This is a genomic window from Blastopirellula marina (genome assembly GCF_002967715.1).
Taxonomy (GTDB): domain Bacteria; phylum Planctomycetota; class Planctomycetia; order Pirellulales; family Pirellulaceae; genus Bremerella; species Bremerella marina_B.
This window is the reverse complement of sequence record NZ_PUIA01000035.1, coordinates 114,814-172,484: the sequence shown is the minus strand read 5'-3', so window position 1 is coordinate 172,484 and position 57,671 is coordinate 114,814. Positions and strand designations below refer to the sequence as shown.

The following is a 57,671-nucleotide window of genomic DNA, read 5'->3' as shown; positions in this document are numbered from 1 at the left end:
GGTACTTCTTGGAAGAATTCCAACTCGGGCGAGTCGACGATGCGGCTACGTGACGTCTTGCCATCTTGCTCGGTCGTCAGGGGCGTGTCGTACCAATACATGAACTGCCACGGCGAATAGGTGCATACGGCCTTGGCCAGTTGCTGGCCGTGCGACCACAACTGATCGACTCGTGGATCGAAATAGCAAATGGTATGATCCGCCGCGCCGGCCAGGTTGCGGGTAAACAGCGTGGTGAGGGCCAGGCTGGTCGAAGGTTTCGCTTCGTCACCGCAGACCCCTTCTTGCGTCATCAAGTTGGGGTAGGTACGCGAGTAACCGACAGGACGGTACTCGTCGTGAATGTCGACCATCAACTGATGCTCGGCCGCTTTGCGAACGGCCTCGTGTAGCCAAGAGGTCCACTTCTGCGAACCGGTATTCACAAAGCCATACTTCACGCCGGCGATCCCCCAGCTTTTATAAAGGGGCAGGATCTCGTCGAGTTGTTTCTCGAGAGCTCGGCGATTGACATAGACGATAATGCCGATACCGCGCTCGTCGGCGTACTTGATCATCTCTTGCAGATCGAGCGGCCCGGCCGAGCGTTTCGGGTCGAGGGTTACCGTCGTGGCGTCCGAGGCATCGTCGTACTCGTAGCCATACCAGCCGGCATCGAATTCAACGTACTGAAAGTTGTTCGCAGCGGCGAAATCGACAGCGGCTTTGGCACCGTCGTTAGTCAGGCTGATTTCACGAAGAACCTTGCCAGGCTTGATCCACGAAGTGTCTGCGATGGCGCACGGCATGTTCAAATTAAGGATCAGGTCGTTATTCAACAGCAAGTCGCCTGGCGTGTTGCCCACTAAGATCACTCGCCAAGGGGTAGTCAGTGTGGTGTCGGAGGTGACTTCCCCTTGCAACTGACTGACAACGGTCGGCTTATCTCTGGGAACCGATTTCAGTCGCATCATGGGATAGTCGATCGCAGCGGCCTCGGCGATGGCCGCGTAGCGGTAAGGGCCCAACTGAATTGTGAGGGGACGCTCGACGTTGGCTCCCAGATCCGCCAGGCGAACCTTGTCGTACTCGCCTTGGGCGGATGTGGTTCGCCATGCCCAGGGATCGCCTGGGAAGCAGAACTCGCTGCGTTCCTGGATCGGCTTCAGCGGCTTGCTACTACCAATCAGCGTACGAAAGGCGACCCCTTGGTCGTAGCAGCGTACCTCGAAGTAGAACGAACACTTGGCTTCGGTGTCTTGGCATTGAAACGTTTGAAAGTTGAAGTTGTCGACGATCTCGGACCGCTCACCATACACGGGCTTCCATGTCTCGCGGTAGCTTGATGGATGGGGGGTTCGCACCAAGTTCAAATGGTCGCCGATGACCACGTTGTCGCTGCCCACAAACGTGACCGTACTGTCATCGACCAAAACGTCGCCGTCCAGCTTCACGCGGTAATTCAACCGGGTCTTCAAGTCGACCTCTTTCACGTCGACTTGAACTTCGATCCGCCCGTTGGGCGACTTTAGAGATTCGGCCATCGCCGTGGCGCACACGCAGGCCACCAGCAGAATGGAGGTAAGGGTCGTGCTAAAGACTCGCGAGATCGACGGCGGCTGCTGCGGTGTCGATTGGCAAGAGTATGTCATGGAGGTGTTCCCAATAGCGGCGAGATCGAAACGGAGGAACCGTTCAGCATAGTTGAAAAAAGGTAGCGCTGCGCCAGGGGGGGACTCGCGCTGCCAGGCAACAGCCGGGGTTATGTGACAAGGATCTTCGGGAATGCCGTTGTCATATCCGCGAAAGAGAGACTGGGAAGGACTGCTTAAAAACGTTTTCGCGTCAGTTCAAGTGACACCCGTGTAACTTGAACTGACGTGCCTTGAGCGATGTCTGCCATGCCGTGAGCGTTATCTGCCATGCTTTCTGGCGATGGCCTCTAAGTCTCGGAAAAAAGCGGAATTAACTACGCATAAACATCCATTTAGGATTGGAACGATTATTGCGGAGATCGTTGATCTCATTTACAACGCAGTGAACTATCAGAGCTAGCCGTTAGGCACCCAGGCCTCTTCTGAAGAGCCAAGGCACCTCGCGATTGCAACGCTTGGAAATGATCGCGTTCCACGTGTTACTTTTTCGAAGATTCCTTGAAGATGCCTACTGTGTCACGTTCACGTCGTTTGGGTTTTACGCTCGTCGAATTGCTTGTGGTGATCGCCATTATTGGCATTCTGATCGCCTTACTCTTGCCGGCCGTACAACAAGCCCGTGAAGCTGCGCGGCGCATGCAGTGCTCGAACAACTTGCGGCAGATCGGCCTGGCCTGCCATAACTATCACGATACGTTTCGCACCTTCGCCCCTGGCCGATTGGTGTACAACGGATTTGACTCGTCCGGTAACAGCACGAAGGTCGTGACAGGATTCCTGGCGATGATCATGCCGTTTGTCGAACAAGGCAACCTCTCTGACATCTACAACCAGTCGTACGGCTTCGATGACCCTGCCAACCGCAACGCGGTCAACACACCGATCGATATCTACCTGTGCCCCAGCGCCCCGGGTGGTGATCGTAAGATGCCACTTTACGCTGGCTGGAACATGGGATGGACGACCGACCCGTCGGCACTGGATCCCAACGTGACCGGCGTTGCTACCGACTACCAAGGGATTCGCGGAATGCATGTGCTCGATAGCTCTGGGAATCACACCGACGTTCCGGGTCGGGAAGTCGGCATCCTGAACGAAACTGGGGCCGATTTCGCTGATATCGTCGACGGCACCAGCAATACGATCTTGCTCTTTGAAATGGCCGGCAAGCCAGTCCACTGGAACATGAGCAAAGCAATTGCAAGTGACCAATGCTCAGTTTTACGGCTATGGACCCTGGTCAGGGAACAACGGCGTGATGCTTTACAACTGGGAAGCCGATGGTAGCGCAAAGGGGTGCGACGGCTGCACGAGCTATATCAACATCGACAACGAGTCGGCACCGTACGGTTTCCATCCTGGGGTGATTAACGTCGTGCTTGCCGACGGATCGACACGCACCATTCCGGAAACTGTCGAAACGCAGACATTTCTGAACCTTTGTTTCAAGGCCGACGGCAACGTCGTGGGGGATTTTTAAGACGCCTGGCCTGTGGCCTGTTCCCTCACATCACGCACCGAGGAGTCGCTGGACATGTTTCGTCAACAGCACGATCGCCTGATCGACTGGATCGTCGCCACTGCCTGCCTGCTATTGGTGGTGGCGATCGGCGCGCCGTGTCTGGTCAGGGCCACCGAACAGTCCCGGGCGACCGTTTGCCAGCAGCACTTGGGCGTGATTGGTAAGGCCTGCCTGGCGTTTGCGGATGCCCACCAAGATTCGTTGCCTAGTAACGGTCGTGAGCCACATCGCGGTTGGAACACGTTGATCCTTCCCTTCATGGATCAGGCCGCACTGTACGACCAGTACGAACTAAGTCGCGAGTGGTGGGACCCGGAAAACCGCCCAGTTGCCGCAACCCAGTTGCCGCAACTGGTTTGCCCTTCGGCTCCACACGGCGATCGCGTCGTGCGTCTGTTAGACCCCGATGGGAAGGAGTTTGAGACCGCGGCAACGGACTACGTCGCTTCCTCGGGGGCCTATCTGCTGACGAACGTGCAGGAACGGCTTTATCGCGGAGCGATGGCTTCGCCGGGAAGGTATTACGGCGGATCGAAAGTAACCGCCGGCCATTCGATCAAGCGAAGCGACATCACCGATGGTCGAGCGAACACGTTCTTGGTCGTTGAAATGGCCGACAAGCCCAACGAGTGGCGCAGCGGCAAGCTGCATGCTCATAAGACCGACGACAAAGAACACCGCCCCCTGGTCGAAGGCTTCAGCTTTGGCCAATGGATCGCGCCGAACTGGAATCATCTACGTTCGTATGACAAGGACGGCCGAGACCAGTTCGGTGACTGCGCGGTTAACTGTTCTAACGGCGGCTCGATTTATGGGTTCCACCCGCAGAAAGCCAACGCGTTGATGGCCGACGGAAGTGTGGCCGCCCTGCGAGCAGGTTTGGAACAGGAAGTGATGGTCGCCCTGGTCAGCATCGCGGATGGAGAGTTTATTTCAGCCGAAGACTATCAGGCAAACGAGTGATTCATGAAGTGCGTTTCCCTGATTAGTTTACTCGTGCTGATGTCGCCAGGCGGGTCGGTACTGGCTGATCAGCCCGATAGCGTGGTGCCGATTGTCAATGCACGCTTGGCGGGCTTGCTGGAATCGAACGTCAACCAATCGACTGATCGCTCGGCGTTTCTGCGTCGGGTCTCGTTAGACTTGATCGGGCGAATACCCACTTCCGCCGAAGCACGCGAGTTTGCCGCGAGTTCGTCGGAACAGTCTCGCGACGAAGTCATACGACGCCTCGGAGATAGTCCGGCGGCCTCGAAACGCCTGGCAACGTTCGTACGTACGTTGTGGTTCCCGCAGACATCGGTGTCGCCTTACGAGTACCTGGCAACCGATACCGAGGCCTGGATCGCTGATCAGTTGAATCAAGGTCGGCCACTCAATGAAATTGCCCGAGAAATGATTTCGGTGTCGTATGCCCCAGAAAAGAGCGAGGCGCGTGAGGTCTCGCCGAATCGATTGACGACCCCTAAGACGTTGATCGAAGCCAACGACCATCGACCAGAGCGAATGGCCGCAAACGCCACGGGGGCGTTCTTAGGGGTGGATCTAAGCTGTGCCCAGTGCCACGACCACCCGTTCGATTCGTACAGCCAACAGCAGTTCTGGCAGACGGCAGCGTTCTTCGTTGCCAAGAGCCGATTCGAGGATGATCGCAAGTGGTATGAGCTAGAGATTGAAATTCCCGATGCCGGCAAGTCAGTTCCCCCTGCCCTGTTTGTCGAAGACTCACCCTCGCAAAACAATCCCAGAGACGGGCAACTGACCTCGGGACGCGAATTCTTTGCACGCTGGGTGAGCCAGGCCGATAACCCCTTCTTTGCGCGGTGGACCGTCAATCAGTTGTGGGCCGAATACTTTGGACAACCGCTGGTGACGACGCAGCCTGATCAGGTTGCTCATCCGGTTCGCCAGCAGGCACTCGATATCTTGGCGGATGGTTTTGTCGAGCATCACTTCGATTTGAGGTGGCTGGCCAAGGCCATTGTCTCGACCGATGCGTATCAAATGCAATATAACGGCGCGACGGTCGGTGCTTCCGATCCTTATCCTTACAGGATAACTCGCGGGCTGACTGGTCCTCAGTTGTATGAAAGCCTGAACATTGCCGCGGGTAAGCCTCCGATTCACAGCGACCTCGACTCGGCTGAGCAGTTGCATGACCGTCAGGCCTTTTACCAGTTGTTTCCGGCATACCGCAGCGTCGACGTCGAACGTTCTGCCACCCAAGCACTATCGCTTATGAATGGCGAGAAGATCGCCCAACTCAGCGATCCCAGCTCGAACCCGTTGGTTCAAGGGTTGGCGACCGCCCCGTTTCTTTCAGAAAAAGACTGCATCGAGAGCATGTACTGGTCTACCCTGAGTCGTCCTCCCAGTCAGCGTGAATGGGATACGCTACGGACGGCCGGCTTTCTGGAAGACGACCTGGCCCGACGTGACAAGCGACTGGGAGACCTGTTTTGGGTACTGGTCAACTCGGTCGAGTTCAGCACCAATCATTGACGGCAGGCAACTGCGATTCATTCAAGGGGAACGACTGTGCTGCAAGGAATTAGCCGACGCTTGTTCGGAATGTCGCTGGCCGCTGCTTCATCTTCCGCGATGCTAGGAGGAAGTTGGCTGCGAAGCTTGTCCGCTTCGGAAACAGCGACCAATGCGAAAGTGAAACGCGTGATTCTGCTGTGGCTTCACGGCGGGCCGGCAACGATCGACCTGTGGGATCTGAAGAAGCAGCACGAAAACGGCGGTCCGTTTCAAGAGATCGCCACCAGGTCTGCAGGCCTGAAAATATCGGAGCACTTTCCCCAACTGGCGAATTGGGCGCAGCACTGCGCAGTCGTGCGTTCGATGACATCGCGCGAAGGAGACCATAGCCGCGCGGTGCATCTTGCCCGCACCGGTTACATTCCCCAGGCAGGCATCGATTTTCCCGATCTGGGGGCGCTGGTGGCCCAGGAGCAATCGCTTCCCGAGGCAACGCTCCCGGGCTTCATCAGCATCGCCCCACCGCAGCGCCCGGCGATTGCCAGTCGAGGGTTTCTCGATACGGCAGCGTCGCCGCTGGTCGTAGGCGAGATGGCGAAAAGTATCGATGATTTGGTTGTGCGCGATTTAGAGCAGCGGTTGTCCAGCGATCTTTCGCGTCGTGTTGATTTACTGAGCCGGATGAACGACCAGTTTCTGCAACAGGGGGACGATCGCCAGGTGATGGAGTTTGCCTCGGCAACGCAGCGCGCCTTGCGCATGATGCACCCAGACGTGGTCGCGGCGTTTGATCTCACGAACGAATCGGACTCGGTGCGCGATCGATATGGGCGTACGATTTTCGGACAAGGCTGTTTGCTGGCTCGACGTCTGGCTGAACGCGACGTGCCGTTCGTCGAGGTTTCGCTTGGAGGCTGGGATACGCATTACGATAACTTCGGGCGGGTAGCAGGCCTTTCCTCGCAACTCGACAGTGGTTTTGCTTCGCTGATTCAAGACCTGAGCGAGCGCGGAATGCTGGACGAGACCCTCATTCTTTGCCAAGGCGAATTCGGCCGCACGCCGAAGATCAACCCCAACTCTGGCCGCGATCACTGGCCCAAGGCCTGGGCGGTGATGATGGCCGGCGGGCCGAACTGCCACGGCCAGGTCGTCGGCAGCACCTGTCGCGATGGAACGGTGGTCGAAAGCAAGCCGTATCAGGTGCCAGATTTGATTGCGACCGTTTGTGCGAACATGGGGATCGACCCGATGAAGCAGAACGATTCCAACGTCAATCGGCCGATCCGCATCGCGGACCCGACGGCCAGCGTGATCGAGGAATTGGTCGGATGAAAGAGGTCTACCTCTGGATGGGATTGACGCTCGTCACGATGCTGTCAGGTATCGTGGCTGCACAGGAACCCGCGGACTCTACAGTGTTTGAAGTGCATACAGGCGACCACGCCGAAGTGTGGGCTTTGACGATTCAGGCCGATGGAAAGCCGGTGGCGCAGCGCGGAAGCGCAGCGATCTCTGCCCTGTTCGACTTCTACGATCTCAATCGCGACCAGCGACTCGATGAAAAGGAAACCGAAACGGTTGCTTCTCCCGCTGGGCTGCGGCAACTCCCCTTGGGGCGTCTGCTGCCGACTATGGTGAAGCTTCCCGCTGGCATCGATCAAGACGAAGACGGCCAGGTCTCTCTGGAAGAGTTTCAAGTATTCTACGAGGCATTCACCCAGGCCGGGCTATGGTTGACCTGCGATGTGACTCCTCGCAATGCCGAGATGAATGCTGCTCTCTTGCGTGCGTTAGCAATCGAACCAGGCGACAAGGTAGATCAACCGCAGATCGCGCAAAGCATGACGCGGCTGGGGAAGCTGGATACCAATTCGGATGAACTGATCAGCCCCGGCGAAATCTTGACGGGCCACGTCTACCCGGGAATTACACCAACGCGCTTGATCTCCGGCAGCAGTTCGGCAATGCATTCGCTTGGGATGTTCAAAACATGGACAGGTACACCCATGAAATGCGATCACCATTGGTCGATCGATCTTTCCGCAGACGGTGTAAAGCTATTGGATGCCGGTAACAAACGAGATGGTCGCGATGTGCCCCAGGCCGATGCGCTGACTTCTTTCTCGACGACCGCATCGGCCCGGCTGCATGTCGCCGCCGCGGATAGTTCGCGGGCCGAGTCAGCGTTGGCCGATCTGGTCCAGCAGTTCGCAGGGAGCGCCGGCGATGATAATCAACTAAAGCTGAGTGAGGTCGCTGGTATGCAGAATCAGGTCGATCTGGAAAACCTCATTCCGCTGGCCGATAGAAATCGAGATGGCGTGCTGACCGCTGACGAGTTCGCCCAGTGGCAGGAAGTTGCCCGAGCGTACATTCGCTCGGTGGTGGTAGTGACCATCCTCGATTTCGAGCAGAATCTTTTTACGGCACTCGACGAAAACTTCGACGGTTCTCTTTCCGCCCAGGAACTGAACAATGCCTGGAATGTGCTTCAGTCGGCTGACGTCATTCAGGATGATCGGCTGCTACCGGACCGACTACCGCGCCAGTTGCGGGTGGTGATTTCGCAGGGGCCATGCCAACAACTGCTCGACCAAGGGGCCACTGAGGGGCCCCCCTGGTTTCAGGCCATGGACCGCAATCGTGACGGACGGATCTCGCGCGACGAATTTCCTGCCTCAACCGAAAAGTTTGTCAGCATGGATAAAGACGGCGATGGCTTCCTGTCGCTGGAAGACGTCACGTTGCCGTAGAAAGCAGCCATTGAATTGCCTGCAACAGCGTTCGCGATTTGCGATTCTATGCCCCTCTACTCGGATAACAGCCGTGAAAAACTGACAGAGTTTGCTGCCGGGTGATTGAGCTCGCTTGAGATTGGCAACGACGGCTGCGATCGCTGCTCTTTCACTAAGTTGCCCTGAATGCGTAGTGCAAACTACTTAACGCGATCGCCAAATTGTTAAGCTGGCGTAAACGCTGACAGGTTGAATCGGATTGCGACACGCAGGAATCTTCGTACAATCGCATCGATCAGGAAGGATTTCGCTAAGCATCAGCACCTTAGAGCTTGGACCCGATGGAGTCGACATTTCCCGTATTCGATCCAGCATCACCTCAGGCAGAATCGATACGTGATCTCTTTGTCCACGTGCTGTTGATCAGTGCGGGCATCTTCGCCATCGTCTCGGGGCTGATCTGCGTTGCCCTGTATCGATTTCGCGTTACTGAAAAACTGCCCGTGCAAGATTTCGGCAGCCATAAGCGGGAAATTGCCTGGATGGCGGGGCCCGTGATCATCGTCGTATGGATCGCGGCGATCAGTATCAAGCTGATTCTGACCATCAACGCCTTGCCCACCCAGTACGTGAAGGGGGCAACGGCTGAGCAGGATGGTGTCGACATCGTCGTTACCGGGCACCAGTGGTGGTGGGAAATCGAATATCCGGCGTCCGGTATTGTCACGGCCAACGAGATCCACATACCCACCGGTAAGAAACTACGCGTCGCGCTGCGCTCGGAAGACGTGATTCACTGTTTCTGGGTGGCCCAACTAACACGCAAGATGGACGCGATACCCGGGCACGAGAACTTCGTCTGGCTGGAGGCCGACAAGCCAGGAACGTACCAGGGACGCTGTGCCGAGTACTGCGGCACGCAGCACGCCTGGATGAACTTCCTGGTTATCGCCCACGATCCCGACGACTTCGCAGCCTGGCAGCAGCGTGAAAAACAAACGTCCACTCCGCCAACCGAGAAGCTGGCATCCGACGGCGCGGCCTTGTTCATGAAGCTGACCTGTTCGCAGTGCCATGCCGTTGCAGGAACCGATGCCAAAGAAGACTTCGCACCCGACCTGACGCACCTGGCCAGTCGAGCCCAGCTTGGCGCTGGCGTGATCAAAAATACGCCGGATAACCTGCGCACGTGGCTGGCCAACCCTCAGGCCGTGAAGCCTGGCTGCAAGATGCCGAACTTCAAACTCAAAGACGAGCAACTCGATCAATTGGTTGCCTACCTGGAGACCCTCCGTTGAGCATGCCGCTGGTCGAAACGAAGGAAACCGAAGTCGAGCAGGCCTCGAAACTGGGCCCCTTGCTCGCTTGGGTCAGTTCGGTCGATCACAAGCAGATCGGCATTATGTACATCTGCACGGCAACCATCTTCCTGGCGATTGGTGGCCTGGAAGCCCTGCTGATCCGGTTTCAATTGCTGGTTCCCAAGAACGACTTTCTTTCGCCAGACTTCTTCAACCAGATGTTCACCATGCATGGGACCACAATGGTCTTTCTGGTAGGCATGCCGGTACTGGTTGGCTTCGCGAATTATTTCGTCCCGCTGATGATCGGGGCCCGCGATGTCGCCTTTCCGCGGCTCAACGCGATGAGCTTCTGGCTGCTGCCAATGGGGGGCATTCTGCTGTACTTCAGCTTCTTGACCGGCGCGGCCCCTAGTGCCGGTTGGTTCAGTTACGCACCTCTTTCGACACGGCCATACAATTTAATGGTCGCGCAAGACTACTGGATCATTGGCCTGCTTTGCTTGGGCGTGGGAAGCGTGGCCGCGGCGATCAACATCATCGTGACGGTGCTGACCCTGCGCGCACCGGGGATGAGCCTGCAGCGGGTACCGCTGTTCGTCTGGATGAGCCTGATGACCGCCATTCTGACGGTGCTGGCCCTGCCGGCCTTGAACGCGGCGCTGGCCATGCTGCTGATCGATCGCTTTCTGGGGGCGGCATTCTTTCAGCCAGAGCGAGGGGGCTCGGCCGTGCTGTGGCAACACTTCTTCTGGGTGTTCGGTCACCCGGAGGTTTACATTCTCATCCTGCCGGCGTTCGGGATGATCTCGGAAGTGATTCCGGTCTTCTCGCGCAAGCCGATCTATGGCTATGCGTTCGTGGCCGGTTCAAGCGCGGTGATCGTCCTGCTGAGCTACGGCGTATGGGCTCATCACATGTTCGCCGTGGGACTGGGCATGGGGGCCGATATCTTCTTCGCCGTCGGAACGCTGCTGATCGCGCTGCCTACCGGCGTGAAGATCTTCAACTGGACCGCTACGCTGTGGGGCGGATCGATTCACTTAACCGTGGCGATGCAGTTCGCGGTTGCCTTCCTGCTGGAGTTCGTCATCGGGGGGCTCACCGGCGTGATGTTCGCCGCCGTGCCGATCGACTGGCAATTGACCGATACCTACTTCGTGGTGGGGCACTTCCATTACGTGCTGATCGGCGGAACCGTGTTCGGGCTCTTCTCGGCGACTTACTACTGGTTCCCGAAGATGACCGGGCGAATGCTCAGCGAACGCCTGGGACGCTGGCAATTGTGGCTGTGGGTGTTTGGCCTCAACGCAACCTTCATGTCGCAGCATTTGCTCGGCGTGATGGGCATGCCGCGGCGCGTGTATACCTACGACAACAACCCCGGCTGGATGCTGTTGAACATGATAGCCACCGCCGGTGCCGTTGCCATGGCAACTGGCACGCTGGTACTGCTGTGGAACATCGCGACCAGTCTGCGCAGTGGTCAGTTGGCGGGGAACAACCCGTGGAATGGCTTCACGCTGGAATGGGCAACGACCTCGCCGCCGCCGGCTGAAAACTTCGAGACCATCCCCGAGGTGAGAAGCCGTCGACCGGTATGGGACCTGGATCAACCGGAACATGCTGACTGGAAATCAGAGAAGACCCCCAACGATAACGGCCGTCGCCCCGATAAGGCGATGGTGTGTGCCTGGACGTTCATCGTCTCGGAAGCGGTTTTCTTCCTGCTGCTGTTGGTATCGTACGTTGTCTTCAATTCCGGGGAAGTCGCTGGGCCAACCTCGGCTACCGCGCTCGATGCTACCCGCACTGGGGCGTTCACCGTCTGCTTGCTGCTCAGCAGTGTCACGTTCTGGTTTGCCGAGCGTGCTTTGAAAGCGAACAAGCTGAAACACTTCCGTGGCTGGCTCGGCCTGACGATTGGCTTGGGCACGGTGTTCATGCTCGGCCAGGCCTGGGAGTATTACGGCCTGATCCAAAGCGACATCACGGTCGACTTGAATCTCTTCGCAGCGACCTTCTTCACCGTGACCGGGTTTCATGGGCTGCACGTGACGGCCGGCCTTATCGCGCTTGCGATTCTTTTGGCCCTGGCGATGAGTGGTTCGTTCAATAGCCGACGCACCAAGGTGTTCGGGGCGGTCGGTGTTTACTGGCACTTTGTCGACGTGGTGTGGATTGTCGTCTTCCTGATTGTGTACATGGGGTATCTGCAATGATCTCCTTTCTCACGAGTCAGTCGCTGTGGAACCTCTCCTCGCCGGTGTGGCTGGTCGCGGTACCGCTACTGCTCGCGGCGATCGTGTGGCGTAAGAAGCTCGCCGGTGCCAACTGGTGGTGGTTTGCTGTCGCTATGGCTGTGCTGGTGTTGGCGTTTGTTTCGCCCATTGGCGTGCTCGCAGGCGGCTACCTGTTCAGTGCTCATATGGTGCAGCATCTCTTGTTGTTGTTGATCGTGCCCCTGGCCCTAATGCTCTTTCTGCCGCAGCACTGGCTAGAGTCACTGCTCGACCGACCAGGCCTGGCGAAGTTGAACACGTTGCTCTCTACGCCGGTGTTGGGCTGGGTCGCCGGTCTCGGGGCGATGTGGCTGTGGCATGTCCCTTCGCTATGTAGTGCGGCAACGCAAAGCGATCTGCTCAGTATCGTTCGCAGTGCCACGTTCCTGGCCGCTGGCCTGGCGTTCTGGTGGCCCATCTATTCGCCGGTGGCGCGTTATCGTCTGGATCCATTGTTGGCCGTGATCTATCTCTTCTCGGCCTGTGCCGGGTGCACGCTGTTGGGGATCTACATCACGTTCACGCCGGTATCGGTCTGCCCTGCGTTTGCCAATCCGGTCGATCGGATTGGCATCCTCACGTCGTTGTATCAAGCAGGCTTCACGCCGATGGTCGATCAACAACTGGGCGGGCTGCTGATGTGGGTGCCGCCCTGTTCGCTGTATATCTGTGCGATCCTCAGCGTGCTGTGCCGCTGGTATGCGTTGGAAGAACAGCCGTCCGCCGAGAAGTTGCCGGAGGCTTCCCTATGAACGAAAGCGAAGCCGCCAAATCGCACGAGCCCCCTGCTCCGCAGCCCACCTATGCCCCGGCGGTTATGGCCCTGGGCATCATGATGCTGCTGTGGGGCGTCACCACCATGTGGATCATGTCGGTTGCCGGACTGGGCGTGATGGTATGGGCACTGTGGATGTGGATCAGCGATATCCGTCTTGATTGGAAGAAGGAAAACAGCGGTGAGTGATTGTCCCGAAGTAAATAGCCCAACGTCCGATGAAGATCGACGCGGCTTTCTGACGAAGCTGTGCCTGGGACTGTCGGCGCTGATCGGCGCGATGATCACCTTGCCAGGCGTCGGCTTCGTGCTGGCCCCGGTCTTTGCCCGACCGAAGCAAACCTGGCGGAAGCTGGGGAAGCTCGACGAGTATGAAGTTGGCAAGACGGTCAGCGTCGAGTTCAAAGATACGATCGACCAGCCCTGGGCTGGCGTCACGGCCATGAGTGGTGCCTGGCTGCGGCGGGTATCGGATGAAGAGTTCATCGCGTTCTCGATCAACTGCCGGCATCTCGGCTGCCCGGTGAACTGGGTGGAAGATGCCTCGCTGTTCATGTGCCCATGCCACGGTGGTGTGTATTACGAAGATGGCGAAGTCGCGGCCGGCCCGCCGCCAGAGCCGCTGGCTCGCTACACCGTGCGCGTCAAAGACGGCTTCGTCGAGATCGAGACGTCCGCAGTTCCCTTGACCACCAACGACCAGGTATGACGATGCTGGGCAAGATTTGGAACTGGATCGACGATCGTAGCGGTTTCTCGGATGTCGTCATGCCGATGCTCGAGCATATCGTCCCACGCGATGCCCGCTGGTGGTACGTCTTCGGCAGTGCGACCCTCTGCGCGTTCATCGTCCAGGTGCTCACCGGCGTCGCGCTGGCGATGGTCTATGTGCCTGGTGGCGATGCCGCCTACGAAAGTCTGGTGTACATCACCAACGACGCCACTCTGGGCTACCTGGTACGAGGAATGCATTACTACGGCGCGACCGCCATGGTAATGCTGGCCGTCATTCACATGACGCAGGTCTACTTGCATGCATCGTACAAGTACCCGCGCGAGATGAACTGGATGAGCGGCGTCGTGCTGCTATTCGTCGTGCTGGGGATGGCCTTCACCGGGCAGCTTCTGCGGTGGGATGCCAACGGTGTGTGGTCGGTGATGGTCGCCGCCGAGATGGCGGCCCGTGTGCCGTTTGTTGGTGGGTACATCTCGCAGTTTTTGATGGGGGGCGAAACGGTCGGCGGTTCGACCCTCAGCCGCTTCTTCGCCATTCATGTCTTCATTTTGCCAGGGCTGATCTTCGCCGGCGTTGGCTTGCACTTGTGGCTCATCCTGCGGCATGGCATCTCCGAAATGCCCAAGGCCGACCAGCCGGTCGTGCCGGAAACTTACAAACAGGAGTACGAAGGCCGCCTCGAAAAGACAGGCGTTCCGTTCTGGCCAATTGCCGCGTGGCGCGATGTCGTCTTTTCGGCAATCATGGTGGCCGTGATCGTCGGGTGTGCGATCTTTGTCGGCCCCCCTGCCCTCGGCCCAGCCCCCAACCCAGCTAACATTCACGCCAACCCCATGCCCGATTGGTACTTCTGGTGGTACTTCGCCGTCCTCTCGATGCTGCCGCCGGAACTCGAAACGTATGTGATCCTCGGCATGCCTGTTCTCGGGGCGATTGGTCTGTTCGTCGTGCCGATGCTTTCCAATCGTGGACACCGGGCACCCTCGAAGCGTCCCTGGGCGGTCGCCGTGGTGATTTTCGGGGCAACGGCCTTTGTGGTCCTCACGATCTACGGCTATCAGAAACCGTGGTCGCCCGACTTCGATGTTAAGCCGCTGCCGCCGGAAGTGGTACGCTCGGACGATCCCAACATCCAGCACGGGGCGGTTCTGCTGCGCGATAAGGGGTGTCTCTATTGCCACAACGTCGACGGCTTCGGCGGGTATCGAGGGCCGGAACTGTCGGTTATCGGCAATCGCCTGGACCGGGGAGAACTGGTCATCCGTATCAACAACGGCGGCTATAACATGCCCTCGTTTGCCTCTTCGCTGACGGCCGAAGAACTGAGGCAGATGGTCGACTTCCTGCTGACCCGGACCGACCATCCCAAGCAAACACCAGGCGAAGATCCGTCAAACTAGCCACCGCCAAGAGCATACCGGAAGACGGATCGAGACGTCGATTTGCCATTAAATTGACGAAGTTTCGGTTTTCTTCTTACAATGGGCGAGACTCATTCCTCTCTTTTCAACTTGCCTGCTCGCTCGCCCGATCCTTCGATGGGTTCTCCTATGAAACGCCCCCTGCGTGGTCCGCAAATCGTCGCGATTCTGCTTCTTTCGTGGCTCGGCACGCGCGCCCACGCCGAAGACGCCCCAAGCACCGCGCAGCAGCAGGCCCATCGGTTTGAGACCCAGGTTGCCCCGCTCCTTTCGCAGCACTGCCTGGAATGTCACGCGGCCGGCAAGACCGAAGGGGGACTGAATCTCTCGCGAAAGGAGTCGGCCCTACGCGGTGGCGATTCCGGTAAGGTCATCCAAGCAGGCAGTCCCAACGATAGTCTGCTGTGGACCTACATCGAGTCCGGCGAGATGCCCCCCAAGCGTGCGCCCCTTTCCGCCGAAGAAAAGAAGATCATCCAAGCCTGGATCGAAGAGGGCGCGGTATGGACGCGCGAGGTCATCGACCCTGGTTCGCACCTGGAAAAGCAATCGGCCGAAGTCTGGGTGCAGCGGTTGACCGTGGCCGAATATATCACCACCGTCCGCGAGGTCACTGGCGTCGACATTTCAGCCGATGCCAAGCGGCTCATGCCGCCAGACGTGCGGGCCGACGGGTTCTCGAACACCGCTTACAGCCAAACGGTCGACTTGAGTCACGTTCAAGCCTATGCCGAGTTGGCTCAGCGGATCGTACAGAAGATGGACTGTGGCGAGTTCGCCGCTCGCTTTACCGACTGTCGTTCGTTCGACGATGCCTGTCTTAGCGAACTAATCGAGCGGATGGGCCAGCGCGTCCTGCGAGGTCCGCTCCAGCCGTGGGAGGTCGCAGCGTACAAGCAAATCGCCCAGGCAGTTCAGCACGAGAAAGGGACGCACGACGAAGCGGTTGCTTACCTACTGGAAGGAATGCTTCAGTCGCCGCGGTTTGTCTATCGCATCGAACAGCCGCGCAGCGAACAACCGTCGCCGTACGAACTGGCTTCGCGGCTTAGTTATATTCTGTGGGGCGCTCCGCCGGATGAAGACCTGATTCGCCTGGCCGAAGCCGACAAGCTGCGCGGCAAGCAGCTGGATGCAGCGGTCCAGCGGATGCTGGGCGACCCTCGCGCAAGGGCACGATCGTCGCAGTTCGTCCAGCAGTGGCTCGAGCTCGAACGACTCGATTCGCTGCGACCCAACGAAAAACTCTACCCCAAGTGGAGCACGGCCCTGGCCAGCGATATGCGGGACGAGACGTTGGCTTTCTTCGAGGAAGTTGCCTGGCAGCAGAATCGTCCGCTGGCCGATCTGTTAAATGCCCAGGTGACGGTCGTCTCGCCGCGGCTGGCCAGCTTCTACGGTTTGAAGCCATCGCAGGGGCAACCACTGAAAGGGGCTCAGCAGTCAGCCGGAGGATCGAGCGGTGTGATTGCGTTCTACGACTTCCGTGAAGCAGGCGGCGACATCGTACACGATCGAACCCGCAACGATTCTCCCTTGAACCTGACAATTCAATCGCCGGAGTCAGTTCGCTGGACCTCCGACGGGCTCGTCGTGCACAAGTCGGCCCGCATCGTCACCACGCAGCCGCCGCATCCGCTGATAGAGTCGCTGCGAAAGACGGGCGAGATCACCATCGAGGCCTGGATCACGCCGCACGACCTGCAGCAAAGTGGTCCTGCCCGGATCGTGACTTTCTCGCGCGATCCGAGCAACCGCAACTTCACCTTGGGGCAAGACAAACAGAAGTACGATGCCCGGCTAAGAACGAAAAAAACCGACAGCAACGGTATGCCATCGGTCAGCACGAAAGATGGCCAGGCGAAGACTAAGCGGACGCACATTGTCTACACGAAAGATAAACAAGGCCTTGCGCGGCTGTATGTCGATGGCAAGCTGGCCGGCGAGCGGAAGGGTTTGGGGGACTTCTCGAACTGGGATGAAGACATGGCCTTTGCTCTGGCCAACGAATTCACCGGCGATCGTCCGTGGCTCGGCACGTTGCACTCGGTAGCGATCTACGACCGAGCCCTCTCCGCCGATGAAGTGATTGTGCAGTACGAGCCGACTCGCAAATACGATCTGGCAAGTTATCCCCAGCGCGGCGGCATCCTCACGCAAGGAAGCACGCTTACGCTCGGTGGCGATAACGCTTCGATGGTCAGTCGCGGGCTCTTCGTGCTGCACGAACTGCTATATAGCCACGTCGGTGCTCCTCCCCCGTGTGTCGATACGAGCCCTGTGCCGGCTAAGAAGGGGCTCACACAGCGCGGTATCGCGATGGAACGAATCAACAATAACGCGTGCGGTGGGTGTCACTCTCGGTTTGAACCACTCGCGTTCGGGCTCGAAAAGTTCGATGGCATCGGAGCGTTCTCCGAGAAAGATCGTTTCGGAAATCCACTGCGCGACGATGGTGAGATCCTGCTGCCGGGATCTGACAAACCGATCAAGTACGAGTCGTCTCAGCAGTTGATGGAGATCCTCGCGTCGAGCGACCGCGTACGCATGGGCATCACGCGGAAATTGATTCAATTCGCGATCTCGCGTCCACTGGCAAACAGCGATCAGGCCGCGGTCGAACAAATTCACCAGCAGGCTCAAGCCAGCGGCGGTACCTACCAGGCCGTCATGCAGGCCATCGTCCTGAGCGACCTGGTTCAGAAGTTTCCGACACAAGAAACATCACGCTAACGATCCCCTTTCCTTTTAGGTATTTCCGATGAAACGAACTCGCCTGAATCGTCGAACACTGCTGCAAGGACTGGGGACGGTGGCCATCGGGTTGCCGCTCTTGGAAGAGATGACCGTCACGCCGGTGCTAGGGGGGGCCAAGGCCGAAGTACCGGTGCGGGCATTCAACGTCTTCTTTGGATTAGGGATACCGGCACCACTGCAGAACGAAGGTTTCGACGGCGTGCTCGAGCCGCTCAAGCCCCTGCGCGACAAGCTGCTGATTATGAAGAACGTCGATCATGTTCGCTGCGATATGCCTGGCATCAACGCGCATTACGATGGTGCCTCGGCGGCGTTCACTGCGATGCCAGCGGAAGGAACGGCCAAAGCAGGCGGGCCTTCGATCGATCAGCTGGTTCGCCAGCATTATCATCCTGAAGGTCTGCCCCCGGGGATGATATCGACCCTGATCGCCGGCACGTTCTTTCGCCGCAGCCGCGTCGTACGATACACGCATAGCTTCAAAGACGACGGCACGCCGGCGGCTGCCATGCAAGAGAAACCAAGCGACCTGTTCAGCCGCATCTTCGGCGAAGTCCCCAGCGACTCGCTCGATCCGCGTCGTCAGCGATTGTCGCGCAGCGTCCTCGATAGCGTCGTGCAGCAGGCTCAATACTACACGGGGCAAAACTCGCCACTGGGGAAGGTCTCGCGCTCGCGTCTGCAAGACCATCTCGACCGTGTGCGCGAGTATGAACAACGCACCATCGAGTTCGAGAAGAAAGCACAGCAGCAGCAACAGGAACTGCCAGTGCCGCCGAAATCGAAACTGTTGCACGGCAACGAGGCCGACCCCAGCGGGCAAGGGATCGATATCACGCTGGAAGAGCTGACGACTGAATGGCGACTGATGGCCGATCTGTACGCGCTGGCGATTGCGATGGATCGTTGCCGCTTCGGTTCGATTACCTTCCTGGCCGCCGGCGAACGCATTCGCCTGACCGGCGATTACGAGTACAACGGCGAGAAGCGGTTCGTCTTCAACGATGCCAAGCAGCTCAAGGCCAGTGGCGACAAAGGGTGCAGCCACGAATGGTGGCATCAGTTCAACGAGAAGAAGTCGAACGAGCAGCTTCGGGCCCACGCCCACATGAAGATGCGCGAGGTCGCCTACTTCCTCCAGCGGCTCGACGAGCAGGACGCCATGGAGGCCAACGGCAAGACCATTCTAGAGAACTCCCTGTTCACGATCAGCACCGAGTCAGGCGATGGCCGTCATAACGATGTGCAGCGAGAACTATCGGGTGTCTTCCATGCCGTGACCGGGGCCAACGGACGCTTCAAGACCGGCGAAATGATCGACGTCAAAGCCGAGGGGCTCGATGCCTACAACGAGCTACTCCGCGGCATGGGCGTGCAGCGAACTCTGGGGCCTGAGAAGCGCGATACGAAGTCGGTCGATCACATTCGAGCATAGTTTTCCAGCGATCCCGCGTCGGCTCTTTTCCAAAGGGGGAAGTGATCTTACCACTTCCATTTCAGGTGGACACTTAGGCAGCTAAAGGTTTACGTGAAGTATTTTACCGACTTTCTTGTCGAGTTTTTCCTTGATCTCCATCAAGTTGATACGCTCTTCTGGGGGGATCATCTTGTCTCGTCGTCGGTCCCCTCATATGGGCGGAAGCCTGTCGCGAAGCGGCATCTAGGAAACGGTATCGTTTCCATAATACGGGCTTTATTGGCCCCCCGACTCACCTAGCCCAGCCCGTGGAGTTCTTCCCTGGGGAGGCTTGGTAAGGATTGCCACGATACGCCAGCGACGACCGCTCTGACGTGATGAAAGAATCTGCCAAGGATCTTGGAGGATCGTTCTCTCGACCCCATCCTCTGGTTGCCTAGAATTGGCAATCCATCCAAGAGGACAATGCTACCAACGACACCAAACATTCGACTGGCTTTATGGAAATTCTTCGACGTAACCATTCACTGGCGTTGGCCACCCTTGTGTGTGGTATGGCCGCGATTGCTTTCGCAGGCTGTTCCCGAGCAACCCAAACCCCTGGCGAGCGACCTCCCCCGACGGTGACCGTTTCGCAGCCGATCACTAAGAAGATCGTCGAATGGGACGCCTACACCGGGCGTCTCGAGCCAATCGAGTTCGTCGAGATCCGGGCACGCGTGAGTGGTTACCTAGAGTCGATCCACTTCGACGAAGGGCAGATCGTCAAGCAAGGGGATCTGCTGTTCGTGATCGATCAGCGTCCGTTCATTGCGGCGCTCAACGGGGCGAAAGCTTCGCTGGGGCAAGCCCAGGCTCAGATGGCCCAGGCCCGAGCCCAGCTCGACGAAGCACGTGCCCAGAAGAAGCAAGCCGAAGCCGAGTTGAACCTGGCCGATGCCCGCGTCAAGCGCACGCGAACTCTTCGCATGTCGAACGCGGTCGCCCAGGATGAACTCGATCAGCGCGAAGCGGAGTTCACCCAGGCCGAAGCGGACATCACCGCTTCTGATGCCGGCATTGGCCTTGCCGAAGCAGGCGTGGCAACGGCCCAGTCGGCCATTCACTCGGCCGAAGCGGCCGTTGAGACTGCCGAACTCGAACTCAACTACACCAAGATTTACGCTCCGGTTACGGGACGTATCAGTAGCGAATACGTCACCGAAGGGAACCTGGTCAGTGGTGGTGCGGCGACTTCGACTTTGCTGACGACCATCACCTCGGTGAATCCGATCTACTGCATGTTCGACGTCAACGAACAGCAGGCCCTGAAATACATTCGCCTGGCCCTGGAAGGGAAACGCGAAAGCTCGCGTTCAGCCAAGAACCCGGTTTTCCTGGGCTTGGCCGACGAAAAAGGCTTTCCGCACATGGGGCACATGGAATTCGTCGATAACCGTTTCGATTCCAGCACGGCCAGCATTCGTGTGCGTTGCATCTTCCGCAACGATAACGAAGTCCTCGTCCCAGGCATGTTCGGCCGCGTTCGCCTGCCAGGCAGTGCTGCCTACCAGGCCGTGCTGATACCTGATTCGGCGATTGGTACCGACCAATCTTCGCAGTACGTCTACATCGTGGTCGATGGAAAGATCGAACGCCGTAGCGTCGAGGTGGGCCCCCTGGTCGATGGCTTGCGTGTCATTCGTAGCGGGCTCGATGGCAGCGAGTCGCTGGTGATCAAAGGGATTCTTCTGGTGCGTCCTGAAATGGCGGTGAATGTCGAGACCGGCGCGATCGAGATGCGCGAAGACGGACTGCCGGATGACTACACGCCGCTGCCGAAGGATCAATGGATTTCTCCAGGGCTCAGCTCGATTTCCATTCTTAAGAACAGCACGCAAACGGCGGTCGGTGCGACCGAGGAGGCGATCCGATGAAGTTTCCTCACTTCTTTATCGAACGCCCGATCTTCGCGTCGGTGCTGTCGTTCCTCATTGTGCTGGTGGGCGGCATTACTTACTTCACCTTGCCGGTTTCACAGTACCCGGACGTCGCTCCACCGACGATCGTGGTGCGGGCCAGTTACCCAGGTGCCACGCCGCAGGTGATCGCCGACACGGTGGCCACGCCGATCGAACAGGAAATGAACGGCGTGGACGACATGCTGTACATGGAGTCGTCGTCGAGTGCCGACGGTACCATGCAGCTGACGGTGACTTTCAAGCTGGGCACCGACCTGGACGACGCCCAGGTGTTGGTACAAAACCGGGTGGCCATTGCCGAACCGCGCCTGCCAGAGGCCGTTCGCCAGATTGGTGTGACCACCAGCAAGCAGATTCCCGACATGCTGATGGTTGTGCATTTGGAATCGCCGGACGGTAGCCGCGATCAGCTCTATATCAGTAACTTCGCATTCCTCCGCATTCGCGACGCCCTGATGCGGCTGGATGGGGTGGGCGATATTCGTATCGCCGGTGGTAACGAATACGCGATGCGGGTGTGGCTCGATATCGAGCGCATGACCCACCTCGATTTGACACCAGGGGACGTGATCGGTGCGATTCGTGGGCAGAACGCCCAGGTCGCGGCTGGCGTGATCGGTCAACCGCCGAACGATGGAACCGGCGCGTTTCAATTGAACGTCACGACCGAGGGGCGACTGAAAGATACCGAAGAGTTCGGCAATATCATTATCAAGCGAGGCGAAGATGGCCGCGTAACGCGGCTGAGTGACGTGGCCCGCCTGGAACTGGGTGCTCAGGATTATTCACGCTTGAGCTACCTCGATGGCAATCCGGCAGTGGCGGTGCTGATTTATCAGCGGCCTGGTACCAACGCGGTTGATACGGCTAAGGAAGTCAAAGATACGATGGCCAAGCTGGCGGCCGACTTCCCCCAGGGGATCGGTTACCAGATCGCCTACAACCCGACCGACTTTGTGGAAGAGTCGATTGCCGAAGTGTTTGATACGCTGCTGATCACCACGTTGCTGGTGGTGTTCACCGTGTTTATCTTTCTGCATGGCTGGCGGCCAACGATCATTCCCGTGATCGCGATTCCCATTTCGCTTATCGGCACGTTCGCCGTCATGCAGACGATGGGGGTGACGCTCAACACGCTGTCGCTGTTTGGCCTGGTGCTGGCCATTGGTATCGTGGTGGACGACGCGATCGTGGTGGTCGAAAACGTCGAACGCCTGATTGCCGAGGGGATGTCACCGCGTGAAGCGACCCATAAAGCGATGGACGAGGTGGGCTCGGCCCTGATCGCCACCACGCTGGTGCTGATCGCCGTGTTCGTGCCGACCATTTTCATCCCCAGCATCAGCGGGCGGTTCTATCAGCAGTTTGCCATCACGATTGCCATTTCGACAGCGTTCTCGACGTTCGTTTCGCTGACCCTCAGCCCGGCCATGTGTGCATTACTGCTGCGGCCCAAGAATGCCCAGCGGAACTGGATGGGGAGAGTGGTCGATGTGCTGTTCGGTTGGTTCTTCAAGCTGTTCAACAAAACGTTCGACATCACGAGCAACATTTATGCTGGCATCATTTCGCGCATCGTGCGCGTGTCGGCCTTGGTGCTGCTGTTTTACGCGGGGCTGTTGGTTGCCACTTACTACAGCTTTGGCATGGTTCCTAACGGCTTCATTCCACAGCAGGATCAAGGATATCTGATCGTGGCGATCCAACTGCCAGACGGGGCGGCTCTTTCGCGAACCGACCTGGTGACGAAGGAAGTTACCAAAATTGGCGGCACGATCGACGGCGTGGCCCACTCGGTTGGTATTGCCGGTCTGTCTGGCTCGACCTTCTCGATCAGCCCCAGCGCCGCTGTGACGTTCTTTCCCTTGGAAGACGCCAAAGAGCGGAGTGCTCGCGGCCGCGGTGTCGATGTGATCGTGGCGGAGATGCGGCAGAAACTGGCCGGGATTAACGAAGCTCAGATCTTCGTGATTCCCCCGCCGCCGGTCCGTGGTATTGGTCGTGGCGGCGGTTATAAGATGTACGTTCAAGACCAAGGGGGTGCCGGCCTGGATGCCCTGGCCCAGGTCACCAATCAGATTGCCGCCGAGGCCAACAAGCAGCCAGGACTGGTTCAGGTTTACTCGAACTACCGGTTGAGCGTTCCGCAGATCAAAGCCAACGTCGACCGTACCAAGGCCGAGATGCTCGACATTCCGGTGAACGATGTCTTCACGGCCCTGCAGGTTTACCTTGGTTCGGTATACGTGAACGACTTCAATATGTTGGGTCGTACCTATCGTGTCACGGCCCAGGCCGAACCAGAGTTCCGCGACGAGCCGAGCGACATCTTGCAGCTGCGCACCCGAAGTACACGCGGTGCCAGCGTGCCGTTGGCTTCGATTGTCGATGTCGAGCGGGTGGTTGGCCCTGATCGCCTGGTGCGGTTTAACTTGTACCCGGCGGCCGATCTCAACGGCGACACCGTTCCCGGTTTTAGCTCGGGGCAGTCGCTCGATACGATGGAGCGGCTGGCCAACGAGAACCTTCCGCCTGGCTTCGGCTATGCATGGACCGACATCGCATTTCAGGAACGTTCGGCAGGCAATACGATTGTCTTCCTGTTCCCGCTGGCGGTGCTGTTCGTGTTCCTGACGCTGGCCGCCCAGTACGAAAGCTGGCTACTGCCGCTGGCGATCATTTTGATTGTGCCGCTGTGCTTGCTGTTTGCCATCATGGGTATCTGGTACCGCGGGATGGACAACAACATCCTCACGCAGATCGGTTTCATCGTGCTGGTGGGCCTGGCGTGTAAGAATGCGATTTTGATTGTCGAGTTCGCCAAAGCGGAAGAAGACGCCGGCAAGAACCGCTTTGAAGCCGCTGTCGAAGCCTGCCGTCTGCGACTTCGCCCGATCTTGATGACCGCGTTCTCGTTTATCCTCGGGGTGATTCCGCTGCTGATCGCCACGGGGGCCGGTTTCGAGATGCGACGCGTGCTCGGAACGGCCGTGTTTGCCGGAATGCTGGGGGTGACCATCTTCGGGTTGTTCCTCACGCCGGTCTTCTACGTGGTGCTGAGGAAATTCGCCAGGCAGAAGCCAGCCCCGGCAAGCGAAGCAACTTCCAATTAGTGCTGAAAAGCACACGAAAAGAAAAAGGGATGCCGACATGGGTTGGCATCCCTTTTTTTGTTCGAAGATGGTTTGAGAGTCGCTGACCCCTTACGGCGAAGACATATGCTTCGCGATGTAGGCTGCTTCTCCCATGCGTTCGATCAGATCGAGTTGCAGTTCCAGCCAGGCCATGTGCCCTTCTTCGTCAAGGACAATCTGCTCGAACAACTGCCGCGAACCGATATCGGAATCGGCGGAAGCTTGTTGCGAGGCCTTCGTGTAGAACTCGATAGCTTCCTTCTCGTCTTCCATGTCGGTTTTGAACATCGACTGAAGCGATTCCGCACGGACCGGCGTTTTGTCGAACGTCAGTCGCGGTTCCCCTTTGAGGAACAGAATACGATTAAGGTACAAGTCCGAGTGTCCTAGCTCTTCCTGCATTTCTTCCCGCATCTTTTTGGCCAACAGGTCCAGGCCCCAATCATCCAGCACGGCGGCATGCAGCTGATATTGATGGCTGGCTGTCAGCTCCATCGACAGGGCCTTTTGCAGGTTTTCGATCGACTTCTCTCTCGACATGGTCTTCTCCCAGAGGCGCGACTTATGTGGTTGTTGGATCAGCCGACCGCTTGTGCCTTGCTGATCCTTTCATTGTACCGCGATCGCGCCTCGGCGTGTGACCGCCATGGGCGTTTTAGACCCAAGCCGGCTCCCAGCCCTTGGCGTACGACTTGGTCAACCATGGCTCGGCTGCGGTGAAATTGGGGATCTTCATTTCCTGGGCATCCCACTTCAAAGCTTGGCCTGGAAAGCGAATTCCGACGGTGCCCAGAAGGACAGTTTCGGTCAGCGGGCCAGAGTAGTCGAAGGTCGAGGTCGTTTCCCCTTCGCCGCGGGCAGCATCTGCCCACTGCACGTAATGATCAACGCCGGGAAATTCTTCGATCGCCGTTTCGGTTTCGGCACCATTCATGAAGAGCTTCGGCATCGCCACGTGGGGAATGACCAGCGTTCCCTTTTCCCCAATCAGTACCGAACCGGCACCAGGAAGCGAGTACGACTTCGGCAGATGAGCCGTCACCTCGGCGGGCGGACGTACGCCAGCGGCATCGTACCAGGTCACGTTCAACGTATCCCCAGCGGTGTACTTGGTGCCTGGGAAGACATAGCGCACGGTAGCGCTTTCGGTCCATGTTTCAGGCTTCAGCGGTGGTGCCTCGGCGGTTAACTCCAACGGCGACGTCAGCAAGAGGGATTTGAAGACCGGGTCGAGGATATGGCAACCGAAGTCACCTAGCTGCCCGGTGCCGTAGTCTTGCCAGCCGCGCCAGTTGAACGGATGGTAAATGCCGGCCTTGTAAGGGCGACGCGGCGCGACCCCTTGCCACAAGTCCCAGGCCACCGTTTCCGGTACCGCATCTTCACCAGCAGGGCGATCGATGTTGCGGGGCCAGCTAGGCTGACCCGATTGCCACGAGTGAACTTCTTTCACTTTACCGATCTTGCCGGAATGCACTAGCGCGACCGCGGTACGATACGCCGCGTGCGACTGGATTTGATTGCCCATCTGCGTGACAACTTTGTTCCGCTGGGCGGCCTCTTTCATTTGCCGTGCTTCAAACACGGTATGCGTCAGCGGCTTCTGGCAGAAGACATGCTTGCCCAGCTGCATGGCCGCCAGCGAGACCGGGGCATGCATGAAGTCAGGCGTCGAGACAATCACGCCGTCGACACTGCCAGCGTTATCCAACAGCTTGCGCCAGTCGGCGTAGGTTTTGGCGGCGGGGTATTTTTCGGCGGCGCGGCCCAGGTGTTGGGCGGAACTGTCAATATTGCACAGTGCGGTGACTTCAACGGCAGGACTCGCGGCGACACCGACCAGGTCGCTCCAGCCCTTGCCACCGGTCCCGACACTGCCCACGCGAAGACGCTCGTTCGCACCGAGCACACGCGAATAGCTGACCGCCGGTAAGGCAACCGCGGCACCGGCGACAGCAAGAGACTTGATAACTTGACGACGACTAATATGCCCAGACATGGAAAGCCTCACAAAGCGCTGGTAGGTAGGAAATGGTGGGAGGGAGCACCAAGTCTTACGAATCAGCGAGGCCGCGTCAATCTTTTTCAGAAAGAAAAAACGCCTCTAGCGGCATGGGATGATGTGTCGCGACATCATCGGCACTCAGGCAATGGCGGGCACAACGGGGTAAATCGTCGAGTCGATTAGTATTCGTCAGGAACCAAAGCCGGGTCGATCGTCAGTTGTTGGCCATCTGGCAGGTTCACAACGCGGTCTTCTTGCCACTGCGGCAGATGCTCTTCGACGTAACGCATCGCCCTAACCAGGGCTTTCTCGTCCTTCTTGTCGAACGAATTATCGACACCGTTGAGTAGCGTTAAAACCTGTACGCTGCCGGTATCCGCTCCGTAAGCACGTACCGCGCTGAGCATTACCTGCACGCATAATAGTCCCTGGCGATCGTACAGATAACGAAACGCTTCTTCATTGCTCTTGAACACGATGAGTTCCTCCGTCGAGACGAGTGCCTGGTTGATTTACCGCCTGGCAGGCCAGAAGCCGCATAAAAGCCTGCGACTTCGATTCAACTCAAACGTATGTCGAAAATCGGATTGGTGCGCACGAAATGCCCTCGGCTTCACACGATCGGTACGCGGTGATCGTGCCGTGCGTTCCGGTTATGACGATACGCTCGATCGTGCCGATTTACGATGCCGCCGGCTGAAAGAACGGGGCCAGGCTCTCGTTCACCGTGCTCAGACGCTGGGCTGAATAACGCAGCTGTGCCTGTTCTTCTTCACTCAACGCGATGCTCAGCACCTGGGCGATCCCCTCTTGGCCAATCACCGCCGGTAGCGACAGACAGACATCCTCGATGCCGTAATACCCATCGACCAGCGTCGAGACCGGCATCGTGTGGTGCGAATTGTCTTTGATTGCCTGCAAGATCATCGCCGCCGCACTAGCCACCGCGAAGTTGGTGTAACCCTTGGCCAGAAAGACCTCGGGGGCGACGCTTAGCGTCTTCTCGAATGCCCGCTTCACTTCCGGATCTTTTCCCATGTACCAGCCGCCGGCATACACCGCGCTAAGGACCGGGAACTGCGATTCGCCATGTTCACCCAGCACGTAAGCACGTATGTCGTCCGAGTGAATTTCGTAGTGGGCCGAAAGGAGCGAACGGAACCGGGCACTATCGATCAGGGTGCCTGTTCCCAGCACGCGATGTCGGTCGAAGCCCGACAGCTTGAGCGTCGCGTACGTCAGCACATCGACCGGATTGGTAACCACCAGCAAGATCGCATCGGGGCTCAGTTCGGCGATCTTCGGTACCACCTGCTGAAAGAGCTGGGCGTTGGGCCGTGCCGTAGCGATACGGTCGATGGCACTTCCCCCCTGCTCTGCCGACTGTGCCAGTGCCAGAACGACGACCTGCGAGCCCCGCGTGGCTTCGATATCTCCGGCCTGCACGCGCACGCGACTGGGACCCAGCGCCGCGGCATGCTGCAGATCGAGGGCTTCCCCCCGAATCCGCTCGGCACTGCGGCTCACCAGAACCAGCTCGGTCGCCAGCCCTTTGAGGACGATCGAGTACCCCAGCGTGACACCAACCTTGCCGACACCAACAATCGAAACCTTCATGGGTGCTCCTTTCTTTCCGGCGCAAACCTTCAATCTGGCGGACCTGCCAGGCTTGCTCAAGAGGTAGGATGTCTCAATTAACGCACTCGGCCGAGAAACCGGCAGAAACTTTCCCCGGCATCGTTGCCGCTGCCAGGCTTTTCCCTGTTTGCAAATGCATTGCAAGTACGATAAGATAGATACCGGTAATCAACCCCACTCTGGCCGTAAGTACTCATGGCACGCAAGCGAAAATCTGGATTCTCGATGGAAGCCGCGAAGACCCTTCTTCGGGGTGCCAATCTCCGCTGTACGGCGGCTCGAATTGCGGTCGTTCAGACGCTGGCCGATCATCAAACGCCGCTAAGCCCCAATGAAGTCGCCGACGAACTCTCAGAGTTCGGGTTCGACAAATCGACCATCTACCGGTCGTTGACCGAACTGGATGAATCAGGCATCGTGGCCCGGCTCGACCTGGGAGACGCGGTCCGACGCTTCGAACTGCTGCCGTCCGGGTCGGAAGGGCGTTCCGAGCATCCCCACTTCATGTGCATCGACTGCGGCAAGGTGATGTGCCTGTCGGGGTTTCACATCGAACTGGTCCCCGACAATCCCAAGCAGAAGCCCCCCGGCAAGCTGGAAGAAGTGCTGATCAAAGGGCACTGCGACGCGTGTCTTTAAATGCCATTCAGGCAGTATGAAACCGCGTCGAAAAAACGTAGTAGGGAATTCGCTCGCAAGTGGCTAGACTAAGGGCGACAGATGCTTTTCTGAACTCTGCCCAGGTGCGCTATGGACTACTACGACTACTTCCGGGTGAAGCCCGGCAGCAAACTCGATCTCAATAAGTTTGATCCCGTCTGTAAAGATCTTCACGACGATAGCGATCTGGCGGAAGCGGAAATGCAGCGTCTGCGCGACCGACTGCGCGAGCTGCAATATTCGATGTATGCCGAACGCAAACGATCGGTCCTGATTGTCCTGCAAGGGCGTGACGCCGCCGGCAAAGACGGGACCATTCGGCATGTGTTTCGCGCGATGAATCCGCAAGGGTGCCGCGTGTTCAGCTTCAAAGTGCCCAGCAAAGAAGAAGCCGAACACGATTTCCTGTGGCGGCATCATAGAGTGACGCCAGGCCTCGGGCATATCGCCGTCTTCAATCGATCGCACTACGAAGAAGTCCTCGTCCAACGCGTGCACAACATGGTCCCCAAAGAGGTCTGGAAGAAGCGCTACGACGAAATCAATAACTTCGAACAGATGCTGGCCAACAACAGTACCCACATCCTGAAGTTCTATCTGCACATCGACCCGGAAGAACAGCTCGAGCGTTTCAAGAAGCGACTGGAGTCGCCCCACAAGTACTGGAAGATCAGCGACGCCGACTACTCGGAACGCCCCTACTGGGACGACTACACCAAAGCGTACGAAGACGCCCTCACCAAGTGCAGCACCGACTACGCCCCTTGGTTCACGATTCCCTCGAATCGCAAGTGGTTCCGCAACTACGTGGTCCTCAAAATCTTGATAGCCGCCTTCGAGTCGTTCCATATCAGTATGCCCGAAACCACCGTCGACCTGGACGCGATCCGCCGGCTGTATCACCAGGAGAAGAAAAAAGAGAATGGTGGGTAACCACCCCGGGGGAGACGGTGCTTTCCCAGCCTTCTGGTGACTTTTTCCTAGACGTTTTCTATACTAAGGACTGCCGTACTCCTTCTCCCCTTCCCCTTGGCTGGTCTCATGCGCGTGGTCCCCTACCCCGGCCTGGCCCAATACGTGGGTTCGTTGTGCCTCTTCCTTCTGCTGGTCTCGCCCCTGGCGGCTGCCAATCAGGAAGGTGAGGCTCTGTTCGTGCGCCGTATTGCCCCTTTGCTCGCTGAAAAATGCCTTGCCTGTCACGGCCAGAACGAAGACGAGATCGAAGGGGGGCTCGATATGCGTTCGCTGTCTGCTCTGCACGCAGGCGGCGATAGTGGCGAAGCGACTCTCGTCGTCGGCAAGCCAGACGAAAGCCCCCTGATGCTGGCCATCGGCCGCGATGACGTCAGTTGGTCGGCCATGCCCCCGAAGGAAGCCGAAAAACTGACCGACGAGCAGATCGGCTGGTTCCGGCAGTGGATCGCCCTCGGCGCTCCCTGGCCCGACGAAGCCCGCGCGGCCGAGATCAATGCCCAGTACGCCGATAAGTGGTCGGCCGAAGATGGGATTATCGTCGAAACGGTCGGTGCTCTCTCGCCGGAATGGGCCAACCGCAAATACAAACCGGAGTCGCTGTGGGCTTACGAAAAAGTCACCAGGCCAGCCGTTCCTGATGTCGGTACTGCCAATCCGATCGATGCCTTCCTGCTCGCCAGAATGCCGGAAGGTCTTGTCGTCGCGCCCCCTGTCGATCGCGTGACCCTCATCCGCCGTGCGACATTCGACCTGACAGGGCTTCCCCCCAGCCCCGCCGAAATCGAAGCATTCACCAGCGATCCTTCGTCCGACGACATCGCGTTCGCCAAGGTGATCGACCGCCTGCTGGCTTCACCCCACTACGGCGAACGGATGGCCCAGCACTGGCTGGACGTGGCCCGCTACGCCGACAGTTCCGGCTTTGCCAACGACTACGAACGTGGCAACGCCTGGCGTTATCGCGATTATGTTGTGCGTAGCTTCAACCAGGACAAGCCGTACGACGCATTCATCCGCGAGCAAATCGCCGGCGACGAACTCGACCCCGACAATCCCGAAGCGATCGTCGCGACTGGTTTCCTGCGCATGGGACCGTGGGAACTGACCGGCATGGAAGTCGAAAAAGTCGCGCGGCAGCGGTTCCTGGATGATGTAACCAACAGCGTCGGCGAAACGTTCCTGGCTCACTCGCTGCAGTGTGCCCGCTGCCACGATCACAAGTTCGATCCCGTGCCCACGCACGACTACTACGCCATTCAAGCGGTCTTTGCCACCACGCAACTGGCCGAACGCAAAGCCCCTTTCCTGAAGATCGAGAACACCGCTGGTTTCGAGGAAGCGAAGTACCTGAAGTCGCGGCGGGCCGAATACTCTCAGACGCTCAAGCAGCTCAATGAAATGCAGTTGGAAGCTGCAACCCAGTGGTATGCCGACAACAAGATCGACCCGGCCAGGTGGAACGAAGCCCTCGACAAGCAAAAAGGGGCGAAGGACTTTGGAAATGCTCGCCAGGCCCTGATGCGGCAGAAGCTGCCTGAGAGTGAGATTCCGCCGAAGCATGTGGGCTTCTCGCCGGAAGACTACGGCAACGAACGCGTTGCCCGCAAGGGCTTGCAGCGGATCGATTGGGAAGACGACCGCTACCAACCCTACGCGCTGGCCGTCTACAGCGGCAAAACGCCGACGCTCAAATCGGTATACACTCCGCTGCGAATGCCGGCCAAGCCGCTGGAAACCGGCGAGCTCGAACAGACCAGCATTCTCACCGGCGGCGATCCCTTCAGCCCCGCCACGCCTGTGAAGCCTGGCATCTTGAGCGTGCTCAGCCAGGTCGAGCATCCGGACATTCCTACCGATATCGCCGGACGCCGGGCCGCGTTCACGCAGTGGGTGGCCAGTGCCGACAACCCCCTCACCACGCGTACCATCGTCAACCGTATCTGGCTGTGGCACATGGGGCAGCCGATCGCCGGCAATCCGAACAACTTTGGCTCGACCGGCAAACGCCCGACCCATCCGCAACTGCTCGACTGGCTGGCCGCCACGTTCGTGGAATCAGGCTGGTCGTTCAAGTCGCTACATCGTCAGATCATGCTCAGCGAGGCCTACCGCCGTTCGTGCGAGCACCCCAGCTTCGACTCGCTTGATGAAAAAGACCCCCTCGGCACGTCCTACGCAGTATTCACCCCGCGCAGGCTCACCGCGGCCGAAATTCGCGATGCGATGCTCTTTGCCACCGGCGAACTCAACCCACAACTGGGCGGCATCCCCAATCGCCCCGAGATCAACATGGAAGCGGCCATGCAGCCGCGGCAAGTGATGGGAACGTTTGCGTCTGCCTGGACCCCCAATCCCTTGCCGCAACAGCGCCATCGGCGTTCGCTGTACAGCTTGAAAATTCGCGGCCTGCCCGATCCTTTCCGCGAAGTCTTTAACGCCCCCGGCCCTGACTTCTCGTGCGAGATGCGCAGCGCGTCGACCGTCACGCCGCAAGTCTTCGCCCTGTTCAACGGTCAGGCAACCTACGATCGCGCCCTCGCTTTGGCCAATCGCGTAACGCAGGAAGGTCTCACCGGCGCGAAAGCGATCGACCGCGTCTTTCAAATAGCCTATGGCCGCATGCCCAGCGAAAGCGAACGCGCTGCGTGTCTAAAGCACTGGCAGGCGATGGAAACCATTCAAAGCGAACGCGAACTGGTCGCGACCAAAGCCCCGCTGGTCGTTCGTCGTGATGCGGTCGAAGAGAACACCGGCGAGAAGTTCTCGTTCGACGAAACTCTACACGCCTACGCCGACTTCGTGCCTGACCTTCAGCCGCAAGATGTCGACGCGAACACCCGAGCCCTGGCCGACGTTTGTCTGGCGATCTTGAATTCCAACGAGTTTGTCTATGTCTACTAACCCTCGCCCCCGGCGGCGCGAATTCCTGTACGGCCTGGGTGCCACCCTGGGTAGCGTGGCCTTCAGTTCGCTTCTCGCGGCGGAAGAAGACCAGGCCGCCGTGGGGCTCAGCCCGCGTAAAGGGCACTTGCCAGCGAAGGCCAAGAACTGCATCTTCCTGACCATGGAAGGGGGCCCATCGCATATCGACACGTTCGATCCTAAGCCGAAGCTTGCTCAGTTGCATTTGAAGGAATTCACCCGCAGCGGTGAGCAGAAGTCGGCCATGGAAAGTGGCAAACGCTACTACGTGCAAAGCCCCTTCAAGTTTAACAAGGTGGGCCAGTCAGGTGCCGACATGGCCGAGAACTGGCAGCACCTGGCCGGTGTGGCGGACGACATCTGCTTTTTTCGCGGCTGCCAGGTCGATAGCGTCAACCATCCCACCGCCATGTATCAGCTCAACTGCGGCAACCGCTTCGGCGGCGACCCTGGTATCGGCTCGTGGGTGACGTATGGCCTCGGATCGGAAAACCAGAACCTGCCTGGCTTCATCGTCTTGCCGGAGGTCAGCTATCCGCAAGGTGGTGCCGCGAACTGGAGCAACGGCTACCTGCCCGCTCAGTTCCAAGGGACTCCGCTTCGCCCGAAGGGTTCCCCCATCCTCGATCTCTTCCCGCCGAGTGGCGTCACCGCCGAGCATCAGCGGAAGAACCTCGACCTGATCGCGCAGCTCAACCAGCAGCATCAAAAGCGGCATGCGTATCACGACGAACTGGGTGCCCGGATGGAAAGCTACGAGTTGGCCTTCCGCATGCAAATGCAGGTACCCGGCGTGTTAGACCTGCAGCAGGAACCGCAGGAAACGCTCGATCTGTACGGCGTCGGCCAAGAGCCCACCGATTCGTTCGCGCGTAAGTGCCTGCTCGCGCGAAAGCTCGTCCAGCAAGGGGTGCGTTTCGTGCAGCTCTATCACGGTTCGTGGGACAGCCACGACTACATCGAGCGGGCCCACGGCAACCTGGTGGCAGCCGTCGACCAGCCAATCGCCGCGCTGATCGCCGACCTGAAACGAACAGGCCTCTTGGATGAAACGCTCATCGTCTGGTGCGGCGAATTCGGCCGCACGCCAGATAATGGTGTCCGCGGGGGCACCGCTTATGGCCGCGATCATAACCCGCACGCGATGACCTACTGGCTGGCCGGCGGCGGTGTGAACGCCGGCCACACCATCGGCGCGACCGACGAAACCGGGATGGAAGCGGTCGAAAACGTCGCCCACATCCGCGACTTCCACGTGACCCTCTTGCGTTTGCTCGGCTTAGACGACAACAAGCTCACCTACTACCACGCCGGCCGTTTCAAGCAGCTCAGCCAGTTCGGAGGGAAGGTAATTCCGGAGCTGATTGCGTAAAGATCAACGGAAGCAGAATCGACGGGTGCCATGCTCACGTCTGCGTGAGCATGTGAATCAGGATAAGAGCATGCCTGCGAAGACGTGGGCACCGCATCCAACTCGCCAGTAGGAAAATGTGTACGCATTCATGCAAGACCATGACGCAAAGATCGAACTTGCTCGGCACGCTGGCATGGCCGATGACTACTACGAGAACGGCTTCCTCGGGTGCCTCCGCCCCTATTCTGGAATCAGGGAAGAGAACTTTCACGCGGTGGTTGAATCGCTGCTTACCGTCGGTGTACACATCGCGTCTTCCCCTACGATCGATCGCAGGATCGTCGAACCGATACAGCGTATCACGACGACTACCCGGCGCTGGGGCGTGGAAGAGGACGGGATGTTGGTCCGCAATGGGCTGATCACGCCAGACGATCGCCTGAAGCTCCGCCTTTGGGTTCGCATCCTCGAAGATATGCTGCTCGACCTTCTCGCTGGCATAAAACCACACGAGGCCATTCACGCCTACTGCGAATACGTCGCCCAGTTCGGCTTCGGCGGAAACGCCGAGTTCATTGTTCCGCTGCTAAGTTCAGCTATCGACGCAGATGATGTGGGGGATCGAATACAGGGTTACTGTGCGGCGATAGCTCGGTTGGGTTCAATCGCAAGTCCCGTATCAGGTGCGCTGATGCAAGCGCGGAATCGCAACTGGCACTGGTACGAACCGCCTGAGCGTTGCGCTGCCGAGATACTCGGCTATATTGACCAGGCACTAATCGCGATCAATAAAAGTGACCCATGAAACAACAAAGCACTAATTTGTGGATGTTTGTTACGATCGCCGTTGCGCTGGTCATCGGCTATTGGTTTCTACGCCGTCAACAGAATGCCGATCGGCCGCTGACCGACCAGGACGCCATAGCCGAAATGCAGTCGCGCGCCCAGCGCGCGGTGGCGGATGCCAAGTCGGAATATGGCGTCGATCTGGACTTCTCGCCTGATTCGATCCAGTCGCTTGAATCGATTCTCGAACAGGTACACCAGTCGCACGCGGCCAACTCCATTTCCGAAACCGAGCTGACTCGGCACGCACTCAAATGGGGTGGCTACCTGGGCGAGGTGATCAAACAGGTACAAACGGCCGAGTGGAAACTCAATTCCCAGATCAACGGCGAAGGTAGTCTGCCGATCGTGTACGAAGACGAAAGCGAAAGCTTCCCGGTCGCCTGGTGCCACAAGCGAATTGTCAACGGCGACGAAGACAACGTGTGGACCAAGTTCACCATCCTGGTCGTCAACCGCGACGCGGACCTCGGCCAGTTTGAGGCAGAAGAACATTAAAATCGAGTTACCCTGTCATGGCATTTCTACGCAAACACGGACTCTGGATTGTTGTCGTCGTGGCACTGCTGGTGCTTCGGTCTCAGCGCGGGGGCTTCAGTCCCGAAGAACTCGATGCCCACTGCCAGCAGCTCATGGAAGAGGGGAAGTCGGCGGAAGCACTCGCCTGGTCGCGCGAAGCCACCGATGACGATCTGCGGACGATCTATGAATACGATAACGACCGCACCTTAGAGATCATCGAAGAGATCTACAAGCTCGGAGCGGCAAAGGTGACCGCGGTCGACATCGATGTCGATCCCGACTTCGGCGAAACGACCGACATCTTGATCGTGACCTTGCCGGAAAACCCGACCCAACGAGCAGACCTTCTGCAATACGAAAGCCAACTGGCGCAGTGGACTGGCGTTGGCGGAACGAGCGATCGTGGCCAGAAGTATTTAATGCTCTGGTGGGACTAAGGAGGCAGGCCGGGTACCATGCTCACGTCTGCGTGGGCATGCTCTTTACCTGATCCATAGGCCCACGAGAACGCAGGCATGGCACCCTGAAGGTGTGTCCTCTAAACCTCCGCCAGGCGCTCGGCCGAATCTCCAAACGCGTCGAGCTTCACATCAAACTTATCCAGCAGCGACAGGTACAAGCTGCACATCTTGCGGTTCGGCTGGTCGAGGTAATCGAGTGTGCGCCCCGTTTCGAGCTTGCCGCCTGCTTTGCCCAGTAGGATGACCGGCAGCTTGGTGGCGTCGTGGCTGCCGGTGAGCATGCTCGAGCAGAACATGATCAGCGAGTTGTCGAGCGTGGTGCGTTCTCCTTCCTGGCTGGCGTCGAGCTTCCTGGCCACGTAGGCGACCTGTTCCAGGAAGAACTGGTTCACCTTCAGCCAGTCGTCCGATTCCTGGTGCGACAGCAGGTGATGAATCATGTAGTCGATCCCCAGGTTCGAGAACCGCAGCGACGAATGATCGTTGTTCAGCTTCAGCGTACACACACGCGTTGCGTCGGTCTGAAAACCGAGCACCATGATGTCGCACATCAGCCGCATGTGTTCGGCGATATCTTGCGGGATGCCATCGGCCGGGCGAGCCATATTGGGGCCCGCCAACGGCGGCTTCCATCCTTGCATCTCGCCTCGTTTGCCGGCCCGCTCGATCCGCTGTTCGACGTCGCGAACCGATTCCAAATACTCGTCGAGCTTGCGGCGATCGGACTCGCTGATGTTGGCACGCAGGTCTTTCGCGTCGGCCAGAATGGCGTCGAGCACGCTCTTGTCTTCTCGCCGGGCACCTTCCTGAAACAGCCGATCAAACGCCAACGCCGGGTAAAGTTCCAGCGGGGTTGGTGTCGTGGGCGAGCTCCACGAAATGTGCGAGCTATACAGCATCGAATAGTTTTTGTGGACCGAAGGATTCGACTTCTCGCACCCCAGCACCAGGCTCGGGACCTTAGTCTGGTTACTGTTATGCTGAGCGATGATCTGGTCGATGCTCGTGCCCGAGCGGATTTCGCCGCCGGAAGAAAGCGCCGCGCCGGAAAGGAGGTTACCTGTTTGCGAGCTGTGGATGTTTCCTTTCAAGGCCTCGGCGTTGTAGAGTCCGCGAATGAAGATCATCTTCTCGCGCAGGTCGGCCAGCGGAGCGAGTACCTGGCCGGTCTCCATCTCCGCGCCACTTCCTTTGGCCCAGAAGTGATCTTTGTGGAACCCATTGCCAGAGAACATCACGCCGAACCGCAGCGGCGCTTCGCCGGTGCTGGCATGCGCTTCGTCGGCCCAGACCGGAATCGATTCCATCCACGGCAAAGCCATGCTCACGCCTAGACCGCGGAGGAGCGTACGTCGTGTGAAGCTTCGTTTCATCTTCGATATCCTTACAGCCGATTTTATTCGAGACCAACGAACTGCTGGCCGCGAATTTGTCGGAACTGGGGGCTAAGTACTATTTTCTCGATCGCCACGTGAACGCGGAAGTCGTTTTCGGTGAGTGCCTGATAGATTTCGTCCAAGAGGGGTTCGTCCGAAAGCTGCACCGAGCGGCCTAATGCGTAGCCTAGCAGTTTGCGGTTGAACTGCCGGACGAAGGTCTCGCGCCGCGCGGTTGCCAGGTAATTGCGAATGCCGGCGAGCCCGTCGACGTCGGTCCCGTCCATGAGGGTCGACTTCGTATCGATCGGCAGGCCGTGGGCATCCTGGCTACGGAAAGTACCAATCGTGTCGAACTGCTCCAAGGCGAACCCGTAGGGATCGATCCGCTTGTGGCACTTGGCACACTCGCTCACACTGCTGTGCATTTCAATCAACTGCCGCTCGGTAAGCCCTTCCGGGGCGACCTCCGGCAGTACCGGCACATTCAGCGGCGGGCGTGGCAGGCGTTCCCCCAAAAGCGTTTCCGAGATCCAGTTGCCGCGCAAGATCGGGCTGGTACGTGATGCGCCTGAGTTCTTCGCCAGCACGGTCGCCTGGCCAAGGATGCCGCCGCGACCATACTGCCGAATTCCTTCGACCTTCCGCCACTGCTCGCCGGTGACGCCGGGTATGCCGTAATGCTTGGCCAGCGATTCGTTCAGGAAGGTGTGATCGGCTTGCAGGATGTCGAGGATCGAACCGTTGTTGCGGAGCAGATCTTCCAGGAATAAAACCGACTCCTGGTACATGTCGCCGCGAAGCTCCGCGAACTGCGGGTAGTGCTGCTCGCTCTTCTCGTCGAACGTGTCGAAGTCGCGAATGTGCAGCCACTGGCAGGCAAACTGAATCGCCAGCCGCCGCGAGCGATCGTCCTTCAGCATGCGTTGGGTGTGCGCGAGCAATTCGTCAGGCGTGTGCAGTGTGCCAGAGGCCGCGGCCTGACGAAGGGAGGCATCCGGCGTGGATGACCACAGGAAATAACTTAGCCGCGTGGCGAGTTCGTGCCCGGAAAGTTTGCCAGGCTCAGTTCCGGGACCAGGCGTCTCGATGCGATAAAGAAACGCCGGCGAAGCCAAGATACGGGCGATCGATAGGCGAATTGCCTCGTCGTGGGAAAGCTGCTGACTACGCAGTTGGGCATATAGGTCGTTGATGGTTTGACTTTCCTGGTCAGTAAGTGAACGCCGATAAGCCCCGCTGGCGAATCCCAATAGACGCTCAAGATGGATTGGCTCGGTATTGATCAACTGCTGACGAAACTCGGTCGCCCGGTTCTTGATCGGCTCTAGCAGTGGATGGAAGATCGTCGGGTCGCCGTCCTGGGTGGCAAACTCTAATAACTGTTCTAAAGAGACCGTAATGTCGAGCGCATCGCGGCTGACGTATCGCAGTTGCTTCCACAGCTTGTCGAGCCGGGCTTGTTCCTCTTCGCTGAGCATCAGCCGAGCGAGTTCCTGGTCTTCGCGATGAAACAGCACCAGCGTTACCACTTCGTCCACCGGCACAATCTGCGGGTAGCAAACGATCGCCGGGAAGTAGTGGCGATAGTCATCGTGAATGCGTTTCAGTTGGTCGAGGTTCTGTGCGTCGCCCAGGAAGGTTGCTTCTGGCGAAAGCGTCGCCGCTGTGTTTGTTGTGACCGAAACCTGTACCACCGATTGCGGTGACTTTGGTTTCGCCGTGACGACGAACTCAGCCCCTTCGAACAGCTCGCCGGGGATATCGATCTCGGGGGCTGAGGGACTCGTAAGCACCTCCATCGCTCGACCAGGTTGGGCGGCCCCAGCTACCAAGGGGCCGTTCCAGGCAATCAGGTCAACGTACAGATAGTCTGCATCGTCGAGCGGATCGGTACCGGCCGCTTTCTTGATCTTCGCATCGATCTGCTGCGCCAATTGCTTGGCCACCGCTTCGCTATCGGCCGATTGCCACTGGGCCAGAAGCGAATCTTTCGGCAGCGCACTAGCCGACGGCTGCCCGTCGACCGAGCCGCTGTAGAAGACCCACGTATCGAGATTGCCGTGGCGATCGGGGTGGGGATTCGCGGATGACAGATCGGCGGAACAATCGGCCGCCAGGTCCCACGTGCGGGCCTCGCCGTCGTGCTCGTGGAGGGTGAGATTGACCTCGGTCAGATCGCAGAAATGGTTCGCGTCGCGGGCACCGATCTTCAGCGCGATACGATCGCCGCGCGAAAGGGCGAGCTTGGTAATCGGCTCGATCTCGGCTGCGCGGCCTAAGTCGATGTTGCCGGATTGCAGGACAATCGTGGAGCCCGGCCGGTGATGTTCCAGCCACCAGGTAGCCCCGTTGCCGCACGAATTGTGGGCATCGCGAGCAATCGCCGTGATATCGAACGTCCCGTCTACCGGGCACTGCCAGGCCGCGGCGATCCAGCGTTCCGGGCGCGGATGCATCGCCACGCCGTGCGCTTTGAGCTCGCCAGGAATGTACACCGTTTCGTCTCCGGCATTTCCCACGATCGACAAGGCATCGAGACCGGGGCTGCCCCAGCCACTCACGTTCGCTTTGCCGCCGGCATTGTTGATCGCTTGCGGCAACAGTTCGATCGGGGGCAACGTCTCCTTCCATGATATGCCCAAGAGCGTAAGCCATTGCTGGAGGACGCCTGAGTGGAGATTGCGTTTGACGGCCACGGCGAATGGTTCTGCCTCACCGCCAGCGTGTTGAATCTGCCAGGCCGCGGCGAGGTAACGGGGTGTCTTTTCGATTACTTCCTTTCGCGCGGATTGCATTGCGGCGATGGTCGATGGCAGGTCGTGCAGCACGATCGGCGGCAGCCCCTTGCGTTCGATGCGCGGCTTCTCCCAAATCACGCTATCCGATGCGTTGTCGCCGATGACCTTCACCGCATGCAGATGCGGCCGGAACGGTTCGCTTCCCGTGATAGGAACGCGGAAGGTCTTCTCTGGCACCAGCGTCGTGATGGCTTCCTGCGATGGACGAATGCTGCCGAAGTGCCCTACGGAGTTGAATTTCCATAGCACGTCTTGCCAGCTTCTTACGCTGTCGGCGAGTGCCTGGGCCTGCGCTGGATTGACTGTTTGGTAGCGCTGCCGCAGGTCTTCCAGCAGTGGTGACGCAGGCTCATTAGCGCATAGCATTTCGGCCAGCAGCGTGAAATACTTGGCGTTGAGATGGCTTTGCTCGGCAATGCGTGGGGCCTGGGCGAGGTCGGCTTGCAGCTGGTCGCGGTGCTCGATCAGCGCGGCGAAGTACGGCACCAGATAGACGCGTCCTTCCTGAGCCATGATCCGCTTGGGATCGCTCACGTTCCAGCGATCGAGCGCATGGGCATTGCCGACGTCGCGGATGTGTTTGAAGTAGATGCCACGAATGTCGGCCAAAATCTCATCGGTCCAGTCGCGTCGCGTGGTGCCTGGCGAAAAGCGGAAGCCATCGGGGAGTAGCACCACATGCTGGGCGATCTCTTTGCCGGCGTCTAGGTACTTCTGCACCAGCGACGGCGACATCACTAGCGCGTTGCCGGTGTTGGTGAAACCTTCGCCGGCAGCGCCATCGACGGGGAACTCTTTGGCTGGCTCTAGCGGCACGCCGGTGAGATCTTGAATGGTGTAGGTGTACTCGGCATTGTTCAGCCGCCGCAGCACCACCGGGCCGGGATCTCCGGCGTTGGCCTGGGCTTCGGCGGTTAAATAACGGTCGATCCACGCAGCGAGTTGTTTGTGCTGTTCGGTACTCAGCTGGTCGCTATCTTCCGGCGGCATCTCGCCGGTCTTCAGCATCTGCCGCACGCCTTGCCACCTGGCCGGATCTTTCCGCACGGCAGCCAGGCTGGCGAACTGCTCGAGATCGAGTTCTCCTTGTTTGTCAGCGGTCGAGTGGCAATCGAGGCAGAACGTTTTCAGTAGTGGATGAATCTGTTGTTGATACTGATTGGCAAGCTGCGTGAACGGCTGCGGCGTTTCACTGAAGGCAACGCCGACGCTGGCCGCGACGAGCACAACCGAAAGGGCACCAATAAAGAGCCCACGATTAAGATACGAGGAAGGCATGCGATCACTTGGCGGGATGAAGCGACAGGAGGGTGCAAAGCCGAATCGACTTGCTGCTGTGATTTTAGTGCCTGTCGAAGCATTTGTCACAGTTTCTTAGGAAAAGTATTTGACGCATTGCCCACGGCACGCATTGCATGTCGCGGCGGGACGTCTCATTATAAGGAGTCCCTGCCCAATTGATTTCCTTTCCATTATGCCTCGGGAAACAGCCGATGAAGTCTCATCCCTTGCTCGTCCTACTTGCGTTTCTGTTCTGCGTGCCGATGGTACGTGCCGCCGAGCCCACCGTACTGCGGCAAGATAATCTTGTCGCGTGGTGCATCGTGCCGTTCGATGCCGCGAAGCGAACGCCCGAGCAGCGGGCCGCGATGCTCAAGGATCTGGGTATTAAACGCTGTGCGTACGACTGGCGAGCCGAGCATGTGCCGACGTTCGAAGACGAAATCAAGGCGTATCAAAAGGAAGGGATCGAGTTCTTCGCTTTCTGGCGAACGCATGACAAGGCGCTTGAACTGTTCAAAAAATACGACCTGCAACCGCAGATCTGGGACATGATTCCGCAGCCCAATGCCGATACGCAGGAAGCCAAGGTCGAGCAAGCAGCCAGCAGCATGAAAGCGATCGCTGAGCAAACCAAAGGGGCTGGCCTTCCCCTGGGGCTGTACAATCACGGCGGCTGGGGAGGCGAACCACAGAACATGGTAGCCGTCTGCCAGAAGCTACATGCGATGGGTTACGACCACGTGGGGATCGTCTACAACTTTCATCACGGGCACGATCACATCGCCGACTGGCCCGAGATCTTCGCGCAGATGAAGCCATACCTCATCTGCTTAAACGTGAACGGCATGAACGACAACGCCCAGCCGAAGATCTTGGGCATTGGCAAAGGAAAGCACGAACGAGCGATGATCGAAACGATTGTAGCCAGCGACTACGACGGACCGATCGGGATTCTCGATCATCGCAACGAGCTCGACGCGAAGGAATCGCTTCAGGAGAACCTCACCGGCCTGGCAACGGTTCGCAAAGAACTGGCGAGCGAAACGAAGTAACGCAAAATCTTGTCCCCTCTCCTCTGCGGAGAGAGGGGACAAGAAGCGAGACTACTTTCCTGGGGTCCAGCCACTCAGGTCGGGGTCTTTTTCCAGGGGAAAATCGACGCGTTGCCCGGTGGCGGCGGCCTGGTAGATGGCCAGGATTACCTCGACCGAGCGGCGTCCTTCGGGGCCGTTGATCGCCGGTTCGCGGTCTTCTTTCACGGCGGCCAGCAGGTCTTCAAATTGGGCGCGGTGACCATGGTGGCCGATCGCTTTTGGGTCGGCGGCACCGCCGCCAGTTTCGGTCTTGCCGGCCAGGCGCTTCTTGATGGCTTCGTCTTCTTCGGTCGGCTCGGCGAAGTCCCAGCTCTTGATGTCTTCTTCTTCCATCACGGCCGAGCCCTTGGTGCCGTGGATCTCGATTCGCTTGAGGTAGCCAGGGTAAACGGCCGTGCTGGCTTCGATGGTACCCAGGGCTCCGTTCTTGAATTTCAACGAAGCCACGGCGACGTCTTCGACTTCAATGCGCTCGTGCCCGATCAGGCTGCAGTTGGCGGTGATCGACTGAACGTCACCCATCAGCCAGCACAGCAGGTCGACGCTATGAATCGCCTGATTCATCAGGGCCCCGCCGCCGTCGAGTTGCCAGGTGCCGCGCCAGGCACCGCTGTCGTAATACGCCTGGGTGCGGAACCACTTCACGTAGGCATCGCCGAGCGAAAGCGTACCGAAGCGGCCGTCGGTGATCGCCTTCTTGATTTCGGTCGAAGGACCGTGGAAGCGGCTGGGGAAGATGGTGGCGAGCTTGACGTTGTTCTCGCGGCAAGCGTTGATGATCGCATCGCAGCGAGCGAGCGTCACGTCGAGCGGCTTCTCGATGATGACGTGCTTGCCGGCCTTGGCCGCGGCCACGCCTGGTTCCATGTGGGCACCACTGGCGGTGCAAATGGTGACGACGTGAATGTCGGGGTTGGCCAGCATTTCTTCGAGCGTTTCGTAGGCGGTAATGCCCTGCGCTTCGGCGAAATTCTTTGCCTTTTCGGTGGTGCGGTTGTAGCAGCCGATCAGCTTGGCGTCGGGAATGTCGGCGATTGCCTTGGCGTGAAACTCCGCGATCATCCCGGTACCAATTATGCCAAATCCGAACGCCATGCGATAAAGCTCCGCTGTGATACTGCTGCTGAGAGGATTAAGAAACGAGGGAACGTCCGCGAACGATTGCAAACGTTAACAATGCCGCTGATTCCCTTTGCCAGTCCCGCATTATAAAGGGAGTCGCAGGCCAGTTAAACCGGCGGTGTCTCAAGCGATTCGCCAAAGGAGATTTGCATGATCAGCAGGAACATCGACTGCCCATTGAGCATCATATGCACGACCAGGCTCGGCGTGATCGAACGCCGTTTCTGGTAGACATAGCCCAGCCCCAGGGCCAGGAAAAAGAGGGGAATCGGAGCCCCGCCTTGATCGAAGTGCAGCAGCGCGAAGATGATCGAACTGGCAAAAATCGGGAAGACCATCAGCGACGGCCGATCGGGATAGGCTTCTTTGGCCGGCTCCGTTGATGTCGTTTCGGTCTCGACTTCGGCGCTGAAGCGTTCCTCAGGCAGGCCGTTGCTCTGATCGATCTTGGGCGGGCCCATACGTCCCATCAGGATCTGCCCTGCCGAAATGTATCGTCCGGCCATCAACTCTTCCAGCCACCCTTGCAGCAGCAGGCGAAACGCGAACTCTTCGGTGATCGGCGCTACCAATACGGCCGATACGATGACCGGAATAATGATCGCCGGCGTGGGGGACTCGATGAGCATCGTGATCAGTTCGTGTTTGTATTCGACGAACTGCGCGATGACGATTTGAATGATGATCACCGGCACGCACAGCGCACAAAAGGTAGCGATACCGATCAGTACGTCTTTGCGAAACGCGGCCCAGCTTTCGCCGATCACCAGCGTCAGGCCCCCTCGCATGACGATCAGAAAGAAGATCCCCAAGCATACCAGCGATTGGGCGGTGATCTGTCCCCACATCGCTCCGATACGCTGGGCAGGCGAAAGATCGGCCAGGCTCGTCGGTTCGCTGGGAAGGTACGGCGAGACCAACAGGTTCGCCAGCACGATGAACCCCAGGGTTCCGCCGAAGATATCCAATAGTCCCCAGCGAGCGACCGGGGCCGGTTGTGTTTCCAGGAGCGGCCGATTCGCCGCCAGGCAGCGAGCGACACCTACCCAAACGCTGACGCTGATCGTGAGAACCAGCGCCGCATATCCAATCAGACTGAAACCAAGGAGCAGTTGAATCACGACAAGCGGGCTCAGTCTGTTGAGAGGGTTCCGGAGCGGATCATGCGCACGGCATCAACCACGTAAATCCAGCCTGAGGCCAACGTCAGTCCGACGGTGCCCCAGAGGATGAGATTGAACAAATAAACCATCCACGTTTCCACGTTACTAAGGCCATACCAGGTGGTCGTGGCGGTTCCTGCATCAAGCCCCAGCACGATCATCGACAGGATCGCCGAAGCACACTGAAAGACCATCTTCCACTTGCCAGGCCAGTTGGCGGAAAAGTCGCCGCCGTGCTGTTCGACGAAGCTGCGGATGACGGTCACCAGCATTTCGCGCCCCATCACCACTACGGCCACCCAGGCCGCGATGCCGCTTCCAGGAATCGCCACCAGAAAGACAAACGTCCCGCAGATGATGATCTTGTCGACGAACGGATCGAAGATGCGGCCGAACTTAGTAACCTGGTTGTATTTTCGCGCCCAGTAACCGTCGATCCAGTCGGTGGAAACGGCCACGATGAAGATCGCCAGGGCCGCCCAGATGAAGCCGAGCGGAAGCAGCACGAAGGCCACGATCGACAGAATAAAGCGGATGGCCGTCAATGTATTGGGGACATTGACGATGACATTCGATGGGATGGGCTTGTCTGACATGAACGTTCCGCCGAGCCGCCCCTGCCGAGCGGCGGTTATGGTATCGCACTATCTGGCAGGGCCACTTGCCACGCCAACCAGGTCATAGTCTTTGTACATGACAATCTCGGTCGGTACGATATCCCCTGGCTTGAGACCTTGGCCGGTCACGTACGTGACGCAGTCGACATCGGGGGCATCGGCGACGGTGCGGCCGATGAACGCCGTCTTTTCGCCAGGTACCGGCTGATCGATCAGCACGTCGAGCGTGGTGCCGACCTTCGCTTCGTTGTGATCGAACATCACCTCTTGCTGGATCGCCATCAGGTGCTCGCGGCGCTGCTCCATCAGTTCTTCTGGAAGGTGATCGTCCAGGCGAACCGCCGGGGTGCCTTCTTCCTTGGAGTAGGTAAAGACACCAGCACGTTCGAACCGCTGGGCCTGGATGAAGTCGGCCAGTTCCAAGAACTGCTCGTCCGTTTCGCCAGGGAAGCCGGTGATGAACGTGGTGCGGATGTTCAGGCCGGGAATGATCTCGCGCATCTGGCCGATCAGTTCTTCGGTCTGGCTGCGCGTCACGCGGCGAGCCATGCGGCGGAGCATCGTGTCGTTGATGTGCTGTAGCGGGATGTCGACGTACGGCACGATCTTGTCGCAAGCGGCGATCGTTTCCAATAGCGGACGCGTGACGTACATCGGGTAGAAGTACATCAGGCGAATCCAGTCGATCCCCTGCACCTGGTTCAGTCTGGAAAGCAGTTCGGCCAGGCGCGATTCGCCGTACAGGTCCATGCCGTAGTAGGTAGTGTCCTGGGCCACGACGATCAACTCGCGAACGCCATCGGCCGAGAGTTCTTCGGCCTCGGCAATCACTTCTTCCATCGGCTTGGTGGCGTGCTTGCCGCGCATCTTGGGGATCGCGCAGAAGGTACACAACCGGTCGCACCCTTCAGAGATCTTCAGGTACGAAAAGTGCCGCGGCGTGATTCGCAGGCGGTTCCGATCGTTCAATGCTCGCACCGGAGCGGGCTTGAAGACGGTGCGCTGTTCTTCCAGCTTGCCTACCAGGCGATCGGCCACGCGGGTAATTTCTTCGCGGCCGAACACACCGACGATCTGATCGATCTCGGGGCACGTTTCCAGCAGGGTGTCTTTCTGACGCTCGGCCAGGCAGCCAGAGACGATGACCCCTTTGATCTTTCCTTGACGCTTCAGCTCGAGCATCTCTTCAATGGCAGCGAACGATTCGTCGCGGGCACGTTCGATGAAGCCGCACGTGTTGATGACGACGAAGTCCGAGCCTTCGGTCTCTTGCGTTAGCTGGTAGCCATCTTGATCCAAGAGGCCCAACATGCGTTCGCTATCGACCAGGTTCTTCGGGCAACCCAGGCTGATAAAGGAATACTTTCCCTTTGCACCTTCCGTACCAGACGAGCTGGCGGCTTGGGATGGGCTAGGAGCATTCACATCGATAATGGGCAAACTGGTCATGAAGCTTGGATCAGGGGTTAAGGGAAGCGGGGTCCTATACTTAGGGCTCATACCGCTGGTCGAACTCCTCATCCTATCGGCTTTACGGCCGATTGACGAGGGGCAAAATGCCGCAATCTGCCTGTGGCTTGAGCAAGGTAGCCAGGTCCACGAGGCGGAATGGTTGCCCTAAGATCGCCGTAACGCCGCAAGATTGGGCTTTCTGCCAATCTTCCCAGGTCACTGCCCCCAGACACAGGATCTTCGCGGCTGCGGGAATCGCTTGGAACCAGCGGCAAAGCTCGGCGAATTCCGCCCCATCGGTACCTGGGACGATGCCAACGAGTGCGTCCAGGGCGCTTGTTCCGGTCGATTCTTCGGTCGCAAGCCACCGGGCCGAATGCCCCAGGGCACGGCATGCCAATCGCAGATAATCAAAGTCCGCTGCCGTGGTTGCCAGGATGCCGACCTCTGCGGAAGGACCGTCGACGGATAGTTCCGCGAGCGAGGCGAGTGCCTGTTCTTGCGGGGCCGAAGTGGCTGGTACGATCGAGCGACCTTCGATCACGTCGGGCAGTCGGTACGACCATTCGAACCAGCCCATTCGCTGAAGGCCATCGGGCACGGGGCCGGTGCGGGCCTCGCCGATGCACCAGGGGCCGAAAATCTGAATCAGTTGCGCCAAGGGGTTTCGTTGGCGAAGTGCTTCGACCTCGGCGGCTGAAAAGCGACCAGGCCGGGCAGCACACAGGAGGATCAGGTCGAAGTTGGCTACCCATTGGGTCGCCTCTTCGGCGTGGAGCTCGATGCTGGGCCAGGTGCTCAGCCAGGCCGCGAGCCCTTCGAATTCGCGAGATTCGAGGTCGCCGGAGATCAGAACCTGTCGCTTCGCGGCTTCCACCTTAAATGGCGTCCTCGCGATCGCGAATCAAGTCGAGCACTTCGTCGGCGTGATCCGCGTTGCGGATGCCGCTGAGAAGCGTGCTGTCGTTGATGATCCGGCTGAGCCGAGCGAGTGTTCGCAGGTGCGAGGGATCGTCGATCGAGCCAATCAGAAAGAAGACGTCGGTTAAAATACCTCGGCTGCCACCGAACGGAATTCCCTGGTAAGTGCGTCCCATCGCCAGGAAACCTTCGGAAATGATCGTCGGCAACGGACGCCGCGGATGCAGCAGGGCCACGCCGTTGTCGAGCGCCGTCGAGTGCATGTTTTCACGCTGCATTACCGCGTCGATCATCTTCGGTTCGTCCCATAGGTAACCGGCCTGCATGGCGACGTCGCAGATTTCCGTAATCACCTTGCGCGGCGAGCGGCTGGTGATGGGAATCTTGATGGTGCTTTCGTGCAACATGTCGGAAATGCGGACCGGCTCTTCATGCTTGCCATGCCGATCGAGCACCCCTTCGACGCGCTGTAGCTCGCTGTCGTCGAATACGCCGATGCGATGCTCGAGCCAGTGGTGGATGTCGGCGCGGGCAAACTTCCACTTGCCGGCGACCTTGCGGCCGGGGATGTCGTCGCGGTTGGCGAGCTTTTCAACCTGAGGAGGTGTCAGGTGAAGATAAGCGGCCAGTTCATCCAGATCAAAGTCTTGGGTAGGCATGGGATTCGGATTGCTAGCAGTGATATAGGTAGGATTGGTGAACTTTAACGGCTAAGGGATCGCTGGTGCGGAATCAGTGGGAAGTTTTCCGTGTTCCGTTTTCAGTAAGAAGGAAAGAGAGGTTTCGGCTCTTTTCCCCGCTGAAAACTAAATACGGAACACTTCACACTCGGCGTAAACCGCACGATGTCGGCAAAGTCGGGTTGACTCTTTAGCGGAAATGGAAAACATTAGCTCCAGCGTCAAGCGACAAGTCTATTTTAGGCATGTCCCCGGTCAGGAAGAACCAGGACAGGTCGTTTGCGTACTAACTTCGGATGGATTCGGGGTTTTTCTCAATCGGTTCGCGCCCAAAATTGGCAAGGAGGCCAACGATGTCGCAGACAATCACTTCTCGCATTGAAGTTTCGCTACGCAACCTACTGCCGGGTGCGAAGTTCTTCGGCGGAAGCGACATCTTCACCAAGGCCTGCTGTGCCCGCGCGGAACATGTATTGCCCGGTGAAGTCTTCATCGCCATCTGCGACGACCACGAAGACGGCCACGACCGAGTAGAAGAAGCTATCGAACGCGGTGCCTCTGCGGTTGTTTCCGAAAAACCACTCCCTGTTAGCGTGCCGGTGTGTGTGGTCGGAGACAGCCGCGAGGCATACGGCCAGCTTTGCCATGCCTTGGCCGATCAGCCAACCGACCGCATCAAAGTGATCGGGGTGACCGGCACCAACGGCAAAACGACCACCTGCCTGCTCATCAAAGCGATTCTGCAGAAGGCCGGTGCCAAGGTCGGCAGCCTGACCAGCTTGGGCTTCGACAACGGCTACGACGAACAATCGTGGGGACATCCCACGCCGAACCCGGCCATCATGGCCGATATGCTTTCGCGGATGCAGTACAACGGCTGCACGCATGCGGTGATCGAAGCTTCCAGCGAAGGGCTGGTCAAGCAGCACCTGGCCGGCATTCAGTTGGATGTGGCCGCGTTCACCAATATTCGCCAGAACCATATCGAGCTACATGGCTCGGCCCGCAATTATTACCGAGCCAAGAAGAAGCTGCTGAAATACCTCCGCGACACAGGCGTCGCCATCTTCAATGGGGACGATTCGAATTGTGTGCGTGTCATGAACCAGGCCGAAGTTCCTTCGCTGTCGATTGCCATGCACGGTGTCGGCGAAATCACCGCTTCGGTCGTTGAACGTCACAAGAGCGAACAAACGTTCCTGCTGACCGCCGGCAGCCAGTCGATGCCGGTCTGCACGCGGATGATTGGTGACCATCATGTGTACAACTGCCTGGTTGCTGCCGCCGTGTGCCTGGTTTATGGAGTGGATCTGAAGACGGTCGTTCGTGGGCTCGAATCGGTTGAAACGTTGCCAGGCCGGATGCAGCGAATCGAATGCGGCCAGTCGTACGGCGTTTTCATCGATCAGGCCCACACCCACGACGGCCTGGCCGTTGCCTTGAAAACGCTTCGCCGGGTAACCCACGGCAAGCTGATCTGCGTGCTCGGGGCTCACGAATCGAGCGACCGCGTGAATCGCCCGCTGCTTGGCCGCGTTGCCGAACGTGGTAGCGATGTCTCGCTGATCACCATGAGCGGAACCGGCGGCAGTTCGCGAAACGAAGTGGTACACGACATCATCGATGGCTTTGCCCGTCCGGCGAAGGCCCACGTGATTCCCAACCGCAAAGAAGCAATTCGCTACGCACTAAGCCAGGCCGAAATCGGCGACACGGTGCTGATCACCGGTCAATCGACCGAACGCCTGGTAAGCGATCGCGTCGAACAAAGCGATCCCCGCGACTGCGACGTCACGCGAGAGCTTCTGTATGAAATGGTCCAAGAAGAAGACGCCACCCCCATGGCCGAAGCCAAGGTCATCGCGTTTCCTCGGTAAGAGTTTTTCTGGCGATCGCGCGAGTTAGAAATCGATGCGCGCGCAATCTTCTTCTCGCCAGCCTCAAAGGGGCGACCGTTCATAGACAGGGGTGGCAGCCCCTGGAAAGCGATCACCCAACAAACATCTTAAGCCCTGAAAGGGCGGCCGAACCGGTACCGGTGCGCGCACACCCGGCCGCCCCCTTGGGGCTTAGGACTCGATGTTGGTGGCACGGGTACCAGGGGCTGCTGCCCCTGGCTATGAACGGTCGCTCCGTTGGAGCTGACATGTCACGGCGGGCCGCGTTCGTTGGCATGAGGCGTTTCGTGTTTAAACTCGACGGTCGGCTCGTCGATCGACTTGGCAGATGACGCGTGAACCAACTCGCCAGATGAAACGTTGCTCAACGTTTCGAACGACACACCAGACGATTCCCCGGGTGCCACCCTCAAGTCTGCTTGGGCGTGCGGAGCGCCGGTTGGTAGCTCGTGCGCACTAAGTGATGGGGCGCTCACATTCGCTTCACTTAGCAAACGTGTTGCCGTTAGCGCTGGTTGTCGTGGTTGCGTTTTGAAGGGCTGGAGTTCCGGGTTCAACTCGAACAACTCTTGTTCCAGTCGATCCAACTCGACCTGCTTCGCGCAGATTTCTCCCTGCAATTGCCGGTCGAGTTTCTGCAGGCGGTAATACGTCCACGCATAGAGCCTGGCCAGCTCGTACGTCCACGCCTCTTCGGGCGGGCGTTTCATGCGTCGCAGTTGCCATTCCCGTTCGCGCGTGTTGTCGTCGCGTTCGCGCGGTGCTCGGTACGCAGGGGGTTTCCGCGGTTTCTTGGCCTGGGGGACGACCCAGGGAGGTCGCATGTCGGGGAACTGGTGGGCGGCGACCTCGGGGTCGATCGGTTCGACGAGCGGGTCTGCCCGGTACGTTAGCCGGTTGGGGTCTGGCACGTAGACGAACGGTTCTGGCGGCGGTTCTTCCTCTTGCGGTGGTTGGTGATCGCCCCGTTCTTCGGCCTCTTGCCGGGCAATCATTTCTTCCAGGGCCGCGCACGTTCGCCGCGGGTCTCCTTTGGGGGAGACCCGGACCTGGTTGGCCTGCTGGAAGATGGTCATCTCTTCGATCGGGCGATCGGGGATGACCATCAGCACCTCACCACAGCAGGGGCAGATGATGCGGTTCCCATCGCGCACGGCAACCTGCGGAGTCTGGCTGTGATGGCCGGCTCCGTGTTGTTCAGGTTGTTGGTCGGGATGGGACATTTTTCTTGTGGGTTGAGTGGAAACGGTGTTCGCACGCCCAAGCAGACTTGAGGGTGTCCGATAATTCAAATCGTATAAAACCCCGAGAAAATGGGCATACCAGAAGCACTCTAGCGACGGGTTCAACCAATAGGAAACTCGCTGATTGCTAAACGGCTATACAGTATACTTTTTCCGGAATTGAATTATCGGACACCCTCAAGCAGACTTGGGCGTGGCACCCGGGGAGTTGTGTGAGACTCGCGGGGTTTCTCTAAGATATGTGAACATGTGTATACATGTCAAATGTTTGGGGGAGATTTTTTGGAAGAAAGTTTTTGTGTGCTCTTATCCGCGTAGACCTGCGTGATCCGTGGTTGTCTTCCCTTGAATTTGAAAGCGTGTCCCTGGTTCGCCCTTCACGCTGGCCCTCTCCCCGGCGGGGAGAAGGGACGGGAGGTTTGGTTGTTGACCGAAACTTGGTGAATCGTCGCGTATTGGTAGTCGGCCGGAAAACATTTTTGTTGGCTGGGCCGTAGTTCGTGAAGTTAATCAGGAACTCTCCGCGGTGATGGGGCTTTCGTGCCCCTTAGGTTCTCTGGACTCAGGGGGTATGGGGGGCTAGAGTGATGCCAAGATCCTCTTTTCCTATAGCTTCTGCGGCCGGCAATGATGCGGCGGTGGAGTCGGGTGTCTGAAAGTCGAAGACGATGCAGTGCTTCATCACGGCGACAGGCTCGTTTTTGCCTGGGCCTGCGATTTCCAACGAGCAAATCCACGAGGTTCTGGGCTCACTCGATGGCGAGACGCAGGTCGCTCAAAGCGTGCTCAAGATGAATGGCATCGTCTCGCGGCACTACGCTCAAGATCGCCAGCAACAGGCGACGCACGATGTCTACGATCTGGCCAGGCTCGCTGCCGAGGCCTGCCTGAGCGGGGCCGAGCCGCAGAACCCGATCACGTTCCTGTCCGCCGGTTCCACCTATGCCCCCTATTCAGGGCCGGGGATCGCTTCGATTGTGCATAGCCGTCTGGGTGCGGCAGGCATTGTCGATCGTCCGTTGGAACTGAGCTCGCATGGGGGAATCTGCACCTCCGCGTCTGCCGCGTTGGTCGCCGCCGTGAGAAGTGTTAAGCAGGGTGAACACGCGTCGGCCCTAAGTATCGGCGCTGAGCATGCGTCGGAGATATTGAAGTCGTCGGTCATTCGCCCCATCGATGATCGGGCCGAACACGATGACCTGCGTAAGAGCCAGTGGTTCATGTCGGTCTTTCTACGGTTCATGCTTTCCGATGGGGGCGGTGCCGTCTTGTTGGAAAGTCAGCCGCGTGCAGGTGGGTTGTCGTATCGGGTCGATTGGACTCATTCGATGTCGTTCGCGCACCAGGCCCCGCTGTGCATGAAGCTGGAGAATGCCAATCGCCTGCTCAGCCAGGATGTAGGAATCCTCACGCGGCACCTGTACCAATTCGCCGGAGAGTTCGTCTCGGCAGCGCTCGAGAAGCACAACGAGCAATTGGATGCTTACCGGATGATTCTGCCGCACATGTCGTCGTACTTCTTTCGCCGCAAGATGGAAAAGACGATGCAGAAGTTCTCGCCCGATCCAGCCGTAACGCCTCCTTATTGGACGAATCTGGCAACGGCCGGGAACACGGGTGCCGCGAGTATTTATGTGATGCTGGACGAATATGTTCGCCAGCACGAGATCGCCGCAGGTGACCGCCTGCTGTTGTTCATTCCCGAGTCGGGGCAGTTTAACTTCGTGCTCGTCAGCTTGACGGCGGTAGCAGCGTGAGCGACGTAAGCCAAACGAAGCGACTAGCCATTATCGGTTGCGGTAGTAGCGGGCTGATCATGCTGAAGTCGGCGAAGGATGCGCTGCCGGATTGGCAGATCGCGTGCTTTGAAAAGGGGGAGCGAATCACCGGCGTGTGGGGCAACCCTTACCCTGGTTTTGTTTCGACCTCGACCAAGTACACCACGCAGTTCACGTGCTTTCCGGTACGCGATGCGAATGTCGAAAGTGACGGGGGAAAGAGCCGGGCCGAATTCTTTCGCGACGGGGAGTACGGTGAGTACCTCAACCAGTTTGCCGATACGTTCCAGCTTCGCCCGCACATCAAGTTGCAGCATCAAGTCGAACGCCTGGAACATGACCCCGACGGTAACCGCTGGCTGGTCACGGTTCGCAGCCTGGCTGACGAAAATCAACTCGAGGCGATGACCGAGCATTTTGACGCGGTGGTGATTTGCACTGGCTTGACGGCTGAGTGCAAGGAATTGGAAACGAAGCTGCCGAAGCTTTCGCCACGCGAACTCAACACTCTGGATGGCCTTCGCCAGGTACGCGGCGAGAAGATCGTTGTGTTTGGGGGTGGCGAATCGGCGGTTGACTATGCGACGCGGTTATCGCGGCCAGGGCTTGATAACGAGGTCTATCTTTCGCTGCGTACTGGTGTGCGGGTGAGCCCGCGGTATCATCCGATTCGTGGTGTTCCGTCCGACTTTCTGCGAAACCGGTTGATGCTGTCGATACATCCGGTGCTACGGAATTGGATCGGCCAACGCTTCGTAGAAGCACGCATGCGGCATCAGGAACGGTTCGAGAAATGGTTTCCATCGATGAGTACGCCTTCATGCGAGAAGGTAGAACCAAGCCACCAGGAGCTGAAGAAGGAGTGGGCTTATCGGCTGACCAAGGGGGCCAAGGACGAACTGTTCAATATGTTTCACAATAAGAGCGACGACTTCCTGGATGGAGTCGCTGACGGGCGGATCAAGATTGTGGGAGAGCCGGTCGATGACGAAATGTCGCGGTTCTACGAGTTTCAATCGAGCGAGCAAGTCGAGGTCGCACCGACGAAGATTCTGCCTGCGGTGGGTTACAAGTCGACGTTGGCCGAGATCTCTGGCGGTGCGATGCGGCTGGCCGATTTCTACTTGGGATGCGTGCATGCGACGTGTCCAGGGTTATACCTGGTAGGCTTTGCGCGGCCGGTGATTGGCAACATTCCTTCCATCAGCGAGATGCAGGCCAACTACATTGCTGCGCTGATTAGCGGCAGTGTGCCGCGTCCGAATGATATCGTCCAGGAGCACGCGCTGGCGCAAGAGGCAAACTATGCCCGTTACCCACGACTCGATTTGGAGATCATCTATCCGGTCGAGATGTTTCCGTATTGCGATTACCTGGCGCGGCAGATGAAGATCTATCCGACGGTGAAAACGGCAGGTTCGCTGCGTGAGTGGTGGCGAATTCAACTGCAACCGGCGACCACGGCGCACTACTATTACCAGGACGAGCCGACGCACCGCTTCTTTGGTGATGCACCGGTTTACATGCCGTCGGTGTTTGTGCTGTTGCTATTGATGCTGAAGCCGTTGGACTGGGGATTTCGCCTGGTGCGGCGATTGTTTGGGCGGCAGGCTGCTCACCTTCCTTCGTAGGCGTGATTGTTTATGGACTCGCAGCAATCCGAATCGCAGCCGCAGACTTTTTCCGGTACGCTGGCCCGTCCGCCGCTAATGTATCGGCAGTGGCTGCTGGCCGGAAACCGGGCCACGTTCTTCGACACGCTGGCGAAGGATCTGGGGGACTTCGTTCACTATCGCGGGCTGTTCAGTTTCTACCTGGTGAATCATCCATCGCTAGTCAAGCAAGTGTTGATGGAGACGCACAAGTCGTTCGATAAGAACAGCGTCATCTACGACCGGTTCCGCAATGCATTTGGAAATGGGCTGGTCGTGGCGGAAGGGGATCGCTGGCGACGGTCGCGGCGATTGATGCAGCCGTTGTTTGGCCCGCGGGCGGTGGAACAGTACTTCGAGTTGATGCGTGACTCGGCCGAGCAGATGGCCAGTCGCTGGGAGCCGATCTGCCAGGCAGGCCAGGTGCTGGATGTGGCCAGCGAGATGAATCACGTAACGCTGCAAATCGCAGGGCGAGCGTTGTTTCACGATTCGTTCGACGAGATCGCCCCGCAAATCAGCCACTGGACGCATGTAATCAACCTGTACAGTGCGAAGCCGCCGCTGCCGATTGTTCGCAGTTTTTGGTTTCCTTCACGGATCAATCGCCAACTGAAGCAGGCCCTGGCTGAGTTTAATGCGTTTTTGCAAGAGATGATCAGACGACGCCGCGGAAATGAGCATTCCACCGATCTGATCAGTCGGCTATTGGCCGCTCGCGATGAAGACACGGGAGAGCCGATGTCGGACTCGGAGATTGCTGAAGAAGCCCTGGGGATGATCATCGGCGGGCACGAGACCTCGTCGAGCGCCCTGGCATGGGTGTGGTGTGAGCTGGACCAGCACCCGGACGTGCGCGATCGGTTGCATCAGGAACTGGAAGAAGTGATCGGCGATGGTCCGTTGCAGATGGAACACCTTGAGCAGTTGGTGTATACGCGAATGGTGATCGAAGAAGCAATGCGATTGCATCCGCCGTTCTGGTTCGAGAATCGTAATGTGGCCGAGGATGTCGAACTAGGGGGCGTGCCGATCGCAAAGGGCTCGGTTGTGGTCTTCAGTCGCTATTCGCTGCATCGGCACCCTGGTTTTTGGAGGGAGCCTGACATGTTCAATCCCGAACGGTTCCGCCCCGGAGTGGAAGAGAACCGACGCTCGACGTATGCATACGTTCCCTTTGGCGGGGGGCCACGGATCTGTATTGGGATTCACTTTGCGATGATGGAACTTGTGGTCGTACTGGCCGTGCTTGCCCGGCGATTCAAGGTTATGCTGGACGAATCGCATCGCCACGTGATGGCGGCCAATTTGACGATGACTCCGAAGTACGGCGTGCGGGCCCGCTTGGAAAGGCGTTCATGAATCAGTTCCCTTACATTACGGACTACGTCAACGAGATCTTTGCTCGCGAGCGAAACCGTTGGGACTTCAATTACATTCGTCCGCTGATCGTCTTCAGCTACTTCTTTCAGCGGACGATCAGCTTCCCGTTGAAGTTTATTTTTCATCGCTTTCCATTTGGCTGCGAAGCGTACCTGATCGATTGGTGGATGACCTTTGGGCTGAAGTACGTCGCCACGCAGGATGCGGCCGAACTGTTGATGCGGCACGTGCAGATCGAGCCGCTGTTGTATCGCCACATTTTGGGGCCGTATGACGAAGGGTATGCCCAGGGAGACAAGCGATTAAACGGAATCGATGGCGACTTCAACCTGGAAAGTATCGATGTCGCTTTGCGGAATCAACTGACGGTCGGGCACGATCTGCTTTCGTACGAAGTGGTCGACCGTTTCGATCGCGATCAGTTTCTGGCCAGCCTGGCCAAGATCCGCGCGGCGCGTCCCGCCGATCACCAGCTACTGAGTAAGAAGGTACTGGAAGAGAACAAGAAGCATTCGTTTCAATTGCTGGGGCCGACCAACATTGTGCTGTTGATCGTGACGACGATTACTTTGTTTGGTGATTTGCGGACGACGATTACAGCGCTCAATTCGTTCGGGTCCGATTCGCTGCTGCTGTGGTGCATGAAGCAGCTTTATGCCAATGACCGGCAAGCCCAGATCGATCTCGATTTCTTCATGCAGGAAGTGAGCAATCGAGGGCATTACAACAGCAGTGCGTTTTTCTCGAACCCCAGCCAGTATCTGTACTATCACATCGTATTCGACGAGGTGTGCTACGACATGCTGATGAATCGTCCGCCCGCTCAGGATCCTGTGCCGGTTGAAAGCTAACGGCTTTCTTCCACTTCGCTATCCAGCGGCATCAACAGCATGCCAGGCAGACGCTCTACCTGCGATGGGTCGCGATACTGGGCCAGGCCGATGTCCATCTTGTCGTGTCCTTCGGAAGGCTGCGCGATGTAGGTTCCCAGCAGAAAGTCCCACCACGGTAGGTTGAACCCAAAGTTGCTGTTCGTTTCGCGGCGCAGGACCGAGTGATGCACACGGTGCATATCCGGCGTGACGAGCACGCAACGAACGATTCGGTCGACCCCGGCTGGAAGCCGCACGTTGCTGTGATTGAACATCGACGTCCCATTGAGCAGGACTTCGAATAGCACAACCGCAATCGCAGGCGGCCCTAACAGAACAACGACACCCAGCTTGATCACCGCAGAGAGTAAGATCTCTAGCGTGTGGAAACGGAGACCGGTGGTGACGTCGATGTCCATGTCGGCATGGTGCACTTTGTGCAAACGCCAGAAGAGTGGCACCGCATGGAACATCACATGTTGCAGATAAATGGCCAGGTCGAAGAGGAGCACGGACAGGATGACTTCGACCCACAAGGGCCAGGCGATCAAAGTGAGCACGCCCCACTGCCGCGACTCGGCAAATAGGGCCGCGGCCATGGCAGTGATCGGCAACAGGAGTCGGACGGCGATCGTGTTGATAACGACTAGTGCCAGGTTGCTTAGCCAACGCGTTCCCTTGGCTTCCTTCAGCACGCGGCGCGGGGAGAAGAGTTCCCACACGGCCATCACGGTGAAGACGCCCAGGAAACAGGCAAGTCGGACGATCATCTCGACGCTGGCAGACATG

The 57,671-nt window shown here is 58.4% G+C and carries 44 protein-coding genes (1 of these 44 running past the window's edge); 29 read left to right on the top strand and 15 right to left on the bottom strand.

Features of this window, described 5'->3' with window-relative positions; translation table 11 throughout:
* Window positions 1-1,631, bottom strand: partial view of a glycoside hydrolase family 97 protein gene (locus C5Y96_RS10545; protein ID WP_105352904.1) — the 5' portion only. 304 nt of this gene lie to the left of the window's left edge; the window shows 1,631 of its 1,935 coding nt (coding positions 1-1,631); the start codon lies at window positions 1,629-1,631; the stop codon falls past the left edge of the window.
* Window positions 1,632-2,147: 516 nt separating this feature from the next.
* Between C5Y96_RS10545 and C5Y96_RS10540 the strand changes: the two genes are divergently transcribed.
* From C5Y96_RS10540 to C5Y96_RS10465, 16 genes are all read left to right on the top strand, one after another.
* On the top strand, window positions 2,148-2,921 hold the full coding sequence (locus C5Y96_RS10540; protein WP_158261174.1) for a DUF1559 domain-containing protein: 774 nt from the start codon (window positions 2,148-2,150) through the stop codon (window positions 2,919-2,921).
* Window positions 2,893-3,114, top strand: coding sequence for an H-X9-DG-CTERM domain-containing protein (locus tag C5Y96_RS27980; RefSeq protein WP_105352900.1), 222 nt, complete (start codon window positions 2,893-2,895; stop codon window positions 3,112-3,114). Before C5Y96_RS10540 ends, C5Y96_RS27980 begins: the two co-directional genes overlap by 29 nt.
* Window positions 3,115-3,168: 54 nt before the next feature.
* Entirely contained in the window at window positions 3,169-4,119 is a 951-nt protein-coding gene (locus C5Y96_RS10530; RefSeq protein WP_105352898.1) for a DUF1559 domain-containing protein, read from the top strand.
* 3 nt (window positions 4,120-4,122) lie between these two features.
* Window positions 4,123-5,658: a DUF1549 domain-containing protein gene (locus C5Y96_RS10525; protein ID WP_105352896.1), complete on the top strand. Its 1,536-nt coding sequence runs from the start codon at window positions 4,123-4,125 to the stop codon at window positions 5,656-5,658.
* Window positions 5,659-5,694: 36 nt separating this feature from the next.
* A complete protein-coding gene (locus tag C5Y96_RS10520; RefSeq protein ID WP_146115605.1) occupies window positions 5,695-6,975 on the top strand; it encodes a DUF1501 domain-containing protein in 1,281 nt (426 codons plus the stop codon).
* Entirely contained in the window at window positions 6,972-8,396 is a 1,425-nt protein-coding gene (locus tag C5Y96_RS10515) for a hypothetical protein (protein WP_105352892.1), read from the top strand. Before C5Y96_RS10520 ends, C5Y96_RS10515 begins: the two co-directional genes overlap by 4 nt.
* 323 nt (window positions 8,397-8,719) lie before the next feature.
* On the top strand, window positions 8,720-9,676 hold the full coding sequence (gene coxB, locus C5Y96_RS10510) for a cytochrome c oxidase subunit II (protein ID WP_105353352.1): 957 nt from the start codon (window positions 8,720-8,722) through the stop codon (window positions 9,674-9,676).
* Window positions 9,677-9,678: 2 nt separating this feature from the next.
* Window positions 9,679-11,901, top strand: coding sequence for a cytochrome c oxidase subunit I (ctaD, locus tag C5Y96_RS10505; protein ID WP_105352890.1), 2,223 nt, complete (start codon window positions 9,679-9,681; stop codon window positions 11,899-11,901).
* Window positions 11,898-12,713 carry a cytochrome c oxidase assembly protein gene (locus C5Y96_RS10500; protein ID WP_105352888.1) on the top strand — a complete coding sequence of 272 codons (816 nt, stop codon included), beginning with the start codon at window positions 11,898-11,900 and terminating at the stop codon, window positions 12,711-12,713. The genes ctaD and C5Y96_RS10500 overlap by 4 nt, the downstream gene beginning before the upstream one ends.
* Window positions 12,710-12,925 carry a DUF3040 domain-containing protein gene (locus C5Y96_RS10495; RefSeq protein WP_105352885.1) on the top strand — a complete coding sequence of 72 codons (216 nt, stop codon included), beginning with the start codon at window positions 12,710-12,712 and terminating at the stop codon, window positions 12,923-12,925. Before C5Y96_RS10500 ends, C5Y96_RS10495 begins: the two co-directional genes overlap by 4 nt.
* Complete coding sequence (locus tag C5Y96_RS10490; RefSeq protein ID WP_199188676.1) at window positions 12,918-13,445, top strand: ubiquinol-cytochrome c reductase iron-sulfur subunit; 528 nt, start codon at window positions 12,918-12,920, stop codon at window positions 13,443-13,445. Before C5Y96_RS10495 ends, C5Y96_RS10490 begins: the two co-directional genes overlap by 8 nt.
* 2 nt (window positions 13,446-13,447) lie before the next feature.
* Window positions 13,448-14,872 carry a cytochrome b N-terminal domain-containing protein gene (locus tag C5Y96_RS10485; RefSeq protein ID WP_199188675.1) on the top strand — a complete coding sequence of 475 codons (1,425 nt, stop codon included), beginning with the start codon at window positions 13,448-13,450 and terminating at the stop codon, window positions 14,870-14,872.
* Window positions 14,873-15,022: 150 nt separating this feature from the next.
* Window positions 15,023-17,626 carry a DUF1592 domain-containing protein gene (locus C5Y96_RS10480; RefSeq protein WP_158261173.1) on the top strand — a complete coding sequence of 868 codons (2,604 nt, stop codon included), beginning with the start codon at window positions 15,023-15,025 and terminating at the stop codon, window positions 17,624-17,626.
* Between the two features lie 28 nt (window positions 17,627-17,654).
* On the top strand, window positions 17,655-19,085 hold the full coding sequence (locus tag C5Y96_RS10475) for a DUF1552 domain-containing protein (protein WP_105352879.1): 1,431 nt from the start codon (window positions 17,655-17,657) through the stop codon (window positions 19,083-19,085).
* Window positions 19,086-19,567: 482 nt separating this feature from the next.
* Window positions 19,568-20,983, top strand: coding sequence for an efflux RND transporter periplasmic adaptor subunit (locus C5Y96_RS10470; RefSeq protein ID WP_105352876.1), 1,416 nt, complete (start codon window positions 19,568-19,570; stop codon window positions 20,981-20,983).
* Window positions 20,980-24,141, top strand: a complete 3,162-nt coding sequence (locus tag C5Y96_RS10465) for an efflux RND transporter permease subunit (protein WP_105352874.1) — start codon at window positions 20,980-20,982, stop codon at window positions 24,139-24,141. The genes C5Y96_RS10470 and C5Y96_RS10465 overlap by 4 nt, the downstream gene beginning before the upstream one ends.
* Window positions 24,142-24,231: 90 nt before the next feature.
* Here C5Y96_RS10465 and C5Y96_RS10460 read toward each other — a convergent pair whose 3' ends face one another.
* The 4 genes from C5Y96_RS10460 to C5Y96_RS10445 form a co-directional block, all read right to left on the bottom strand.
* Window positions 24,232-24,702, bottom strand: coding sequence for a bacterioferritin (locus C5Y96_RS10460; protein ID WP_105352872.1), 471 nt, complete (start codon window positions 24,700-24,702; stop codon window positions 24,232-24,234).
* Between the two features lie 115 nt (window positions 24,703-24,817).
* Window positions 24,818-26,161: a Gfo/Idh/MocA family protein gene (locus tag C5Y96_RS10455; RefSeq protein WP_105352870.1), complete on the bottom strand. Its 1,344-nt coding sequence runs from the start codon at window positions 26,159-26,161 to the stop codon at window positions 24,818-24,820.
* 185 nt (window positions 26,162-26,346) lie between these two features.
* Complete coding sequence (locus tag C5Y96_RS10450; protein WP_105352868.1) at window positions 26,347-26,643, bottom strand: hypothetical protein; 297 nt, start codon at window positions 26,641-26,643, stop codon at window positions 26,347-26,349.
* 205 nt (window positions 26,644-26,848) lie between these two features.
* Entirely contained in the window at window positions 26,849-27,784 is a 936-nt protein-coding gene (locus C5Y96_RS10445) for a malate dehydrogenase (protein WP_105352866.1), read from the bottom strand.
* Between the two features lie 216 nt (window positions 27,785-28,000).
* Here C5Y96_RS10445 and C5Y96_RS10440 point away from each other — a divergent pair, with 216 nt between their 5' ends.
* From C5Y96_RS10440 to C5Y96_RS10410, 7 genes are all read left to right on the top strand, one after another.
* Complete coding sequence (locus tag C5Y96_RS10440; RefSeq protein WP_105352864.1) at window positions 28,001-28,444, top strand: Fur family transcriptional regulator; 444 nt, start codon at window positions 28,001-28,003, stop codon at window positions 28,442-28,444.
* Between the two features lie 111 nt (window positions 28,445-28,555).
* On the top strand, window positions 28,556-29,398 hold the full coding sequence (locus C5Y96_RS10435; protein ID WP_105352855.1) for a polyphosphate kinase 2 family protein: 843 nt from the start codon (window positions 28,556-28,558) through the stop codon (window positions 29,396-29,398).
* A 108-nt stretch (window positions 29,399-29,506) separates the two neighbouring features.
* Window positions 29,507-32,341, top strand: coding sequence for a PSD1 and planctomycete cytochrome C domain-containing protein (locus tag C5Y96_RS10430; RefSeq protein WP_105353348.1), 2,835 nt, complete (start codon window positions 29,507-29,509; stop codon window positions 32,339-32,341).
* The gene (locus C5Y96_RS10425) at window positions 32,331-33,734 is read left to right on the top strand and encodes a DUF1501 domain-containing protein (protein ID WP_105352853.1); all 1,404 of its coding nucleotides are present in this window, start codon (window positions 32,331-32,333) and stop codon (window positions 33,732-33,734) included. Before C5Y96_RS10430 ends, C5Y96_RS10425 begins: the two co-directional genes overlap by 11 nt.
* A gap of 130 nt (window positions 33,735-33,864) precedes the next feature.
* Window positions 33,865-34,521 carry a hypothetical protein gene (locus C5Y96_RS10420; RefSeq protein ID WP_105352851.1) on the top strand — a complete coding sequence of 219 codons (657 nt, stop codon included), beginning with the start codon at window positions 33,865-33,867 and terminating at the stop codon, window positions 34,519-34,521.
* A complete protein-coding gene (locus tag C5Y96_RS10415; protein WP_146115604.1) occupies window positions 34,518-35,060 on the top strand; it encodes a hypothetical protein in 543 nt (180 codons plus the stop codon). Before C5Y96_RS10420 ends, C5Y96_RS10415 begins: the two co-directional genes overlap by 4 nt.
* A gap of 17 nt (window positions 35,061-35,077) precedes the next feature.
* Window positions 35,078-35,521, top strand: coding sequence for a hypothetical protein (locus tag C5Y96_RS10410; protein ID WP_105352847.1), 444 nt, complete (start codon window positions 35,078-35,080; stop codon window positions 35,519-35,521).
* A 101-nt stretch (window positions 35,522-35,622) separates the two neighbouring features.
* On the opposite strand, the gene C5Y96_RS10405 is transcribed toward C5Y96_RS10410, so the two are convergent.
* Both C5Y96_RS10405 and C5Y96_RS10400 read right to left on the bottom strand, forming a co-directional pair.
* Window positions 35,623-36,918, bottom strand: coding sequence for a DUF1552 domain-containing protein (locus C5Y96_RS10405; RefSeq protein ID WP_105352845.1), 1,296 nt, complete (start codon window positions 36,916-36,918; stop codon window positions 35,623-35,625).
* Between the two features lie 23 nt (window positions 36,919-36,941).
* Window positions 36,942-41,000 (bottom strand): DUF1592 domain-containing protein, encoded by a 4,059-nt coding sequence (locus C5Y96_RS10400; protein ID WP_105352843.1) that lies wholly within the window; start codon window positions 40,998-41,000, stop codon window positions 36,942-36,944.
* A gap of 215 nt (window positions 41,001-41,215) precedes the next feature.
* Between C5Y96_RS10400 and C5Y96_RS10395 the strand changes: the two genes are divergently transcribed.
* Window positions 41,216-42,058: a TIM barrel protein gene (locus C5Y96_RS10395; protein WP_105352841.1), complete on the top strand. Its 843-nt coding sequence runs from the start codon at window positions 41,216-41,218 to the stop codon at window positions 42,056-42,058.
* 51 nt (window positions 42,059-42,109) lie between these two features.
* Here the strand turns inward: C5Y96_RS10395 and C5Y96_RS10390 are convergent, their stop codons facing one another.
* The 6 genes from C5Y96_RS10390 to C5Y96_RS10365 all read right to left on the bottom strand — a co-directional run bounded on the left by C5Y96_RS10390 (window position 42,110) and on the right by C5Y96_RS10365 (window position 48,034).
* A complete protein-coding gene (locus C5Y96_RS10390) occupies window positions 42,110-43,195 on the bottom strand; it encodes a Gfo/Idh/MocA family protein (protein ID WP_105352839.1) in 1,086 nt (361 codons plus the stop codon).
* Between the two features lie 134 nt (window positions 43,196-43,329).
* Window positions 43,330-44,343, bottom strand: a complete 1,014-nt coding sequence (locus tag C5Y96_RS10385; protein WP_105352837.1) for a CPBP family intramembrane glutamic endopeptidase — start codon at window positions 44,341-44,343, stop codon at window positions 43,330-43,332.
* An 11-nt stretch (window positions 44,344-44,354) separates the two neighbouring features.
* Window positions 44,355-44,981, bottom strand: coding sequence for a CDP-diacylglycerol--glycerol-3-phosphate 3-phosphatidyltransferase (gene pgsA / locus C5Y96_RS10380; RefSeq protein ID WP_105352835.1), 627 nt, complete (start codon window positions 44,979-44,981; stop codon window positions 44,355-44,357).
* Between the two features lie 48 nt (window positions 44,982-45,029).
* Window positions 45,030-46,451 (bottom strand): 30S ribosomal protein S12 methylthiotransferase RimO, encoded by a 1,422-nt coding sequence (gene rimO, locus C5Y96_RS10375; RefSeq protein WP_105352833.1) that lies wholly within the window; start codon window positions 46,449-46,451, stop codon window positions 45,030-45,032.
* 82 nt (window positions 46,452-46,533) lie between these two features.
* Window positions 46,534-47,331, bottom strand: coding sequence for a hypothetical protein (locus tag C5Y96_RS10370; RefSeq protein WP_105352831.1), 798 nt, complete (start codon window positions 47,329-47,331; stop codon window positions 46,534-46,536).
* A gap of 1 nt (window position 47,332) precedes the next feature.
* Window positions 47,333-48,034 (bottom strand): PTS sugar transporter subunit IIA, encoded by a 702-nt coding sequence (locus C5Y96_RS10365; protein WP_105352828.1) that lies wholly within the window; start codon window positions 48,032-48,034, stop codon window positions 47,333-47,335.
* Window positions 48,035-48,408: 374 nt separating this feature from the next.
* Here C5Y96_RS10365 and C5Y96_RS10360 point away from each other — a divergent pair, with 374 nt between their 5' ends.
* Window positions 48,409-49,932 carry a Mur ligase family protein gene (locus tag C5Y96_RS10360; RefSeq protein WP_158261172.1) on the top strand — a complete coding sequence of 508 codons (1,524 nt, stop codon included), beginning with the start codon at window positions 48,409-48,411 and terminating at the stop codon, window positions 49,930-49,932.
* Between the two features lie 272 nt (window positions 49,933-50,204).
* Here the strand turns inward: C5Y96_RS10360 and C5Y96_RS10355 are convergent, their stop codons facing one another.
* The gene (locus tag C5Y96_RS10355) at window positions 50,205-51,176 is read right to left on the bottom strand and encodes a hypothetical protein (RefSeq protein ID WP_105352823.1); all 972 of its coding nucleotides are present in this window, start codon (window positions 51,174-51,176) and stop codon (window positions 50,205-50,207) included.
* Between the two features lie 689 nt (window positions 51,177-51,865).
* Here C5Y96_RS10355 and C5Y96_RS10350 point away from each other — a divergent pair.
* The 4 genes from C5Y96_RS10350 to C5Y96_RS10335 are packed head-to-tail and all read left to right on the top strand — an operon-like array spanning window position 51,866 to window position 56,861.
* Window positions 51,866-52,954 carry a 3-oxoacyl-[acyl-carrier-protein] synthase III C-terminal domain-containing protein gene (locus tag C5Y96_RS10350; RefSeq protein ID WP_105352821.1) on the top strand — a complete coding sequence of 363 codons (1,089 nt, stop codon included), beginning with the start codon at window positions 51,866-51,868 and terminating at the stop codon, window positions 52,952-52,954.
* A complete protein-coding gene (locus C5Y96_RS10345; protein ID WP_105352819.1) occupies window positions 52,951-54,606 on the top strand; it encodes an NAD(P)-binding domain-containing protein in 1,656 nt (551 codons plus the stop codon). The genes C5Y96_RS10350 and C5Y96_RS10345 overlap by 4 nt, the downstream gene beginning before the upstream one ends.
* A gap of 12 nt (window positions 54,607-54,618) precedes the next feature.
* Complete coding sequence (locus tag C5Y96_RS10340) at window positions 54,619-55,989, top strand: cytochrome P450 (RefSeq protein WP_105352817.1); 1,371 nt, start codon at window positions 54,619-54,621, stop codon at window positions 55,987-55,989.
* On the top strand, window positions 55,986-56,861 hold the full coding sequence (locus C5Y96_RS10335; protein ID WP_105352815.1) for a hypothetical protein: 876 nt from the start codon (window positions 55,986-55,988) through the stop codon (window positions 56,859-56,861). The genes C5Y96_RS10340 and C5Y96_RS10335 overlap by 4 nt, the downstream gene beginning before the upstream one ends.
* Here C5Y96_RS10335 and C5Y96_RS10330 read toward each other — a convergent pair.
* The gene (locus C5Y96_RS10330; protein ID WP_105352813.1) at window positions 56,858-57,670 is read right to left on the bottom strand and encodes a sterol desaturase family protein; all 813 of its coding nucleotides are present in this window, start codon (window positions 57,668-57,670) and stop codon (window positions 56,858-56,860) included. The two genes, C5Y96_RS10335 and C5Y96_RS10330, sit on opposite strands and share 4 nt — an antisense overlap.
* Between the last annotated feature and the right edge of the window lies 1 nt (window position 57,671).

Coding starts and splice junctions, on each gene's coding strand:
- C5Y96_RS27980 (WP_105352900.1), top strand. CDS start 2,893: ATGCTTTACAACTGGGAAGCCGATGGTAGCGCAAAGGGGTGCGACGGC.
- C5Y96_RS10530 (WP_105352898.1), top strand. CDS start 3,169: ATGTTTCGTCAACAGCACGATCGCCTGATCGACTGGATCGTCGCCACT.
- C5Y96_RS10525 (WP_105352896.1), top strand. CDS start 4,123: ATGAAGTGCGTTTCCCTGATTAGTTTACTCGTGCTGATGTCGCCAGGC.
- C5Y96_RS10515 (WP_105352892.1), top strand. CDS start 6,972: ATGAAAGAGGTCTACCTCTGGATGGGATTGACGCTCGTCACGATGCTG.
- coxB (WP_105353352.1), top strand. CDS start 8,720: ATGGAGTCGACATTTCCCGTATTCGATCCAGCATCACCTCAGGCAGAA.
- ctaD (WP_105352890.1), top strand. CDS start 9,679: ATGCCGCTGGTCGAAACGAAGGAAACCGAAGTCGAGCAGGCCTCGAAA.
- C5Y96_RS10500 (WP_105352888.1), top strand. CDS start 11,898: ATGATCTCCTTTCTCACGAGTCAGTCGCTGTGGAACCTCTCCTCGCCG.
- C5Y96_RS10495 (WP_105352885.1), top strand. CDS start 12,710: ATGAACGAAAGCGAAGCCGCCAAATCGCACGAGCCCCCTGCTCCGCAG.
- C5Y96_RS10485 (WP_199188675.1), top strand. CDS start 13,448: ATGCTGGGCAAGATTTGGAACTGGATCGACGATCGTAGCGGTTTCTCG.
- C5Y96_RS10480 (WP_158261173.1), top strand. CDS start 15,023: ATGAAACGCCCCCTGCGTGGTCCGCAAATCGTCGCGATTCTGCTTCTT.
- C5Y96_RS10475 (WP_105352879.1), top strand. CDS start 17,655: ATGAAACGAACTCGCCTGAATCGTCGAACACTGCTGCAAGGACTGGGG.
- C5Y96_RS10470 (WP_105352876.1), top strand. CDS start 19,568: ATGGAAATTCTTCGACGTAACCATTCACTGGCGTTGGCCACCCTTGTG.
- C5Y96_RS10465 (WP_105352874.1), top strand. CDS start 20,980: ATGAAGTTTCCTCACTTCTTTATCGAACGCCCGATCTTCGCGTCGGTG.
- C5Y96_RS10460 (WP_105352872.1), bottom strand. CDS start 24,702: ATGTCGAGAGAGAAGTCGATCGAAAACCTGCAAAAGGCCCTGTCGATG.
- C5Y96_RS10455 (WP_105352870.1), bottom strand. CDS start 26,161: ATGTCTGGGCATATTAGTCGTCGTCAAGTTATCAAGTCTCTTGCTGTC.
- C5Y96_RS10445 (WP_105352866.1), bottom strand. CDS start 27,784: ATGAAGGTTTCGATTGTTGGTGTCGGCAAGGTTGGTGTCACGCTGGGG.
- C5Y96_RS10440 (WP_105352864.1), top strand. CDS start 28,001: ATGGCACGCAAGCGAAAATCTGGATTCTCGATGGAAGCCGCGAAGACC.
- C5Y96_RS10435 (WP_105352855.1), top strand. CDS start 28,556: ATGGACTACTACGACTACTTCCGGGTGAAGCCCGGCAGCAAACTCGAT.
- C5Y96_RS10430 (WP_105353348.1), top strand. CDS start 29,507: ATGCGCGTGGTCCCCTACCCCGGCCTGGCCCAATACGTGGGTTCGTTG.
- C5Y96_RS10425 (WP_105352853.1), top strand. CDS start 32,331: ATGTCTACTAACCCTCGCCCCCGGCGGCGCGAATTCCTGTACGGCCTG.
- C5Y96_RS10420 (WP_105352851.1), top strand. CDS start 33,865: ATGCAAGACCATGACGCAAAGATCGAACTTGCTCGGCACGCTGGCATG.
- C5Y96_RS10415 (WP_146115604.1), top strand. CDS start 34,518: ATGAAACAACAAAGCACTAATTTGTGGATGTTTGTTACGATCGCCGTT.
- C5Y96_RS10410 (WP_105352847.1), top strand. CDS start 35,078: ATGGCATTTCTACGCAAACACGGACTCTGGATTGTTGTCGTCGTGGCA.
- C5Y96_RS10405 (WP_105352845.1), bottom strand. CDS start 36,918: ATGAAACGAAGCTTCACACGACGTACGCTCCTCCGCGGTCTAGGCGTG.
- C5Y96_RS10400 (WP_105352843.1), bottom strand. CDS start 41,000: ATGCCTTCCTCGTATCTTAATCGTGGGCTCTTTATTGGTGCCCTTTCG.
- C5Y96_RS10395 (WP_105352841.1), top strand. CDS start 41,216: ATGAAGTCTCATCCCTTGCTCGTCCTACTTGCGTTTCTGTTCTGCGTG.
- C5Y96_RS10390 (WP_105352839.1), bottom strand. CDS start 43,195: ATGGCGTTCGGATTTGGCATAATTGGTACCGGGATGATCGCGGAGTTT.
- pgsA (WP_105352835.1), bottom strand. CDS start 44,981: ATGTCAGACAAGCCCATCCCATCGAATGTCATCGTCAATGTCCCCAAT.
- rimO (WP_105352833.1), bottom strand. CDS start 46,451: ATGACCAGTTTGCCCATTATCGATGTGAATGCTCCTAGCCCATCCCAA.
- C5Y96_RS10365 (WP_105352828.1), bottom strand. CDS start 48,034: ATGCCTACCCAAGACTTTGATCTGGATGAACTGGCCGCTTATCTTCAC.
- C5Y96_RS10360 (WP_158261172.1), top strand. CDS start 48,409: ATGTCGCAGACAATCACTTCTCGCATTGAAGTTTCGCTACGCAACCTA.
- C5Y96_RS10355 (WP_105352823.1), bottom strand. CDS start 51,176: ATGTCCCATCCCGACCAACAACCTGAACAACACGGAGCCGGCCATCAC.
- C5Y96_RS10350 (WP_105352821.1), top strand. CDS start 51,866: ATGCAGTGCTTCATCACGGCGACAGGCTCGTTTTTGCCTGGGCCTGCG.
- C5Y96_RS10340 (WP_105352817.1), top strand. CDS start 54,619: ATGGACTCGCAGCAATCCGAATCGCAGCCGCAGACTTTTTCCGGTACG.
- C5Y96_RS10335 (WP_105352815.1), top strand. CDS start 55,986: ATGAATCAGTTCCCTTACATTACGGACTACGTCAACGAGATCTTTGCT.
- C5Y96_RS10330 (WP_105352813.1), bottom strand. CDS start 57,670: ATGTCTGCCAGCGTCGAGATGATCGTCCGACTTGCCTGTTTCCTGGGC.